This window comes from Chryseobacterium sp. 22458, from assembly GCF_052044975.1.
GTDB lineage: Bacteria > Bacteroidota > Bacteroidia > Flavobacteriales > Weeksellaceae > Chryseobacterium.
In genome coordinates this window covers 499,868-557,538 of sequence record NZ_JBQEOA010000001.1, presented here as the reverse complement: position 1 = coordinate 557,538, position 57,671 = coordinate 499,868, and the positions used below count along the sequence as shown (strand labels likewise).

At 36.6% G+C, this 57,671-nt stretch carries 55 protein-coding genes (2 of these 55 running past the window's edge); 15 read left to right on the top strand and 40 right to left on the bottom strand.

Annotated features, from left to right (window positions below; translation table 11 throughout):
- From ACTJJF_RS02375 to ACTJJF_RS02365, 3 genes are all read right to left on the bottom strand, one after another.
- Nucleotides 1-919, bottom strand: partial view of an aldo/keto reductase gene (locus tag ACTJJF_RS02375; RefSeq protein WP_312300975.1) — the 5' portion only. 83 nt of this gene lie to the left of the window's left edge; only the first 919 of its 1,002 coding nucleotides appear in the window; the start codon lies at nt 917-919; its stop codon lies off the left edge, out of view.
- Between the two features lie 87 nt (nt 920-1,006).
- On the bottom strand, nt 1,007-1,912 hold the full coding sequence (locus tag ACTJJF_RS02370; protein ID WP_440698555.1) for a helix-turn-helix domain-containing protein: 906 nt from the start codon (nt 1,910-1,912) through the stop codon (nt 1,007-1,009).
- 211 nt (nt 1,913-2,123) lie between these two features.
- Nucleotides 2,124-2,573: a hypothetical protein gene (locus ACTJJF_RS02365; RefSeq protein WP_312300980.1), complete on the bottom strand. Its 450-nt coding sequence runs from the start codon at nt 2,571-2,573 to the stop codon at nt 2,124-2,126.
- 509 nt (nt 2,574-3,082) lie between these two features.
- Between ACTJJF_RS02365 and ACTJJF_RS02360 the strand changes: the two genes are divergently transcribed.
- Nucleotides 3,083-3,370: a GNAT family N-acetyltransferase gene (locus ACTJJF_RS02360; RefSeq protein WP_065398332.1), complete on the top strand. Its 288-nt coding sequence runs from the start codon at nt 3,083-3,085 to the stop codon at nt 3,368-3,370.
- Here the strand turns inward: ACTJJF_RS02360 and ACTJJF_RS02355 are convergent, their stop codons facing one another.
- A complete protein-coding gene (locus ACTJJF_RS02355) occupies nt 3,371-4,468 on the bottom strand; it encodes an MBL fold metallo-hydrolase (RefSeq protein WP_440698554.1) in 1,098 nt (365 codons plus the stop codon). It lies immediately after the preceding gene.
- 173 nt (nt 4,469-4,641) lie between these two features.
- Between ACTJJF_RS02355 and ACTJJF_RS02350 the strand changes: the two genes are divergently transcribed.
- Nucleotides 4,642-6,171, top strand: coding sequence for a S41 family peptidase (locus ACTJJF_RS02350; RefSeq protein WP_440698553.1), 1,530 nt, complete (start codon nt 4,642-4,644; stop codon nt 6,169-6,171).
- A gap of 80 nt (nt 6,172-6,251) precedes the next feature.
- Here the strand turns inward: ACTJJF_RS02350 and ACTJJF_RS02345 are convergent, their stop codons facing one another.
- The 5 genes from ACTJJF_RS02345 to ACTJJF_RS02325 form a co-directional block, all read right to left on the bottom strand.
- Nucleotides 6,252-6,842: a hypothetical protein gene (locus ACTJJF_RS02345; protein ID WP_440698552.1), complete on the bottom strand. Its 591-nt coding sequence runs from the start codon at nt 6,840-6,842 to the stop codon at nt 6,252-6,254.
- 4 nt (nt 6,843-6,846) lie between these two features.
- Entirely contained in the window at nt 6,847-7,365 is a 519-nt protein-coding gene (locus tag ACTJJF_RS02340; protein ID WP_440698551.1) for an RNA polymerase sigma factor, read from the bottom strand.
- Nucleotides 7,366-7,767: 402 nt separating this feature from the next.
- On the bottom strand, nt 7,768-8,586 hold the full coding sequence (locus ACTJJF_RS02335; protein ID WP_440698550.1) for a hypothetical protein: 819 nt from the start codon (nt 8,584-8,586) through the stop codon (nt 7,768-7,770).
- A 9-nt stretch (nt 8,587-8,595) separates the two neighbouring features.
- Complete coding sequence (locus ACTJJF_RS02330) at nt 8,596-9,108, bottom strand: RNA polymerase sigma factor (protein ID WP_440698549.1); 513 nt, start codon at nt 9,106-9,108, stop codon at nt 8,596-8,598.
- A 152-nt stretch (nt 9,109-9,260) separates the two neighbouring features.
- Nucleotides 9,261-10,889 carry an NADP-dependent glyceraldehyde-3-phosphate dehydrogenase gene (locus ACTJJF_RS02325; protein ID WP_440698548.1) on the bottom strand — a complete coding sequence of 543 codons (1,629 nt, stop codon included), beginning with the start codon at nt 10,887-10,889 and terminating at the stop codon, nt 9,261-9,263.
- 165 nt (nt 10,890-11,054) lie between these two features.
- Here ACTJJF_RS02325 and tpx point away from each other — a divergent pair, with 165 nt between their 5' ends.
- Entirely contained in the window at nt 11,055-11,627 is a 573-nt protein-coding gene (gene tpx / locus ACTJJF_RS02320; protein ID WP_440698547.1) for a thiol peroxidase, read from the top strand.
- Nucleotides 11,628-11,809: 182 nt separating this feature from the next.
- Here tpx and ACTJJF_RS02315 read toward each other — a convergent pair whose 3' ends face one another.
- Entirely contained in the window at nt 11,810-12,379 is a 570-nt protein-coding gene (locus ACTJJF_RS02315; protein ID WP_440698546.1) for a hypothetical protein, read from the bottom strand.
- A gap of 192 nt (nt 12,380-12,571) precedes the next feature.
- On the opposite strand from ACTJJF_RS02315, the gene ACTJJF_RS02310 reads away from it, so the two are divergent.
- Nucleotides 12,572-12,949, top strand: a complete 378-nt coding sequence (locus tag ACTJJF_RS02310; RefSeq protein ID WP_440698545.1) for a helix-turn-helix domain-containing protein — start codon at nt 12,572-12,574, stop codon at nt 12,947-12,949.
- Nucleotides 12,950-13,116: 167 nt separating this feature from the next.
- Here ACTJJF_RS02310 and ACTJJF_RS02305 read toward each other — a convergent pair whose 3' ends face one another.
- Entirely contained in the window at nt 13,117-13,827 is a 711-nt protein-coding gene (locus tag ACTJJF_RS02305) for a DUF6261 family protein (RefSeq protein ID WP_440698544.1), read from the bottom strand.
- A 330-nt stretch (nt 13,828-14,157) separates the two neighbouring features.
- Between ACTJJF_RS02305 and ACTJJF_RS02300 the strand changes: the two genes are divergently transcribed.
- Nucleotides 14,158-15,654, top strand: coding sequence for a DUF6119 family protein (locus ACTJJF_RS02300; RefSeq protein ID WP_440698543.1), 1,497 nt, complete (start codon nt 14,158-14,160; stop codon nt 15,652-15,654).
- 145 nt (nt 15,655-15,799) lie between these two features.
- Here the strand turns inward: ACTJJF_RS02300 and ACTJJF_RS02295 are convergent, their stop codons facing one another.
- The 7 genes from ACTJJF_RS02295 to ACTJJF_RS02265 form a co-directional block, all read right to left on the bottom strand.
- Nucleotides 15,800-16,582: an MBL fold metallo-hydrolase gene (locus tag ACTJJF_RS02295; protein WP_440698542.1), complete on the bottom strand. Its 783-nt coding sequence runs from the start codon at nt 16,580-16,582 to the stop codon at nt 15,800-15,802.
- A 469-nt stretch (nt 16,583-17,051) separates the two neighbouring features.
- Nucleotides 17,052-17,591, bottom strand: coding sequence for a Crp/Fnr family transcriptional regulator (locus tag ACTJJF_RS02290; RefSeq protein ID WP_430801118.1), 540 nt, complete (start codon nt 17,589-17,591; stop codon nt 17,052-17,054).
- A 15-nt stretch (nt 17,592-17,606) separates the two neighbouring features.
- Nucleotides 17,607-19,592 carry a urocanate hydratase gene (locus ACTJJF_RS02285; RefSeq protein WP_440698541.1) on the bottom strand — a complete coding sequence of 662 codons (1,986 nt, stop codon included), beginning with the start codon at nt 19,590-19,592 and terminating at the stop codon, nt 17,607-17,609.
- Between the two features lie 369 nt (nt 19,593-19,961).
- On the bottom strand, nt 19,962-20,198 hold the full coding sequence (locus tag ACTJJF_RS02280) for a hypothetical protein (RefSeq protein ID WP_440698540.1): 237 nt from the start codon (nt 20,196-20,198) through the stop codon (nt 19,962-19,964).
- Nucleotides 20,199-20,253: 55 nt separating this feature from the next.
- Nucleotides 20,254-21,234, bottom strand: a complete 981-nt coding sequence (locus tag ACTJJF_RS02275) for a 2-hydroxyacid dehydrogenase (protein ID WP_440698539.1) — start codon at nt 21,232-21,234, stop codon at nt 20,254-20,256.
- 74 nt (nt 21,235-21,308) lie between these two features.
- Nucleotides 21,309-21,572, bottom strand: coding sequence for a prevent-host-death protein (locus ACTJJF_RS02270; protein ID WP_440698538.1), 264 nt, complete (start codon nt 21,570-21,572; stop codon nt 21,309-21,311).
- A 305-nt stretch (nt 21,573-21,877) separates the two neighbouring features.
- Nucleotides 21,878-22,528, bottom strand: a complete 651-nt coding sequence (locus tag ACTJJF_RS02265) for a protein-L-isoaspartate(D-aspartate) O-methyltransferase (protein ID WP_440699221.1) — start codon at nt 22,526-22,528, stop codon at nt 21,878-21,880.
- A gap of 327 nt (nt 22,529-22,855) precedes the next feature.
- On the opposite strand from ACTJJF_RS02265, the gene ACTJJF_RS02260 reads away from it, so the two are divergent.
- The 5 genes from ACTJJF_RS02260 to ACTJJF_RS02240 all read left to right on the top strand — a co-directional run bounded on the left by ACTJJF_RS02260 (nt 22,856) and on the right by ACTJJF_RS02240 (nt 27,642).
- Nucleotides 22,856-23,818 carry a Gfo/Idh/MocA family protein gene (locus ACTJJF_RS02260; RefSeq protein WP_440698537.1) on the top strand — a complete coding sequence of 321 codons (963 nt, stop codon included), beginning with the start codon at nt 22,856-22,858 and terminating at the stop codon, nt 23,816-23,818.
- A gap of 340 nt (nt 23,819-24,158) precedes the next feature.
- The gene (locus tag ACTJJF_RS02255) at nt 24,159-25,895 is read left to right on the top strand and encodes a cellulase family glycosylhydrolase (RefSeq protein WP_440698536.1); all 1,737 of its coding nucleotides are present in this window, start codon (nt 24,159-24,161) and stop codon (nt 25,893-25,895) included.
- 143 nt (nt 25,896-26,038) lie between these two features.
- Nucleotides 26,039-26,449, top strand: coding sequence for a hypothetical protein (locus tag ACTJJF_RS02250; protein WP_312301045.1), 411 nt, complete (start codon nt 26,039-26,041; stop codon nt 26,447-26,449).
- Between the two features lie 10 nt (nt 26,450-26,459).
- The gene (locus tag ACTJJF_RS02245) at nt 26,460-27,350 is read left to right on the top strand and encodes a 3-hydroxybutyryl-CoA dehydrogenase (protein ID WP_312301212.1); all 891 of its coding nucleotides are present in this window, start codon (nt 26,460-26,462) and stop codon (nt 27,348-27,350) included.
- A gap of 52 nt (nt 27,351-27,402) precedes the next feature.
- Entirely contained in the window at nt 27,403-27,642 is a 240-nt protein-coding gene (locus ACTJJF_RS02240; protein ID WP_002977986.1) for a hypothetical protein, read from the top strand.
- Between the two features lie 47 nt (nt 27,643-27,689).
- Here ACTJJF_RS02240 and ACTJJF_RS02235 read toward each other — a convergent pair whose 3' ends face one another.
- The 6 genes from ACTJJF_RS02235 to dnaN form a co-directional block, all read right to left on the bottom strand.
- The gene (locus ACTJJF_RS02235) at nt 27,690-28,100 is read right to left on the bottom strand and encodes an META domain-containing protein (protein ID WP_065398352.1); all 411 of its coding nucleotides are present in this window, start codon (nt 28,098-28,100) and stop codon (nt 27,690-27,692) included.
- Between the two features lie 391 nt (nt 28,101-28,491).
- Nucleotides 28,492-30,894 carry a phenylalanine--tRNA ligase subunit beta gene (gene pheT / locus ACTJJF_RS02230; RefSeq protein ID WP_440698535.1) on the bottom strand — a complete coding sequence of 801 codons (2,403 nt, stop codon included), beginning with the start codon at nt 30,892-30,894 and terminating at the stop codon, nt 28,492-28,494.
- Between the two features lie 276 nt (nt 30,895-31,170).
- Nucleotides 31,171-31,788 (bottom strand): DUF417 family protein, encoded by a 618-nt coding sequence (locus ACTJJF_RS02225; RefSeq protein WP_440698534.1) that lies wholly within the window; start codon nt 31,786-31,788, stop codon nt 31,171-31,173.
- A 64-nt stretch (nt 31,789-31,852) separates the two neighbouring features.
- Entirely contained in the window at nt 31,853-32,683 is an 831-nt protein-coding gene (locus tag ACTJJF_RS02220) for a helix-turn-helix domain-containing protein (RefSeq protein ID WP_440698533.1), read from the bottom strand.
- 92 nt (nt 32,684-32,775) lie between these two features.
- Nucleotides 32,776-33,609, bottom strand: a complete 834-nt coding sequence (locus ACTJJF_RS02215) for a M23 family metallopeptidase (RefSeq protein WP_312301058.1) — start codon at nt 33,607-33,609, stop codon at nt 32,776-32,778.
- Nucleotides 33,610-33,671: 62 nt separating this feature from the next.
- Nucleotides 33,672-34,802 carry a DNA polymerase III subunit beta gene (gene dnaN / locus ACTJJF_RS02210; protein WP_065398356.1) on the bottom strand — a complete coding sequence of 377 codons (1,131 nt, stop codon included), beginning with the start codon at nt 34,800-34,802 and terminating at the stop codon, nt 33,672-33,674.
- Nucleotides 34,803-35,057: 255 nt separating this feature from the next.
- Here dnaN and ACTJJF_RS02205 point away from each other — a divergent pair, with 255 nt between their 5' ends.
- On the top strand, nt 35,058-35,417 hold the full coding sequence (locus ACTJJF_RS02205) for a diacylglycerol kinase (protein ID WP_440698532.1): 360 nt from the start codon (nt 35,058-35,060) through the stop codon (nt 35,415-35,417).
- Between the two features lie 106 nt (nt 35,418-35,523).
- Entirely contained in the window at nt 35,524-35,982 is a 459-nt protein-coding gene (locus tag ACTJJF_RS02200) for a lipocalin family protein (protein WP_312301067.1), read from the top strand.
- A 137-nt stretch (nt 35,983-36,119) separates the two neighbouring features.
- On the opposite strand, the gene ACTJJF_RS02195 is transcribed toward ACTJJF_RS02200, so the two are convergent.
- On the bottom strand, nt 36,120-36,578 hold the full coding sequence (locus ACTJJF_RS02195; RefSeq protein WP_440698531.1) for a GyrI-like domain-containing protein: 459 nt from the start codon (nt 36,576-36,578) through the stop codon (nt 36,120-36,122).
- 230 nt (nt 36,579-36,808) lie between these two features.
- Between ACTJJF_RS02195 and ACTJJF_RS02190 the strand changes: the two genes are divergently transcribed.
- Complete coding sequence (locus tag ACTJJF_RS02190) at nt 36,809-37,192, top strand: hypothetical protein (RefSeq protein ID WP_440698530.1); 384 nt, start codon at nt 36,809-36,811, stop codon at nt 37,190-37,192.
- A 2-nt stretch (nt 37,193-37,194) separates the two neighbouring features.
- Entirely contained in the window at nt 37,195-37,728 is a 534-nt protein-coding gene (locus ACTJJF_RS02185; protein ID WP_440698529.1) for a hypothetical protein, read from the top strand.
- A gap of 106 nt (nt 37,729-37,834) precedes the next feature.
- Here the strand turns inward: ACTJJF_RS02185 and ACTJJF_RS02180 are convergent, their stop codons facing one another.
- The 10 genes from ACTJJF_RS02180 to ACTJJF_RS02135 all read right to left on the bottom strand — a co-directional run bounded on the left by ACTJJF_RS02180 (nt 37,835) and on the right by ACTJJF_RS02135 (nt 49,574).
- A complete protein-coding gene (locus tag ACTJJF_RS02180; RefSeq protein ID WP_440698528.1) occupies nt 37,835-38,167 on the bottom strand; it encodes a gamma-glutamylcyclotransferase family protein in 333 nt (110 codons plus the stop codon).
- Nucleotides 38,167-38,796, bottom strand: coding sequence for an SGNH/GDSL hydrolase family protein (locus tag ACTJJF_RS02175; RefSeq protein WP_440698527.1), 630 nt, complete (start codon nt 38,794-38,796; stop codon nt 38,167-38,169). Before ACTJJF_RS02175 ends, ACTJJF_RS02180 begins: the two co-directional genes overlap by 1 nt.
- 423 nt (nt 38,797-39,219) lie before the next feature.
- Complete coding sequence (locus ACTJJF_RS02170) at nt 39,220-39,633, bottom strand: ribonuclease inhibitor (RefSeq protein ID WP_440698526.1); 414 nt, start codon at nt 39,631-39,633, stop codon at nt 39,220-39,222.
- On the bottom strand, nt 39,614-43,309 hold the full coding sequence (locus ACTJJF_RS02165) for a phosphoribosylformylglycinamidine synthase (RefSeq protein ID WP_440698525.1): 3,696 nt from the start codon (nt 43,307-43,309) through the stop codon (nt 39,614-39,616). The genes ACTJJF_RS02170 and ACTJJF_RS02165 overlap by 20 nt, the downstream gene beginning before the upstream one ends.
- Nucleotides 43,310-43,466: 157 nt before the next feature.
- A complete protein-coding gene (locus ACTJJF_RS02160) occupies nt 43,467-44,894 on the bottom strand; it encodes a serine hydrolase (protein WP_440698524.1) in 1,428 nt (475 codons plus the stop codon).
- A 5-nt stretch (nt 44,895-44,899) separates the two neighbouring features.
- The gene (locus tag ACTJJF_RS02155; RefSeq protein ID WP_440698523.1) at nt 44,900-45,886 is read right to left on the bottom strand and encodes a WG repeat-containing protein; all 987 of its coding nucleotides are present in this window, start codon (nt 45,884-45,886) and stop codon (nt 44,900-44,902) included.
- Between the two features lie 46 nt (nt 45,887-45,932).
- Nucleotides 45,933-47,360, bottom strand: coding sequence for an adenylosuccinate lyase (gene purB / locus ACTJJF_RS02150; protein ID WP_440698522.1), 1,428 nt, complete (start codon nt 47,358-47,360; stop codon nt 45,933-45,935).
- A gap of 871 nt (nt 47,361-48,231) precedes the next feature.
- Nucleotides 48,232-48,372 (bottom strand): bacteriocin-like protein, encoded by a 141-nt coding sequence (locus ACTJJF_RS02145; RefSeq protein ID WP_312301093.1) that lies wholly within the window; start codon nt 48,370-48,372, stop codon nt 48,232-48,234.
- Nucleotides 48,373-48,590: 218 nt separating this feature from the next.
- On the bottom strand, nt 48,591-49,001 hold the full coding sequence (locus ACTJJF_RS02140; RefSeq protein WP_312301095.1) for a hypothetical protein: 411 nt from the start codon (nt 48,999-49,001) through the stop codon (nt 48,591-48,593).
- A gap of 183 nt (nt 49,002-49,184) precedes the next feature.
- Complete coding sequence (locus ACTJJF_RS02135; RefSeq protein ID WP_312301098.1) at nt 49,185-49,574, bottom strand: hypothetical protein; 390 nt, start codon at nt 49,572-49,574, stop codon at nt 49,185-49,187.
- Nucleotides 49,575-49,823: 249 nt separating this feature from the next.
- Here ACTJJF_RS02135 and ACTJJF_RS02130 point away from each other — a divergent pair, with 249 nt between their 5' ends.
- Nucleotides 49,824-51,311 carry a T9SS type A sorting domain-containing protein gene (locus ACTJJF_RS02130; RefSeq protein ID WP_440698521.1) on the top strand — a complete coding sequence of 496 codons (1,488 nt, stop codon included), beginning with the start codon at nt 49,824-49,826 and terminating at the stop codon, nt 51,309-51,311.
- Nucleotides 51,312-51,395: 84 nt separating this feature from the next.
- Here the strand turns inward: ACTJJF_RS02130 and bglX are convergent, their stop codons facing one another.
- The 5 genes from bglX to ACTJJF_RS02105 form a co-directional block, all read right to left on the bottom strand.
- The gene (bglX, locus tag ACTJJF_RS02125) at nt 51,396-53,723 is read right to left on the bottom strand and encodes a beta-glucosidase BglX (protein ID WP_440698520.1); all 2,328 of its coding nucleotides are present in this window, start codon (nt 53,721-53,723) and stop codon (nt 51,396-51,398) included.
- A gap of 89 nt (nt 53,724-53,812) precedes the next feature.
- Nucleotides 53,813-54,958 (bottom strand): hypothetical protein, encoded by a 1,146-nt coding sequence (locus ACTJJF_RS02120; RefSeq protein ID WP_440698519.1) that lies wholly within the window; start codon nt 54,956-54,958, stop codon nt 53,813-53,815.
- Nucleotides 54,958-55,665 carry a prolyl oligopeptidase family serine peptidase gene (locus tag ACTJJF_RS02115; RefSeq protein WP_440698518.1) on the bottom strand — a complete coding sequence of 236 codons (708 nt, stop codon included), beginning with the start codon at nt 55,663-55,665 and terminating at the stop codon, nt 54,958-54,960. The genes ACTJJF_RS02120 and ACTJJF_RS02115 overlap by 1 nt, the downstream gene beginning before the upstream one ends.
- 197 nt (nt 55,666-55,862) lie before the next feature.
- The gene (locus ACTJJF_RS02110; RefSeq protein ID WP_440698517.1) at nt 55,863-57,254 is read right to left on the bottom strand and encodes a glucoamylase family protein; all 1,392 of its coding nucleotides are present in this window, start codon (nt 57,252-57,254) and stop codon (nt 55,863-55,865) included.
- Nucleotides 57,255-57,328: 74 nt separating this feature from the next.
- Nucleotides 57,329-57,671, bottom strand: the 3' portion of a protein-coding gene (locus ACTJJF_RS02105; RefSeq protein ID WP_440698516.1) for a RagB/SusD family nutrient uptake outer membrane protein. 1,076 nt of this gene lie beyond the right edge of the window; the window shows 343 of its 1,419 coding nt (coding positions 1,077-1,419); its start codon lies beyond the right edge, outside the window — the gene reads right to left on this strand; its stop codon occupies nt 57,329-57,331.

Here is a 57,671-nt window from a genome sequence, read left to right as displayed (position 1 = left end):
CAAGATCTGATTGGGAAAGTTCAATATTGACTGCCGCAATGTTTTCTTCCAGATATTTGATCCGTTTGGTACCTGGAATAGGGATAATATCATCACCCTGATTCAACACCCAGGCCAACGCAAGCTGAGTACCTTTTACACCTTTTGAAGCGGCAAATTCATTGATTTCATTCGCCAGCTTTGTATTATTTTCAAGGTATTCCTGCTGATAACGGGGTAATGATTTTCTAAAATCATCGTCACCAAGATTCTGTACTTCATTGATATTGGCAAAAAGACCTCTCGCCAACGGTGAATAAGGAACCAGAGAAATCCCCAGCTCCCTGATGGTTGGGAGAATCTCCTTTTCTACATCTTTGGTAAGGATTGAATATTCCGACTGTAAAGCTGTAATGGGATGAATTTCATTGGCTTTTCTGATTGATTCTGCTGAAGCTTCAGATAATCCTATATATTTTACTTTTCCAGCCTTTACAAGTTCTGCCATTGCTCCTACCGTCTCTTCTACAGGCACATTCGGGTCAACTCTGTGTGCGTAATAAAGGTCAATAGTATCTATTTTTAATCTTTGAAGGCTTAAGTCTACAGCCTGTCTGATCCATTCCGGTGAGCCGTCAAAATAAGTTCCGGGAGCACCGCTGTGACTTGCCTTACCGTCTTTAAATCTGAATCCGAATTTGGTAGCAATAAAAATTTTATCCCTGTTCGGAACCAGAACTTTAGAGATCAGCTTTTCGTTTTCCCCATTGGCATACATATCTGCCGTATCCCAGAAGTTGACACCCAGGTCAAGTGCTTTGTGTAACGTATTGATGCTTTCCTGCTCATCTGCCGGGCCGTAAGCAAAGCTCATCCCCATACATCCTAAACCTATGGCAGACAGCTGCTCTCCGGTATTTCCTAATTTTCTAAATTTCATGATGGTATTGATTTTAATTATTTAAGACAAAATTAGAACACCTTCAACTCACCAACGGTATAGAATTCAAACTAAGAATTATAAAATTCAAACAAGGTTTGTCCGGAGCGCATTGGGAGTCTGGCCGGTTTGCTTTTTAAAATAATTGGTAAAATAAGAAGGTTCTTCAAAACCTAATCCATAGGCAATTTCAGCAATATTCCAATCGGTATGCTTCAGTAAGGCATTGGCTTCCTGAATAATTCTTCCCGCAATCTGCTGACTTGTGGTTTTCCCTGTAATTTCCTTTACCGAACGGTTCAGCGAATTGACATGAATGGAAAGACTCTGAGCATAATCATTCGGAGTCTTCAACTTTAAAAATGTATCAGGACTGTCAATAGGAAACTGTCTTTCCAGCAACTCCATAAATAACGAAGCAACTCTTTGTGAGGCATTCTGATAAGGCTCAAAGCTTTCCGCAGGCTGCATCTTCATGGTTTCGTGAATCATCAGATGAAGATAAGCTCTTAGCATATCATATTTATGAATATAATCAGACTGAATCTCAGTCATCATTTTGGTATAAATATCAGAAAGTATTTTCTGCTGATCTTCGTTGACAAAGAAAACCGGAGTCCCCCCGATTTTAAAGAGCGGAGAATCCTGAAGGTTGCCCAAACGGCTTCCATTATGCAGAAACTGTTCTGTAAACAGGCAAAACCAGCCTTTCTGATCCTCATCATCAGCTTCCCATGAGTAAGGAATAATAGGATTGGAAAATACCAGGGCCGGACGGTCTACACAGATCCATTTATCAGCATAGTGAAGCTTTCCTTTTCCTATGATCAGAGAAACTTTATAATAATCTCTCCTGCTGTACGGACTGATCAGGGAACAAGATTCCCGGGAAAACACATTGAAATGTCCCATCCCATGAGCTCCGCTACACTGAAAAGCCAGGTCAGGAGCATTTCTTTCATAAAAACTTTTGACTGATTCGCTTGATTCCATAGATCAAAGTTATAAAATTCAAACAAATAATAGAGAAAATAGTTTAGAGACTGAAGGAAGCTGGAAGAAGGAGGTTGGAAATTTATTAAAGCCGTGTAATTAATATTTGAATATTCGAAAGCCGGTTTGTAGAAAATTTTATGCAAAAAGTGGCCGACACTAATGCCGGCCACTTAAAAAATTGAATATATAATTTGAATAGTTTTAATCTTTAATCGTCATGACCATGGCCATGATGCTTATTCTGCTTTTTATAGTATTTTTCTCTTTCTTTATAATACTTTTCCTGTTGTTTACGGTATTTCTTATAATCATTTTTATTTCTTCCGTATACAATCACCGGATTTTGTCCTCTGTAATATTTCTTTTTAAATACCACATATTTTTCTCTTCCCAGAATTCTTTCCAGCTCTGAATACCGGTCATTTCTCCATCTTCCCGGCTCTACCACATATACCCTGTTCCATGTATCATAATCACGGTACCTGTCATTCAGTGCATAAATCTGGTTAGCCTGAGTTGTAGACAATAAAAGATCAGCAACAACAGTTTGCCAGTTCACATCCGAAATACTCCTTCTGTAATCATTATAATAATCTGACTGGGCATAGCTCATACTGAACGTCCCGATCAATAATGCAGTTAACAATAACTTTTTCATTTCACTCCTCTTTAAATTAAACATGATGGTTTAGTCAATTAAAGTGCCAATTATGAATTAAAAATGCTAAGGTTTGTTAAAAAAGCATAAACAATTGATTATCTGCAGAATAAATTACATAATCGATTGTTTTTAATGGTATCTAAGTTTTAGAAAACCAAAAAGTTACAAAGTCTTTATTTTAAACATTTAAGTGCACTTTGGTAAGCTTAGAATGATACTGGAAAAAAGTACACCCAAGATAAAAATCAAAGATTTTCATACTCGGCTGTATTTATTAAATATAGTTTGGCAGTTGAAGAATATGCGTAATGGCAATAATCGTTTAATGATAAGATCTTTTATCTTTTATCTTTTATCTTTTATCTTTTATCTTTTATCTTTTATCTTTTATAATTATAAATTTCGTTAAGATTCGGGAAAACTGTTATTTCATATTAATTAATTTTGTAATTTTAAAAAGGAGAATGCATTCTCTGTTATGTTTAATCAACCAAATCTGAGTAATTATGGAAAATATAAAGTTTAAAGTAACTCCATATCAGGACGAACTGCAGTTACTTATTGATGGTGAAAAAGCAGGCTATATGTCCATAGAGGTTGACGGAAGACTGTTGATTGTATATTACACCAAACTGAACGAAGAACGTGAAGGGAAAGGATATGCCAAGCTGCTGCTGGACGAACTTGTTCGTTATGCGGAAGAGAAAGATCTGCTTGTAGACCCGGAGTGTGATTTTGTGCGCCAGCAGTTTGAAAATCACCCCAGAAGGTATAAGGATATCTGGCATGCCTGATCAGTCTTCCCACCAAGCGCTAAACTCCTGATCCGTCAGATTCATATCTACCACCTCTCCTATCATTGGAGTAAGGATATCAAGTCCGTTTTCTTTTCCAAAAGCTGTGATCTTTTGTAAAGGTTCATTCCAGGGATGGAGAGCCAGTGCAAATTTTGCGGCATGCACGGGAATAATATGCTTTGCCTGAATATCAGCCGCTGCCTGAATAACATCTTCGGGCATTGCATGAATATACCTCCAGGCATCTCCATACTGTCCGTTTTCAAGAATGGCGTAATCAAAAGGACCATATTGATCACCGATCATTTTAAAATGGGTATCATAACCACTGTCGCCACCCAGAAAAATTTTCCTGGTAGGTGTTATCAGTGCATAGGATGTCCAAAGGGTATCATTCTGCCTGATTCTTCTTCCTGAAAAATGCCTGGCAGGTGTAAAAACGATTTTTATATTATTTTTGAGGTTTATTTCGGCTCCCCATTCTTCCTCAATAAGCTGACCTTCCGTATACCCCCACCTTTCCAGATGCGCTCCTACTCCTAATGGAACAACAGCCATACCTGTTCTGTTTCTGATTGCTTTTACAGTCGGATAATCCAAATGGTCAAAATGGTCATGGGTAATCACAAGATAATCCAGATCCGGAATATCTTCGGGCTTAAAAATATCTGAACCTTTAAATGCTTTATTAAAATATTTAAAAGGAGAACCATATAAACTCAATACCGGATCTATCAGAAATGAAACACCATCAGTCTGAAGGTAATAAGAAGAGTGACCTAACCAGATAAATACATCCTTATTTTTATCGATGCTCCTGAGGTCTGTATGAGCAGAAGGAATTGCTTTGAGAGGCTTCAGTAAAGGATCTTTTTTACCCAAAAAGAAATCGTAGGTTACTTTCGACATCTTATATCCTTCGGCAATAGAAGGAGTGTAACTGATATTCTGAAACTGTTTTTTTCTGTATAATTTTGATTGTCGGATACGCTTCAGTCGTTTCCCCTTAGGCACTGCACCAAATGCTTTCATATTGATGACAATAAAAAAGGTTGCAGTCAAAATAACAACACAGGTAATAATCCAGTAAATCATTTGTAAAAAATAAGCTTCAAAGGTATTGACTTTTGTTTTGAAATGAAAATACGGATAGTTTGGCTACATTTTTTTAACTAAATTTATCATGTTTTTCAGAAAATTTATCATTCATTTAAGTGATGATTAATTTAAAACTTTCTATTTTAGCAGCTTAAAAAACTCAAAGTACATTGAAAAATTATTCGGTAATATTTCTTCTCGCTATGCTTTCGTCATGTGCATCTATAAAAAGACACAACGAACAGCGGGCTTCATGTATTTCTCCGGAGCAGCTTAAAGAGGATGTAGACTATGCCTATTCCAAGCTGAAGCAAATGCACCCTCAATTGTACTGGTACATTCCCAAGCAGGAATTGGAACACAAGTTTGACAGCCTTAAACAAACCCTGAATGAGCCGCTTACCCCTCTCCAGTTTTATTTCAAATTACAGCCGGTAATAGCAGGAATCCGTGAAGGACATCTTTCTTTAAGAATTCCCAGAAAGAAATTTACCAAAAAGGAAATTAAGAAATTTGAACACCAGAAGGGACTTTTCAGCCGTTTTGAATATTATGTAGACGGTGACAGAATGTATATTGTTCAGAACCCTGACTCTATTGAAAATATAAAACCCGGTACTGAAATCTTATCCATCAACCAGGTTCCGATTTCGGATTACATCAAAAAATACCGCAGCCTGATCAGCAGTGATGGCTACAATACTACTTTTCAGCCTTATTTTTTAAAGGATCTTTTTTTTAATTTTTATACTGCAGAAAACGGACTTGCCAGCCAGGTAACGCTTACCACTCTTTATAATGGGGAAAAACATACTTATACTTTAACCCGGGAATCCAAATCAAATACGGATCTTGAAAAAGATAAGGAAATGCAAAAAAGGACTGCCGAAAAGAAACTGAATGACTATGTTGCCGCCAGCAATTCTTACAACCGGAGTTTCAAATTCCTGGATAAAGACAGTACAATAGCTTATATAAAGGTAAAAAGTTTCTCCAGGGAATATTCTGATGAGTTTTATAAGAAGACATTTTCTAAGATCAAAAATGCAGAGTCAAAGTATCTGATTATAGATGTACGGAATAACTACGGTGGTTCCCTGTACGAGATCAATAATCTGTACTCTTACCTCACGGATAAACCATTTACACTGATCAAACCATCTCAGGTCACATCCAGAGATATTCCTTTAAGAACCAATTATTTCAGAAAAAGCGGTCCTTTTGAGTATGCTCTTAAAAGTATTGCCTACCCCAGTTACTTTTTTGCCCAGGCTTTCAGCACTTACAAAAAAGATGGGAAAGTTTTCTACAAAATGAAAGCTGATAAACCGACTAAACCCAGCAAAAATGCTTTTCATGGTAAAGTTTTTGTCCTGATCAACGGCGGCAGCTTTTCTGCATCTTCTATCATTACCGCTAAACTAAAGAATGATAAAAGAGCAACTCTTGTAGGAGAAGAAACCGGAGGGGCAAATGACGGAACGGTAGCCGGATTTTATTCTTATCAGAAGCTTCCCAACTCAGAAATCCGTTTTCCTATCGGATTGCTTCTTGTGCAGCCAAATATTGATTTTTCAGATTCAAAAAAAGGGGTAATCCCTGATATCGTTATACATGAAAGTATGCAGGACATTATTGATAAAAAAGATCCACAGCTGGATTGGATCAGGAATGAGATTTCTAAGGAAAATAAAGAATAAGCAGGTTTATAGAGATGGTAAACAGTTTTACCTAAATTATGGATATAAACTAGTTTCGGCGGGCTTTCAGCCCGCCGAAACTAGTTCTTCAACTCTTCAAGCAGCCTTTCAATATGGTGAATATATCTTCCATAGTAACGGTGGAACCAGAATTTACCGGAAAGATACAACAGGAATAGTCCTCCGATCACTGTACCAATGAGTATAATCGCAATTTTAATTTCACTCAGGGGCTCAGGCCATGGGATAAACTCAAGAACAATCAGGATTTCGCACACCAAAAACGGGGCAAAGCTGATATAATAGGACAGATAATATTGTTTATTAAGATTGAGCTGCATGATCAGGTCTTTCAGCGAATCATAGGTTTTGGGGACAGGATTACTGATCTCATTGTATAGCTTAAAAAACTTATTATAAAAGAAGACGGTAACAATGAGCATGGATGCTATCAAAACCGTAATATACAATTGGAGTTTGAAAGGCCGGCAAACAGAACAGACCATGAAGGCAAAAACAAAGATTCCTATGATCCACCAGAACTCCATGCGCATATTTTTACGTATTTTTTCCAGGGGGAGGTTGATTTTATTTCTTTGCTCTATATTTATTTCCGGAGTTTCTTCCGCAATATCTTCGTTCCAGGTATTTTTCAATTCATCGATATTCATTGGATTACTGATTTAAATGTTGTTTTAATTTATTTTGGCTTAAGATATCTTTTAATTTATTTTTGGCCCGGTTCATTTTTACTCTTGCATTCCCTTCCGAAATCCCCATTTCATCGGCAATCTGTTTTCCGGAAAAATCTTCCAGATAATAGAATATGAACGCTTTATCAATCGGATTAAGCTGATGAATAGCCTGATACATTTCAGTCAGTTTTTCTTCTTTCTGATCATCATAGTCTTCCTGTTCCAACGCATACTTGGAAAAATCTTCATTGGCAATAAAGCTTCTTCTTTTTTCAGATTTAAGGAAGATCAGGGCGGTATTTAAAGCGATTCTGTATAACCAGGTGGAAAACTCACTTTGTCCTCTGAAACCTGGGTAGGCTTTCCAGAGCTGATAGGTAATTTCCTGAAAAAGATCATTACGATCATCTTCTTCAGACATGTACATTTTAGAAATCTTAAAAATGATTCCTTTATGTTTTTCAATCTTACTTATAAACTCTTGTTCTAATGAGGTCATAGCTTGTTACTCTATAGAGTTAGTTTACGTTCAAAAAAAATGTTACAGCCAATTTAAAAAAATAAAAAACCCGACAGAAATACTGCCAGGCTCTCATCGTGTGTTTTTTAGCTTCTACTATTTTTAGGATAGCATTTGTACGAAATAATTTTGTGGATTTTTATTCTTAACAACTGATTGTAATATTACCATAGTACAATCAATCTTCTATTCTAATTTTCGTAGTTAGTAGAAAAAAAGTGAAAATGTTACATTCTTTTTATAAAAAAACCGACAAAAAAAATTTCTGCCGGTATATTTTATATATCATCCGTCTCCGATTGATTTAAAAATGTAAGGGTATAATAGAAAATCTGTCAGTATCATCAGAAAAAGTGCAATACCTGATATTGACAGGACAACTTAGTTCAATCTGTTTAAAGCCCTTTGTAAAGTAATTGCATCAATGAAGTTTAATTTAATCCCGATAATAATGAAGATCAGAAGAATCAGGGTAAGGAAAGCAATGATGAAAAAATACATCAGTACAAACCATAAAACAGTATTCAGGATATTTCCGCTGACACCTAATTTGTTCATAAAAAATTTCTGAGACCGCTCAAACCATGTTATTTTCTTTTTGACGTCAGAATCTGCCGGTTCAATACCGTTAAGCTCATCTACAAGGCGTACCACGTCATCAATGTATCTTCCGTACATATAATAAATCCAATACCTGATCATAAAAAATACTAACCCTACAGTGATCAGAAGACTGATCCCGAAAATAGCAAGATTGTATTCCATATCAAAATGAAAACTGATCTTGATCAAAGATAAAAGAAAGCCTAACGGAATATAGGTAATATAATATGAAATGTAAATTTCTTTCGATATAAGAAGCTGGGTTTTCAGATTAAACAGATCATAGTTCGTATTAATACTGTTCTTCCGGAGTAATTTATAAAGTTTCAGAAATCTTGAATAGAAATACATCATAAAAGCAATTGTCAGAATGGTGACAAACGTAGATATAATTCTGATATTTGAATCGGTAGATGCAAACGGAAAATTGGTTAAAAGCAATGGTAATGTGACAATCATCAGCCAGAATTCAGTTTTCATATTGATTTTCAGCATCTGAAGCGGGGAATGTATTTCACGTTGCTTTTCCAGGGAAATCTCAGGCAGCTCCTGGCCTGTATCTTTATTCCAAAGTTCTTTAAAATTTTCTAGTTCCATTATTGTGTTTTAATTTGTGTTTGCTTTTTGTTGTTTCACAATGATCTCCTTTAGTTTTTCTTTTGCTCTTTTAAGCTTTACCCTTGCATTCACCTCAGTAATTCCTAACTGAACAGCAATTTCTTTCCCGGGAAAGTCTTCCAGAAAGAAAAAAATCAGGGCTTTATCAATGGGGCTCAATTGATGAATTGCGTCAAACATCAGCTTCATGTTTTTATCATCTGTATCATTGTAAGGTTCCTGTGCAGTACTCAATCCGTCAATATCCTGATTCCTGATAAAACTACGTTTTTTTTCGCTTCGCAGAAAGACAATTGCAGTATTGAGTGCAGTACGGTACAACCATGTAGAGAAATCACTTCTCTTTTGAAAATCACCGTATGACTTCCAGGCCTGGTAAATGATCTCCTGATAGAGGTCATTCTGATCATCTTTATTATCCATATACATTTTAGAGATCTTGAAAACAACACCTTTGTGCTTTTCAATTTTCTCTAAAAATTCTTTTTCCAGTGAAGACATGGGGTATACACTAATCCTTTAGTAATATTTACAAAAACATTACCTTATTTATAAAAAGTATCAATCTTAAGGTATAAATTTAATAAATCCCTAAAAAAAAAAGAAGTTTATTAGGGATTTTTATTTTATGTTAAATACACTATGGATGGGTATTAAAAAATATAATCGGTACTTAAAAAGTTGGAATCATGTTCTCTGACGATGGTATTTAATAGTGTTTTGTTGGATTCCGTCAGCTTTGCGGCAACCAAAGACCTGATAGAAAATGAACGGAGCGCATCAAAAACAGAAAGTGTGCCTTCTGCACTGTCTTTGCGGCCGGTGAACGGAAATACATCCGGGCCACGCTGAGCCTGGCAGTTGATATTCACACGGCTTACAAGATTCACAAACGGATCGATCAATCTGGCTACTTCCTCCGGATCTTCACTGAAAATACTCACCTGCATTCCGTGAGATGCATTGACCTGATAGTCTATCGGCTCTTCAATATCTTCAAACGGAACAACAGGAATTACCGGCCCAAACTGTTCCTCATGATACAGTTTCATCTCATTGTTTACCGGATACACTACAGCCGGGAACACAAAAGACTCTTCCGTATACCCTCCGTCTTTATTCAGCACTGCAGCTCCTTTCGCCAGTGCATCTTCAATACATTCTTTTAAATAAGGAGGTTTATTCACTTCCGGAAGTGGAGTTACTTTCACATCTTTTTCCCATGGCAGTCCTCCTTTAAGGGCAGAGACGGCAGCACTCAGCTTTTCTGTAAATTCTAAAGCAATTTCTTTCTGTACAAATATCAGTTTCAAAGCTGTACAACGCTGACCGTTAAAAGAAAGCGATCCCAGAATACATTCACTTACCGCCACATCCAGGTTGGCATTTTTTGTGACAATGGCTGCATTTTTGGCGTCCAGGCTCAGGATTGCCCGTAAGCGGTTTACTTTCGGATGCAGCTTCTTCAATCCATTGGCAACTTTACTGGACCCGATAAAGGCCAGTACATTCACTTTTCCGCTTTCCATGATCGGAGTGATAATTTCCGAACCTTTTCCATACAGCGTATTTACAGTTCCTTTGGGAAAAGCTTCTTTGAAGGCATTCAACAAAGGATAATGTGCCAATACTCCGTGTTTAGGAAGTTTAAACAAAATGGTATTTCCCATGATGAGCGCAGGGATCAGTGTAGTAAAAATCTCATTCAAAGGATAGTTGAATGGCCCCATACTCAGCACCACCCCAAGCGGAGCTCTTCTGATCTGTGCAATGGTACCTTCTGCCTGCTGGAAACGGGAAGATTCTCTGTCCAGATCTTTTAAAGCATCAATAGTCTGGTTGATATAATCTACTGTACGGTCAAATTCTTTTGTAGAATCTGCCAGTGTTTTACCAATTTCCCACATCAGCAGCTTAATGATCAGGTCACGCTCCCGGATCATCAGGTACACAAATTTCTGCATACATTTTATTCTTCCTTCCACAGACATGGTGGGCCATTCTCCCAGACCATTGTCATAAGCTTTCACACATGCTTCCAGAACTTCCATCGCTTCTTCCGGGCCAATATTCGGAATGCTTCCCAATAATTTTCTCTCCAATCCGTTTTGTGCAGGAATGCATACCGGAGAATAGATATTCTGAGTTTCTCCTTTCCATTCTACCAGCTCGCCATTGAGAAGATATACCTTCTGATGGATTTCCGGAACTTTGAACTCTTCAGGAATTTCGTTTTCGCTTTTAAAAATATCATGAAATGATGCTGTATTTTCTGGACTCATAAATTTTTCTTTTTTTAATGTAATAAGGTTCATCAGGATTTGATAATATAAAGGTAGATGTAAAATAGATGGAATGAAACAGCCTGTTAATAGATTTATTCTATTTAAACAAAAATTAACCCCAGCTCCTGAAAAAAGAATAATTTTGTTTAAAAATAAATTTTCATGTTTTCAAAACTAGTTTTCAGTACACTATTATTCTTTTCTGCAATGGCTTTCGCCCAAAATACCAAAGCTCCCAATACGGTTTTGATGCGGGGAGAACCAGTACGTACCTATTCCCATTTACCGGCGCTTAATAAACCGGCTCCTAAATTTACCCTTACAGACGTCAATATGAATGATCAGACCCTGGATTCCTACAAAGGCAGATATGTCATCCTGAATATCTTTCCAAGTGTAGATACGGGCGTCTGTTCAGCCTCAGTGCATCATTTCAATGAAGAAGCGGGCAACCTTCCCAATACGGTAGTACTTTGTATTTCCAAAGATTTACCATTTGCCCAGAAAAGGTTCTGCGGTGCAGAAGGGATCAAAAATGTAGTGATGCTTTCAGATTTCCGGTCTGATTTCGGCTGGAACTATGGGGTGGAAATGATAGATTCATCCATGAAAGGGCTGCTGAGCAGAGCTGTTGTTGTCATAGATCCTTCAGGAAAAATAATCTATGAGGAACAGGTTCCGGATATTTCACAGGAGCCGAACTATGAAGCGGCAATTGCAGCTGTGAAATCATAGGTTTTTGTTTTAAAAAATATTTTAACAGCTCCGGCGATCTTCGATCGCCGAAGCTATTTTATAACAGACTGAAAAATCAGCAAATATCATTTCAAAAAAAATACCTGTAATAGCCATACAATATCAAAACCTGCCGATTGGCAGGTTTTGATTCTAATTCTCAAAGTTTTCTGGTGATGCGGTTATCTTTTCTTTTTGGTTGTCACTATAATCGCTCCGTTTTTACCTGCTTTGCCGTATTGTCGTACTGCATCTTTAGGGGAAAGCGTATTGATTGTTTTTATATCTTCAGATTTTAATGCCTTTAACTTATCTTCTGAAACCCTCTTGCCATTCAACACAACCATAGCTCTTTCTGGCGGTTTTGAAACTGAAGCTCCTATCCTGAATGATTCACTTCTGTAAACGGTTTGATCAACTGCAACTTTACCTGTTATCCTTGGAAGTTCTGTAGTTTTTATCTCCTGTGGTTTAGCTTCCTGTGCATTGACAGTTCCTAAGGCTCCACCGGCAATCAGCAATCCCATTGCCAGCTTGCCTGTAAGTGAAAGGTTCAGATTTCGTCCCAACTGATCTTCCCGGAATCTTCCACATATATTTTGGCCTGAACCCAAGCTATTGATGAGTTCTTCGTCTGAGGAGGCAGTAAAATCGTGGACCGTTTTAGAACATACACTGCAAAATTTTCCTCTTTCATCTTCTGTCATATTTTCCCAGTTCTCATGACAGGGTTTTGGTATTATAATTTTCATAGGATCTCTTTTACTTATAAAGATGCTCCCGGGATGAAAAAGGTTGGAAAGACGTTTGCATCCCCTTGCAATTTCCTATAACTGATAACCAACAACCAATAAAATGTTCCATTTTTTTTATTATTCATATCCCTTTCAAAATTGATTGTTTTTTTTGGGTAATATTTTGCATATTTGTAGAAAATACGGGTCATGCAAAAAGAAAAACTACGCAGCGTAAGAAAAAGAAAAGGCTTCACTCAGCAGCAGGTTGCTGATTTCATTGCTACAGATGTCTCTAACTACAGCAGAAAAGAAAGCGGAGATGTGGCTATAAGAAAAGAAGAATGGGAAAAACTTGCCCATTTCCTGGAAGTTCCTTTAGAGGAAATCTATGAAGAAGAGGAAGCTAAACAGGTTAATCATTTTGAAAATATTACTGCAAGTAGTGGTTTTGGAAATAATATCAATGGTAATCTTTATTGTAATGTTCCCGAATTTCTTCTGGAAAATCAGAGAGACTTTATAGAGCATCTGAAAAAGGAAAACCAAAGGTTGCAGGAAGAAATAAAAACTTTTAAGAAGAGATAAAAAAAACTCAGCAATGTGCTGAGTTTTTTATGTTATGGTTGGAAATCGCAAAGACGCAAGTAATATAAAGAAACACCGCTTAAGGCGCAAAGATTTTATCTCCGATAAAATTGAACACTGGATATTTTTAAAACCTTAGGTCTTTGCGTTTACTAAAAATCAGTAGCTTATTTTTCCGGTGCTGTATCACTCCCCTCTTTTTTCCCTAGCGAAGAGTTTTTTGCGGCCTTCACAAGTTCATTGGTATCGTTATAAAAAAGTTCCCACCCGGATACATCCTTCATGGCCGTAAGCAGATTGAAATAAGATTTCAAATTTTTCTCCAGATCCTTACGGATGGCACTGGCGCTTGTCATCTGCCGAAGATCTGCATTGGCTACTGCCTGGTCTGCAAACAGACTTTCAAAAGTTTCCTGCTTGCCTTTCATTTCTGCAAAGGCATTTTCTAAAGCAAGAAGACTTATCTTCTGTTTATTTTCCGGAGTTTCCAGTTGTTCTATCAGTTTTTTCATTTGAGCAGTCTGGGAAGAATAACTCAGCCTGTCAATGTTTAGTCCAAAACTTTTAAACACCATATACAGCTCTTCTGCAGCTTGATAATTCTTTGCTGTTGATAGTTTTCTGTAGCCGTTCAGGAATGCTTTCAGGTTTCTGTAGGCTATATCCCTTTCCTGATCTGCTGTTGCCACATCTATTCCTTTTCCACTGTAGATCTGTTTGGTATACACTTTATCATATTCTGCATATGAGGCTCCTAAAGCTCCTACAAGAGGATGATTTATGATAACAGGATATTTGCCGGATTGGGCATTGGAAATAATTCTTTGAGCTAAAGTCGCAAGATCTTTAGTACTCAGTTCAGTGAGTGCAATTTTCATTTGTGTGTTTTTATTTTTAATGAATAACAATCAAATATATAAAAAAGTTGTTTAGTTACAAACAAATTTAAAACACCCTTCCCGACTCCTCCAGAGGTTTCCCACAATTTGCAGGTGACTTCCCGAGATCTCGGGAAGTCATAAACATACTTGTTTTTAACAAACCGAGGACTCTGGAGATTTGTTTTGATATTGTTTTAAAGTTTCGGAGAGGTTGGGAAGGTTACAAACGGGGATGCTTTTGAGGTGGCAAGTTTTGAGTTACGGGAAACCGTAATACTATTCAATAAATACTACATATATTTAGAGAATAACTTTTAATTTAAACTAATGCCTAAATTCAACATTTATAAAATCCCTAGAACAAGTAAAGATTCTTTAACTGCAAAATTTGATACTATAGGATTACATTTAATTAATAATACCAACATATCAAATTTTGAATTAGACTTTTTTCTATCAACTAATCCTGACTCAGTAGAAATATGGTGGACAGATTTTTACAGAAGATTCCTTAATAATGTACCGCCTCCAGAAAATCAAATCTATTTTGCTTGTCTATTAATTTATAATCCAACCTCATGTTATGCAATAAGTTTAGGAAAAACGCACTTTTATCTTAAAGAATTCTGTGATTCAGAATTTGGAATAAATTTAGCCGAAAGAATTATAGATATAAATAATTTAAGATTAAAAAATTCTAAATATTATAAATCAAAAAAGAACAAAACTATTACTTCATTTTCAGAAAACACTTCATTAGACTATGATAGTGGAGAATCCTTACATTTTCTAAAAGCAAAAACCATATCACCCGATCTATGGGGTAAAATTGCAAGTTTTGGTCATTCAGTACAATTAAATGTGGATATCCAAATTAATGAATTACCAAGATTAATCCAACAAATTGAAACAAAATTAACAGATGAACCGTTAGCTAACTTTCCAAAAGCAGAATTGATTAAAGAATCACAAGAAATTGAAAGATTAGATTTATTGGTATCGGATGCTATCAATAATTTAGATCCTAATGTTGAAAATGATGAATTTGATTTATCAGGAGTCGATTTTGTTTTTACAGATAATGCAATATTTGTATTTAAGTTAAAAGGTACAAATATTGAAAGTGAAGAATTCCATGAACTATCAATTGAGAATTTAAAATTATTTATAGAAAATAATCACATTGATTTGTATCAAAACATTAATAATATTCAAGTAAAAGTTATTCGTGAAGAAGGTCGAAACTTTTATAAAGCTTTGAAGACAATTTTACAATTTATTACAGATGACCGTGAAACACTAATTGATGGTAAATGGCATAGATTTAATCGATCATATATTAATTTATTAAACGAAAAAGTTAAAAGAATTACTTTAAACCATAATCCAGATTTCGATTATCCAATACTAATAACAGAAACTACATTTAATAATAATAGGGAAAATGATGGGTATATAAACATTCATACTGAAAATGTAACTCTAGCAAGAAGATATAGAGTGGAAAAAATGGATTTATATAAAGAAGGAACACTATATTTTGTAAAAAAGGGAAATCCACAAAAACTAAATTACGTAATTGATCAAGCCTTAAATACTTTAAGATTATTAAAAAATAATGAATTTATAATTGAAGATAATGGAGAAGAAATGGAAGTTAAAAAAATTAACCTATGGTTTCTAATTGAACGAATAAATAACATTGCCGATCTATCTGATTTTAACTCTCTTATTTTTATTATGAAATTAAATGATTTATATAAGGAAGTTTCTGATTCTGGACTTACTCTCGAATGCAATATAAACTATTTAAATCGTGCATAAATTTATGATAAAAATTATTTTCGACCTTTATTCTAAGAAATTTTATAGCATAGGGATTTACCTGATATAAAAAAACAAAAGGCTTTAGTCAAAACTTAATTTTAAATTTCGGCTAAAGCCAATTATATTATCTGCAAAAAACAGGCTAAAGCCCGTTTCTATTGTTGCTAGATTCTATCAGCACCGCTCCATCTTTCAAAACGATATACTCCTGTCCCACTTCTTTCGAAACGTTTTCCAAATCCTGATCATCAAACACCTGCGGAATGTAGCATTTCTCATGCTTAAACAATCCATAATGTATAGGAACCAGTTTTTTTGCATGAAGCAAATGAGCCGCAGCAAAAGCTTCTTTCAGATTGAGGGAAGCCGGAACAGGGCTGTATTCCAGGCCTATGATTTCAAAATTGACGACCACTCCATTCACCGGTAAAAATGCGTAATCAATATTCTCATTTTCTTTTCCCAGCTTCCAGAACTGGTTGTGCCAGATAGTATCTCCGCCATGGAAGATCTTTGTCTCTCCGTCATCCACAATCCAGGAAGACTGTATCTCTCCCACTCCATCCATTGCAAATACAGGCTTGAAGGTGATATTGCTTTCTGTAAAGGTCTCATCCAGATCCAATATGATCATTTCAACATCTCCTATTATTTTCCGTACCACTTTTTCCAACCCGGAATAGACAATCAGTTTACCCTCCTTTTTCAGACACTTTCTGATAACACTTTTATCAAAATGGTCTAAATGCATATGCGTAAACAGAATATAATCTGCCTGCACATGATCTGAAAACAACAATACATCCTCAACAGCATCCCCTAAAACAGGCTTGTAATAAGAAAAATCTTCTACAGCGTCAATTAAGATCGTTTTATTTTGTGAAGTAAACTTAATGCCTGCCCAGTTTAATTTCTGTATTTCCATATTCTTTTTTCAGCAAAGGAAGAAACTTACGAAGGGCCAGTCAATAAACAAAAGTTAATTAATTTAGTTAGGGAGATGAATTTGGAAGTTAATATAGTGTTATAGTTTCAATTGTTATTCTTTGAATTGATGAATAGTGAGTTTTTTTAATGCAAATTAGCCGCAGATTCTGAGCAGGCAAAGATGACGGCAAAGCCGTTGATTAAACTAATGGTAAGAGTACGCTTCATCAAATCGATTGAAAATCGAGTCACACTTTGCTCACTTAAAATAATGCAGGTTTAAAATGGATGCTTTGCGTTTATAAAACCATGCAAAGTTTTTGTTTGTTAAGTGGTAAGTTTACAGGTAACTAATTATTAGATTCTTTATCGAAGTGCTCGCCGTGATTTTGAATTAAATACTTTAAAGATGTTCGCAAAGGCATTTCACTCAGCAAAATAAAATAGTCTTAGCAACTTCCAATTTCTTACAGAATTCTCTTTCTGATTCTGCTTAAGGAGATTGGGGTAATCCCGATATAGGAAGCCAGGTATTTTAATGGGATATTCTGGATATAATGAGGTTTATGCTTTAGAAGATATTCATATAAATCCTGGGGTGTATTTTTCAATAAAAGCATTTCCCTTTTCATGGCCGCATTGAGCTTTCTGCTCAGATAGTAATTCTGTACGAAACGGCAGTGCGGGTTTATAGCAAACAGATTTTTCACCTCATCCAGTGTGATTTCCCATGCCAGGCCTTCATTTATTGATTCATAGATACCTTCAGAGCCTTTACCAACGGTAAAAATATCCCCGGGAAAGTAAAATTCTGCACAGATCTCAGTATCTATGTCTGATGTATTGTGAAGGTAATATTTACGGACAAGCCCATCCTCAAGAAGATAGGCTTTGTGGTCCGGAAATATATTTTTCTTTGGAAATTCAACCTCAACAAACTTCTCCCATACAGGATCATTATCCTCTACGTTCAGATGTGAAAATAGTTTTTTGTTGATCGTTGCCAAAGCTGATTTTATAAATTACAGTAAATTTTCATCTACAAGGTTCGGAAGGGTTACCTTTAAATTAGGCTCTGCTTCCATGGCTCTTTTGATTGCAAAGACAGCACCTTCATTTCTTGCCCAGCTTCTTCTTGAGATTCCGTTGTTCACGTCCCAGAAAAGCATAGACTTCAGTCTTCTGTCAGCATCATCACTTCCGTCCAGCAGCATTCCGAAACCTCCGTTGATCACTTCTCCCCAGCCTACTCCGCCTCCATTGTGGATGGAAACCCAGGTAGCCCCACGGAAGCTGTCACCGATTACATTGTGAATGGCCATATCTGCTGTAAATCTTGACCCGTCATAGATATTGGATGTTTCCCTGTAAGGAGAATCCGTACCCGACACATCATGATGGTCTCTTCCCAATACTACAGGCCCTATTTCTCCGTTCTTGATCGCTTTGTTGAAAGCTTCTGCAATCTTCATTCTTCCTTCTGCATCCGCATAAAGGATTCTCGCCTGTGAACCAACTACAAGTTTATTTTCCTGCGCTCCTTTGATCCACTGAATATTATCTTTCATCTGCTGCTGAATTTCTTCAGGAGAGCTTTTGATCATCTCTTCCAGCACAGCACATGCGATATCATCCGTTTTCTTCAGATCTTCAGGGGTTCCGGCTGTACATACCCAACGGAAAGGCCCAAAGCCATAATCAAAACACATAGGCCCCATAATATCCTGAACATAGCTTGGATATTTGAACTCCCTGCCCAAAGTAGGATTGTCTGCCATTACATCAGCTCCCGCTCTGGAAGCTTCCAGTAAGAAAGCATTCCCATAGTCGAAGAAATAGGTCCCTTTTTCTGTATGCCTGTTGATTGCTGCAGCGTGTCTTCTTAAAGTTTCCTGAACTTTTTCTTTAAATAGCTCAGGATCTTCAGCCATCATTTTATTAGATTCCTCAAAACTCTGGCCTACAGGATAATATCCACCAGCCCAAGGGTTGTGAAGTGAAGTCTGGTCTGAACCTATATCAATTCTCAGGTTTTCCTGATCAAATTTCTCCCAAACATCAACAATATTTCCAAGGTAAGCCAAAGAAACCGTTTCTTTATTTTCCTGTGCTTCCCTTACTCTCTTTACCAGTGCATCAAGGTCTTCATGGATCTCATTCACCCACTTCTGGTCGTGACGGATCTTTGTTATTTTTGGATTTACTTCCGCACATACGGTAACACAACCTGCAATATTTCCTGCTTTTGGCTGGGCACCACTCATCCCTCCTAATCCTGAGGTTACAAAAAGGCCTCCTTTCGGTTCTTTTTTAATCTTCCTGAAGGCATTTAAAGCTGTAATTGTTGTTCCATGAACAATTCCCTGAGGGCCAATATACATATAGCTTCCCGCTGTCATCTGCCCATACTGGGTTACTCCAAGCGCATTGAATTTTTCCCAATCATCCGATTTTGAGTAATTTGGAATCATCATACCGTTGGTTACCACTACTCTCGGAGCATCTTTATGTGAAGGAAACAGCCCCATCGGGTGCCCTGAATACATTACCAGTGTCTGTTCATCACTCATTTCAGACAGATACTTCATCGTCAGGAGATACTGTGCCCAGTTGGAGAATACGGCACCATTTCCACCGTAAGTAATCAATTCATGAGGATGCTGCGCTACTGCATAATCCAGATTATTCTGGATCATCAGCATGATTGCTTTAGCCTGTTCAGATTTTCCCGGATAGTCGGTGATTGGTCTTGCCTTCATTTCATAATCCGGACGGAAACGATACATATAAATTCTTCCGTAGTCTTCCAGTTCCTGCTTAAATTCAGGAATCAGCTCTGCATGAAATTTGGGATCGAAATAACGTAAAGCATTCTTCAATGCCAGTTTTTTTTCTTCTTCTCCTAAAATCTCTTTACGCTTCGGAGCATGGTTGATATTTGTTTCATATGGCTTAGGCTGTGGCAGCTGTTGAGGGATCCCCTGTTGAATTTGTTCCTGAAATGTCATATTGCTATTTAAAGTTCTATGTTTTAAACAATGTTTGAAGTTTTAAAGATATTCAAATTATAAAATCCCTGCAACAAAAAGGAATGAAAGGTGAAAAGCAAAAAAGAAAATAAACGTTGACAATATCAAACCCCGATTGATTGATGTGTATATAAAGAATAACTATCATTAATTTTTAATCCTATATTTGAAAAGACGCACTTTAATTCCCCTCCTCCGGAGGGGAATTTCTCCGTACAAAATAAGTTGTTAAATTCAATAAAAAAAACCTTACTAAAAATCAGTAAGGTTTGTATAGCAAGTATTTAATTGTTTATGTCAGGACATCATCATTTTCTTCTTCGTGATCGTCCTCGTTATCGCTGAGACTCAATAGTTGTTTTCTTCATCTTCCTCCCCTATTTCTTCCATGTCATCATCTTCATCAGCTCCGGGAATATCCAGGCCTTTATCCAGTTTATCCTCATCCAGGTCTTCATCCAGAATAGGGTTTCCGTCTCCGTCTAATGAGATATGCTTTTCTTTTCTAAAAATATCTTCGTTGGGATTATAATCCATCTGCTCCAGTTTTCTGTTCTGTTCATTAATATTGTTTTCCGGTGTCATGACATTTAGATTTTAAAGTTAATATATGAAGAACAAAAATAATTCCAAGATAGCATCAATGACCGGAATAAACTTCAGGATTAGCACAATGTGGCATTTTTTCTCTTTTTGAAAAAGCAATGATATTTCCGGCTGCGAGTCTGGCCATACCGTTTCTTGCTTCCACGGTGGCAGAGCCAATATGAGGCAGAACACATACATTTGAAAGCTCCAGAATCGGATCGTCTGCAGACATAGGTTCGGGATTGGTAACATCAAGACCTGCCCCCCAGATCTGTCCGTCTACCAGTGCATTATAAAGATCTTTCTGCTGATGAAATCCTCCTCTTGCTGTATTGATAAAAATGGCATTGGATTTCATTCTTTTAAATACGGAATCCCTGAATAGCCCTTCCTGTTCAGGGGTAAAGCTGGCATGAACACTCAAGACATCAGAGCGCTCAATTAATTCATCAAAAGAAACATACTTTGCATCCAGCTCTTTTTCTGCCTGTACATTCTGATGGCGGTTATGATAAATGATATCCATACCAAAAGCTTTCTTTGATTTCTCAGCCATTTCATAGCCAATACGTCCTAATCCGAAAATACCCAGCCTCTTACCGTAAAGTTCCTGTCCCAAAGCATGCAAAGGATCAAAAGCTCCCCAATTACCTTCTTTTACTTTCCGGAAATTATAGCTGGCTCTTCTTGCAACGGACTGCATCAACAAAAAAGCTACGTCTGAAGTGGCCCTGCTCAGCACATCGGGGGTATTTCCCACCGGGATTCCTCTTTGAGTTGCTTCCTTAATATCTACATGATCAAAACCTACGGAGTACAAGGCAATGGCTTTAACATTCGGGCAGGCTTTAAAGAAACTGCCGTCATATTTAAATTCAGCTCCAATGCTTAAAATAGTGTCTGTATTTTTACAGTAGTTCAGCCATTCTTCATAGGAAAGGTTCTCGTGTTCAGGCAATATAATCTCTAACCCGGATTCTTTCAGCATGTTTATTCCTGTTTCTGGAATTATTTTATTGATAAAGACTTTCATTATAATGGTATTGTGTTTAAAAATAAATAACCTCACTAACAAAAGTAAGGTTATTGAACTTTAATATTAAAAATTTATTTTTTTTCATCTGAATCATGTTTGTTTTTCTCCCAGGCTTCTGAAGCCATCTCCTGAATTTCATCCCAGACTTCTTTTGCTGATTTCTGTGCATGCGTCATAAATCCATGTTTTGTTGCCTCCTGATTCTTACTTTTCATGTCCTGAATGTAATCTTTCACCTGTTGGGAATAGCTTTCTACACTATAACCCGGATTATTATGCAGGTTCTTCTGAAGATTACTAAAATCGTGTGATGCCTTGAATCTGTTCGTGTCCATAATCATAAGATTTTAAGTGGTTTCTGTTCCTAAAAGAGTCCAATTTTCATTCCGAACCGGGATAAAAATTTATTAAAAAACATTAAAATATGTGAAGGAATGAAGATAAACTAAGCATCTATTGTTTTTAAAAATATCACAGTATTATTTATAAGCCATTGCAAAAACCATTATTAAATAGTAGTAGATACACTATTTGTTAAAAATCATCTGTGCATTACTGGTAACCAACAAAGAAGTGGTGTTTGAGACCAGTTCTCCTACCAATTCCGCAAAATATATTAAAACGGTGATACATAAATTCCCTATTGATTTGTGCTTCCTAACATCGGAACAAATTTATACGCTCCGAATTCTTCTTTTTCAAATTCAGTAGGACCTATTTTGGTGAATCTGTATAAAACCTGCTCATCGGTAGGACCTAACGGAATGACCATGATACCGCCTACTTTTAATTGTTTCAGCAGTTCTGTCGGTAATGTTGAAGCACCACAGGTAACGATAATTTTATCAAAAGGAGCAAAAGTGGGAAGCCCTGCAAAGCCATCCCCAAAACTCTGAAATTTCGGGAACAGATGAAGTTCTCGTAATTTATTTTTTGAGAAATCAAACAGGTCTTTCTGTCTTTCTACGGTGTATACATGTGCTTTCATGACCATTAAAACAGCCGTCTGATAGCCACAGCCTGTTCCGATCTCCAATACTTTTTCACCTGCTTTTACTTTCAGCAATTCTGACTGTTCTGCCACTGTAGACGGATGTGAAATAGTCTGATGGGCCAGAATCGGGAAAGCTCTGTCCTCATACGCAAAGTCTTCAAAAATACTTTCAATGAAAAGATGTCTGGGAACTTCATTCATAGCCGAAAGTACATTTTCATCCGAAATCCCGATCCTGTATCGGAGATACTCAACTAAATTTTTTCTTTTTCCTTTATGTACAAACGAATCACGCATCATTATTTAGATAATAGTTATTAGGGTTACGCTATTGGTTTTACAAAAGTAACGAAACAATCTATACTGATCAACCTAAAGCGAAAAATGAAAGCTTTATCTCATCCATCAGTTCCATTTTATGAATAAAGGCCCGTAAAAACTGCTCACTGAATTATCAGCACATCTTTTTCTGACAAAAAAAGTATAGGTTGTCATTTTACTCAATCCTGAATAAATATGACCCGGGGCAGTTAAAACTCCATTTACAGGCGGGATTCTACAAGTAAAAAGTCATGTGCTTTTATAAATGTACATTCACTATATTTACAAAAATTTAATACAGCTATGTTAAAAGCAGGTTTGGTAGGTGCCGGACACTTGGGAAAAATACACTTAAAACTTCTTAATCAGTCAGATCGGTACGAGTTTGTAGGTTTCCACGATAAAGATGTTGAAAACGGAAAGAAATTAGAAGCCGAATTCGGGTATAAATATTTTGAAAATTTTGATGAATTGCTGGAGCAGATTGATATGCTGGATATTGTTACCCCAACGATTTATCATTACGATTATGCTTTAAAAGCCATTGAAAAAGGCCTTCATTTCTTTATTGAAAAACCGGTAACCCAGACCCTTGAACAGGCGGAAGAAATTCTTCATTTATGCCAGGAAAAAGGAATAAAAGCACAGGTAGGACACGTAGAAAGATATAATCCTGCTTTTATTGCTACTAAGGAATACATCAGCAATCCGATGTTCATTGAAATCCACAGGCTTGCAGAATTCAATCCCCGGGGGACGGATGTTTCTGTAGTACTGGATCTGATGATTCATGATCTTGACATTTTATTAAGTATTGCTAGATCTAAAGTTAAAAACATCCATGCAAGCGGTGTTTGTGTAGTAAGTAAAACTCCGGATATTGCCAATGCAAGGATAGAATTCGAAAACGGATGTGTTGCCAACCTTACCACTTCCAGAATTTCTATGAAGGCAATGAGAAAAAGCAGATTTTTCCAGAAGGATGCTTATATTTCCGTTGATTTCCTTGAGAAAAAAGCAGAAGTGATCAGAATGAAAGACGCTCCTGAAAACCCTACTCCATTTGATATGATCATAGAAAATGCGGAAGGCGAAAAAAATCAGATCCTTTTTGAATATCCGAATATTCAGCCTAACAATGCTATTCTTGACGAATTAAATTCGTTTGCTGATGCCATCACAGGCGATAAAAACGTGGAAGTTTCTCTAGAAGACGGAACTGAAGCGTTAAAAGTGGCTTTAGAAATTATGAAACTGATTAGTTAAAAATACTTTTTTTTAAACATCAATATAATGCTATCTTATAATCAGAATAATGGTTATGAGATAGCATTTTTAATTTTAAATGATAAACATACTCCTTTCTTAAAATCAATGATAAAATAAAAATTTTCATTAATTAATTATTGATTTATTATTAAAAAAAACTTTTCAAAACAAAAAAACGATATATTTGAAAAATAATTCAACAAAGTATTGAAAGATTTTGTTTTACATATACGGATATCTGACAAACCCAATGATATGAATTTTGATTCATTATGGACTGCCATCATCCTATATCATTTCTAATATTTCCCTATTATTTTAAACCATTGAAACCACTATGAAAAGATTTATTGTATTATCCGCATTATTATTGTCTCAATTTGGGACATCACAATTATTAAAGACTTCCGGACAAAAAATTATCAATGATAAAGGTGAAAACATTCAATTGAGAGGCCTAGGTCTTGGCGGCTGGATGCTACAGGAAGGTTATATGCTGAAAACAGCAGATTTTGCAGGCCCACAGTATAAAATCAAGGAGAAAATAGCTGAACTGATCGGTGAAGACGGCATGCGGGAGTTTTACAAAGCCTATCTGAAAAACGGGATCACCAAACAGGATATTGACTTTCTGGCAAGAGCAGGGTTCAACTCGGTCAGGCTTCCCATGCATTATAATCTGTATACGCTTCCTGTAGAAAAAGAAACGGTGAAAGGGAAAGACACCTGGCTGGAAGAAGGTTTTAAAATGACAGATGATTTGCTTCAATGGTGTAAAGACAACAAGATCTATCTGATTCTGGATCTTCATGCGGCTCCGGGCGGACAGGGGAATGATGCCAATATTTCTGATAATGATAAAACCAAGCCGTCACTTTGGGAAAGTGAAGAAAATCAGAGGAAAACAGTTGCGCTTTGGAAAAAACTGGCAGACCGATATAAAAATGAACCGTGGATTGGTGGCTACGATATCATCAATGAACCTAATATCAATTTCACAGGTAAAAACCCCAACGGAACAGACGAAATGTCGAATGCTCCTCTATGGAAATTACAGAAAGACATCACCGCTGCAATCCGGGAAGTTGATCAGAAGCATCTGATCTTTATTGAAGGAAATGGCTGGGGGAATAATTATAACGGCTTACCTCCGATCTGGGACAACAACATGGCGTTCAGCTTTCATAAGTACTGGAACTACAACGATGATGCAACGATACAGTTTGCGCTGGACCTCAGAGAGAAGCATAATATCCCTATCTGGCTAGGAGAAACCGGAGAAAATTCCAATGTGTGGTTTACAGAGCTGATCCGGCTGCTGGACAAACACAATATCGGATATGCTTTCTGGCCCATGAAAAAAATTGACAATATTGCGGGGATTACCAATGTAAAAACGACTTCCGAATACGAAAAACTATTGAATTATTGGAAAAACGGCGGTGAAAAACCTTCAAAAGATTATGCAAGGAAAGCTTTACTACAGATTGCCGACAATTATAAGCTGAACAATACGGAGATTAAAAGAGATGTGATTGACGCCATGTTCAGGCAAGTGACGGATGCTTCTTCAAAACCATTTAAAAACCATCAGGTTCCGGGGAGAATATTTGCGTCGGAATACGATCTGGGAAGAATGGGTTCTGCGTATAAGGATAATGATTTTATCAATCTGTGGGTAAGTGATCCTGCTAAAAGATCAGAATGGAATTCCGGTCAGCAGATGAGAAATGACGGGGTTGATATTTATGTATGCAACGATAAGATCACAAATCAGTATTACGTAGGAAAAACGGAACCCGGAGAATGGATTCAGTATACGATTCATTCCAAAGCGGATAAAAATTATACATTTGACATCAGATACTCAAGTATACAGCCTGCAGCAATAAGACTGGAAGATGCTTCAGGAAAGCTACTCGCCTCCATTCCATTAAAGTCAACGGGGAAAAATGAAAACTGGGCTACTGTTTCTGCTAAAAATATCCAGCTTCGGAAAGGAGAAAACAAGATCAGAATTATTTTTGAAAATGATGGGGTAAATCTGAATTATTTTGAAGTAAAACAGGAATAATTATCCTGAATTGAGGAGGTTTTTCAGAGGTATCAGCCTGAACAGAATATAAGCGTTTATAAATCTTTGAAATTGATTTGGGAAGATTTTAATAAGTAAAATATTAAGCTTAATTTTAGCGCAGAGAATTGAGTCAATCATTTATGAAAAAAGGAATAGCAGCTGTAGCTGTATTATGTTTTACATTTTTCTTTTCACAGAAAAGTCAAAGGTACCTGGAAATCGGTTATACAAGCATATGCTGCGGTCCGCCATCTGAAAAACCCGTTATCAGCTATCTTAAAGAGTTCAGGAGAAAGAACCGGATCAAAAATCTGGAAATTCTTCAGCAAAAAGGATTAGGCAAAGAAGGTGAATTTGCTTTGTATATAGGAACAGATTATCTTTCTTCCAATCAGAGAAACCGCCTTGTACGAGGGCTGATGGCCACTATTTCCAATCAGAATAACAGCAGGACGCAGGACAGCAAGGGAGCAGTCAACTTTGATTCGGCGATGATTGTACATCAGTCTGATCTTATGAATGCAAAAAATTTAACTATCTATAAAAAATAAAAGAAAAATGATCAAAAACATTGTTGTTATCGGAGCGGGAACCATGGGGAACGGTATTGCACATACTTTCGCACAAAGCGGTTTTAAAGTAAATCTTGTAGATGTATCACAGGAAGCTTTAGACAGAGGACTTAAAACCATTACTACCAATCTTGACAGAATCATTGCAAAAGGAAATCTTACTGAAGAGCAGAAAGCTGAAACATTAGGAAATATTACCACTTTTACGGCTCTGAATGATGCCGCAGGATCTGCTGATCTTATTGTAGAAGCTGCTACTGAAAATCTGGATCTTAAATTGAAGATTTTCGGACAGATGGATGAGCTGGCTCCGGCAGGCTGTATCCTGGCTACCAATACCTCTTCTATTTCTATCACGAAAATAGCTGCTGCTACCAAAAGAGCAGATAAAGTAATCGGAATGCACTTTATGAATCCTGTTCCTATCATGAAGCTGGTAGAGATCATCAAAGGATATTCTACTTCTAAGGAGACTTTTGATACGATCTATGAAATGAGCAAAACTTTAGGAAAGGTTCCGGTAGAAGTGAATGATTATCCTGGTTTCGTGGCCAACAGAATTTTAATGCCGATGATCAATGAATCTATCGAAACGCTTTATAACGGTGTTGCCGGTGTGGAAGAAATCGATACGGTAATGAAATTAGGAATGGCTCACCCGATGGGACCACTTCAGCTGGCAGATTTTATCGGTCTTGATGTATGTCTTGCGATTCTGAATGTAATGTATGACGGATTCAAAAACCCTAAATATGCTCCCAACCCATTGCTTGTAAACATGGTGACAGCCGGAAAACTTGGTATAAAATCAGGGGAAGGATTCTATGATTATTCTGAAAGCAAAAAAGCTGAAAAAGTTTCAAAAATGTTTTTGAAGTAATTTTAAAGTCAATAATTTTATTTATCTTTGAGAAAGTTAAAACATTAAAAAAATGAAATTACCAAAGTTTTTATTAGCAGATAATTCGGAATTTCCAGAAGATCTATTTGTAGTTCATACAGAATATCCAAGATTTATCTTAAACGTTGAGGAAGAAGAAGTTGAGTGGTTAGATGATCTTGAAGGTGATGATGAAGAAACTATGGCAGACGAAGCGACTAAAGTAGTAGAAGCAGCGTTCAAATGGTGCGACGAAGAGTTGGCTAAGTACGACGAAGAAGAGGAAGATTAATAACACTCTAAACATAAAAAAGGAACTCAATTGAGTTCCTTTTGTTTTTATTCTGATTTATTGAATTTCAATAATAAAAGATTGTCTTTATACAATTCTAAGGTATTTCCGGAAATCACATATTTATTAGCTTTTCCCATCATATCCATAAAGTTCTGCTCTACCCCGATATTGTTGCACATCATTTTCGTAGAACCCATTTGCCCTGCAGAGAAACCTCCGGTAGAAGGATCAATGGTAGCAGTTCCGAAATAGTTGTTGCAGCCTGCATTCCCGGTGATTTTTTCCCCTTCAATATTTAATGTCGGGATTTTTCCTTTTACATTGTCAGCTAACGTCCATTTTGTATTGACAAGAGCTGGCTGAGCCTTCCCTACTTTAGAGGCAGACGGGCTGCTCATGGTTCCACACGAAGCCAATACTGCTGCTGTACATATACTTAAAAAAAGCTTTTTCATTTTTTTCTTTTTGAATTAACCCAAATTTACGGATTTTATATTATTTAAACGGGATGCCGTAAATTTTATTATTCTTTAACAATTGGTTTTTGAATATTTTTCCTGGCTATTTTTTGGAATAAAAGATACTATTTGTGACCGGAAACCGGAAAACGTAGATGCAAATGAACTCTAATAAGCATCGGATTTAAGGAGCAAGGTTTCATCTCCGATATTCACAGAAAACAATTCAATAGGGAACGGGCTCTAGCCCGTTTATTTAAAAAATCAATATTCAAATGGCTTTAGCCGAAACTTATAAATATGAACACATTTTAAATATTCTATTAAAACAAAAAAACGGACTTAAAAAAGCCCGTTTCTATTATATTGAAATATATGTTTTCAAGTATTACGATCTCAACTCAGCGTTGAATTCTTTCTGGAAAGCTTTGATCAGAGAATCCATTACTTCTGTGATTTCTTTTTCTTCCAATGTTTTCTCTTCATTTAACAGCTCGAAGCTCATTGCATAAGATTTCTTGCCTTCAGGAAGATTTTTACCTTCATACACATCGAATAGATTGATATTCTTAATGAATGGAGATTTATTCTTCTTCGCAGTCTGATAAAGGTCTTCATAGTTTACACTTTTATCAATCAATAAAGCAAGGTCTCTTCTGATCTTGTTGAACTTCGGAATATCCTTAAACTTAAGTTCGTTTTTAGAACGTAATTCCTGGGCATATTCCAACTCGATTTCTGCATAGTAGCAATCCTGATCGATATCAAAATCTTTCAACAAAGCAGGTGCTACTTTTCCGATTCTCACTAAGGTTTTCCCTTCTGCTTCATAAGCTAAGGCATCGGAGAATCTGTCATCAGATAAGGCCACTTCTTTATAGTCTGTAGCAAGTCTTTCCAAAAGAACTTTTACATACGCTTTCAGGTTATAGAAGCTTACCGCAGATTTAGGTTGGAGCCAGTTTTCTGCAACATCTCTTCCCGAAACAATCATAGCCAGCTGTTTTCTTTCTTCGTACTTCTCTTTTTTGTGGTAGATCTTTCCGAATTCAAAGAATTTAATATCCTGATTCTTTCTGTTGATATTGTAAACCGTATTCTGAAGAAGTCCTTCCAGTAAAGACTTTCTCATGAATGCCAAATCACCGCTTAAAGGATTCAATAGTTTTACAGCATCCGTTTCATCTTTTACAGACGTCAGGGAATTATTCATTACTTCATTGAAACCAAGGCTTTGTAAACCTCTTGCCCAGCTGTTTTCCAACTCATCCTGATCGTTTGCGCTCAGCTTAACAGGGGTGAATGAAATTTTCTGCGGAGCATCAATCTTGTTGTATCCGTAGATTCTTAAAATTTCTTCAATAACGTCGATTTCTCTTGTTACATCCGCTCTGTAAGCAGGAACTGAGATTTCAAAACCATTTGGAATTTCATTCAGAACCTGAATTTCCAATGCTTTTAATATTTCTTTTACTTTTTCTCTGTGAATCTTTGTCCCTAAAATCTGCTCAATTTTTGAGAATCTAAGGATCACATAGTTGTCTTCAATTTTCTTAGGATACTCTTCCAATAATTCACCTACCAGTTTCCCTTCTGCAATTTCCTGAATCATTTTGATGGCATGAGTAATCGCTGTTCTCGTCAGGTTCGGGTCTACTCCTCTTTCAAAACGGAAAGAAGCATCCGTATTCAGACTGTGCGCTTTTGCTCCTTTTCTTACAGCAACAGGGTTGAAGTAAGCACTTTCAAGGAATATGGTTTGGGTAGTTTCAGATACTCCTGAATTTTCACCCCCGAAAACTCCGGCAATACACATCGGGTTATCTTTACCATCTTTAATCATGATTTCAGAACCATTCAGTGTTCTTTCCACTCCATCCAGTGTAGTGAATTTAGTTCCCGGTTTTACAACGCCTACTTTCACTTTTTTGTCTGCAATTTTATCTGCATCAAAAGTATGAAGCGGCTGTCCGTAACCGTGAAGAATATAGTTGGTGATATCTACAACATTATTGATCGGGCTTAATCCGATAGCTTTCAGTCTGTCTTTTAACCATGATGGAGATTCTGCCACTTTTACGCCTTCAATCACTGCTCCGATGTATCTTGGGCATAATTCAGCATCTTCAATTTCCAGTTTGAAGTCATGAGAACCCTCATTATTCAAAACTTCAGAAGCTACTTTATTGAACTGGGATTTCAGTTGGTTTGTAGAAAGATAGGCATGCAGATCTCTGGCAACACCATAGTGAGACATTGCGTCTGTTCTGTTGGGTGTAAGTCCTATTTCAAAAACCTCATCATTCGTTAATTCAAAATAGTCTGCAAAGTTCTTTCCTACTTCATATCGGGTTTCATCCAAAACCATAATTCCTCCGTGATCTTCGCTAAGGCCAAGCTCATCTTCTGCACAGATCATCCCCTGAGAAACTTCACCTCTGATTTTGGCTTCTTTAATTTCAAAAAAGTTTCCGGTTTTGTCATAGATTTTAGTTCCGACAACGGCTACAGGCACTGTCTGTCCCGCCTCTACGTTAGGAGCTCCGCAAACAATGTTCAGTACTTTTCCGTTTCCTACGTCTACTGTTGTCTTCTTCAGTTTGTCAGCATTCGGATGTTTTTCGCAGGTTAAAACTTTCCCTACAACAATTCCTTCCAGGCTTCCTCTTACACTTTCAAATTTATCTATCCCTTCAACCTCAAGACCTATATCTGTAAGGAATTCACCGATTCTTTCAGTTTTCGATTCCGTTTTTACAAAGTCCTTCAGCCAGTTGTTTGATATTTTCATTTGCTTATCTATCTACTTGTTTAATTCGGCAAACGAAACGAAAGGTCTCATCTGCCCTATTTTTGAAACTTTTTATTTGAAATTCCACCCAATATATCGGGCGATTTTTCGAGGTACAAATGTCGTGTTTTTTTGAGAAATACAGAAATTTCCGAACGATTTTAAGACAATTAATTTTTATTCATTCATCTTCTTCTCATAGAATAAATCACTCTATTACTGTTCTCAGCTTCAGAAAAAAAATACAATTAACCAAAAGAAGATTTAAGATTAATTTTATACTACAAATGGTTTAATTACCTTTTTTAAGCTATCAGAAAACAGGATCAATCCGCCAGCCATCATGATGATATCTTTCAGTACCAGGCGTCCGGCTCCAGACAAATAAGGGAAGCCATACTGAGGAGAAGGATAATCACCTCCAAGATTGGGAACATATACCTCCGGGGTTGTTATCAGGAATGATAAGGTTACCAGCGACATGAAGAAGGTTAACAGACCACCCACAGCGCCTATCTTAGGAAACCATATTCCCAGTAAAACCATAATACCGATCAATACAATCATTGTTCCCAAACCATATGAAAACGTATACGTTCCGTTTTCTCTCTGCCAATCTATATTTTTCTTTACCACTTTTCCTTCCGGATTTTTATAAAGAGTATATTCCGAAACGAGTTTTTGATCTTCATTCAATACTTTATTTCCTGCATTTTTATAAAAAAAACTCATTAGAGGGCTGTTGGCTACGAAGGGAACAATTCCGTCTGCTTCATATTGGTAGGCTTTTAATCCGCCAATCCAGACCATCACAATAAAAACTGAAATTCTAAGGAAGTTAAAAAAATACGTATCCAGCCTTAATAACCGATTGTATAATCCATTGTTTTGCATATGTTTACTTTTTTTAACAAAGGTATCCATAGGCAGAATGTTTTAACATAGATATTTGAGGACATTACATGGACATTTTCGCCACCACGGAGATTCCGACCTTCTCCCTGTAATTCCGGGGCGAACAACCTACTGCTTTTTTGAAATACCTGCTGAAATAAAACTCATCAGAAAATCCCAGCTCAGAAGCAATTTCTTTGACGGAACGATACGTAAGGTGCAGAAGTTTTTTAGCCTCAAGGATAATTCTTTCATTGATCAGCTGGGTGGGCGTTTTAGAAAATTCTTTCTTAACAGCTTTACTTAGGGTGTTATTCGTGATATTCAGTTTATCACTGTAAAATGCAAGTTCTTTTTCGTTTTTAAAATGATTTTCCAGTAATTTCTGAAATTCAGCTGCATTTTTATTAGGTAGTGTATCCTGAGGTACCCTATGATTTTCAGAACTGCTTTTCTGTTTACTTCCAATAGCAAGGATCAGCTGTATATAGGTCTTGATAATGGATTCAGAAAACTGGTGCTTTTCTGATTTTTCTTTTTTGATATGGTAAAAAAGCTCCAGAATATATTCATAATTCTCTTCTGTAAGTACTACTCCCGGATTTAAATAGATATTATTGAAAAGCAAACCGTTACAGGCTACTTCTTCTTTATGGTATTCTATACAGTAAAAATCACCATGAAAGAACAATACATTGACATTTTCTTCATTTTCCGAAATCAGTTTCAGCTTCTGACAAGGAGAAAGAAACAAAATGGTACATCCATTGTAAGTATAATTGATATCATCCACACAAAAAACACCGGAACCTTTCCATAAAACAACACTATAGTTTTCAGTAACAAATTCTGAAGAAAAATATGAAATGGAATATGTCTCTACTGTTATTTCCATGATTTACAAAAGTATTTCTTAAAGATTGTAACAAAAATCGGAAAATATAATGGATAAAATCAGAGTTAACTGTTTTTCTTAAAGCCGCATTTTTAATATCCTTTTGAATACGTTTTTTTCTCAACCAAAAATTCAGCTTTGGTTCCATTGCCTGTTCTGAAAAGGGTTTTTACCGTTTCTCTATATTTATTTTCTTCTACTCTGGGAAGATAGCATACAAAATGTAAGTGTGGCCCTTTGCTCCAGCCTGTATTTCCACTCAGCCCAATTACATCTCCTTTTTTTACCTGATCTCCTTTATTGACTTTAATTCCGTTTTGCTTTAAATGATAATATTGGGCAAAAGTTCCATCAGGATGTAAAATAGTAATATAATTTGCCTGATCAATGCAGTTTCTTGTAGGGCAGCCTTTATTATTATGGCTTACAAAGTCTACCACTACTCCTTCTCTGGCAGCAGCTATTTCAGTTCCCTCCGGCATGGAAAAATCTATAGAGTTTTCATTTTGATGGGAAAAGTTACCATTATAGCCCTGATAAACATTGAAAGATTGTCCTTTCCTGAAAGGCAGATCATATTGATAATCCTTATTATAGTTTTTCAGTGTGACATCCCCAATGTACATCACATAACCCGGAACCTTTTTCACTTTCCATCCTTTTGTTTTATCATCAACAATAAAATAAGTTATTTTGTTCTTTCTGGATTGAGCAGAAAGTACCTGTATTTTTTTTAAAGGTACTGGGATCTTCATATTCTCAACTTCCGGAGAACCGGAGAATACAAATGACATCGGATAGATCTCCTGATTATCGGCATAAAGAGTTAAGGTATCCCCTTTTTTTTCGTGATATATTTTGATATTTTTCTGGGAATACAGAGTAATACACTGTAATAATGAACAGGCTATAAGTATTTGTTTCATAATTTAAACATAAAAAAGAGGTCTTGAAATTCAAAACCTCTCTATATGATATTTTTTTTGTATTACAACCCGATTACCGGCATTGACAACATTAAGATATTTTCATTTTCTTCAAGACCGTCAAGAGGCTCAATGATACCTGGTCTGTTTGGCTGAGACATTTTCATTGTAATATCATCAGAACCCAGGATGGTCAGCATTTCCGTTAAGAATTTTGAACTGAACCCGATATTGATATCTTCTCCGTTGTAGTCACAAGGAATCTGCATGTCTGCTTTGTTTGCATATTCAGTATCTTCTGCATGAAGGTGAAGAATATTTCCCGAAAGCTTAAATCTCACCTGATTGGTAGATTTATTAGACATAATAGATGCTCTTTTGATTGCTCCTAACAGAAGATTTCTGTTGATGGTCAATACATTTGGATTTTCTTTAGGAATTACCGCAGTATAATTAGGATATTTTCCATCAATTAATCTACAGATCCAGATATGTTTGCCAAAAGTAAATTTAGCCATATTCTCATTGAAGTCGATTTTCACGTCTTCATTAGAGCTTGCCAGGATATTTTTGAAAATATTCAATGGTTTTTTTGGCATGATAAACTCCATTGGCTCAGCATTCATCAGATCTGCTCTTTTGTATACCACCAGTCTGTGGGAGTCTGTAGAAACGAAATTGGTTTCATTTTCTCCAAACTGGAACAAAACGCCTGTCATCACCGGGCGAAGAGAGTCGTTACTTGTTGCAAAAAGAGTGTTTGTAAGTGCTTCTGACAATACTCCTGCCGGCATGGTCACGCTTTGTGAAGCATCGAACTCAGGCAGTTCCGGATAGTCGTCTGCATTATCTAATGCTACTGCGAAATTGTCTTTTTCATCTAAAATCTCAAGCTGGCTTCCGGTTCCTTCTGCATTGTCTTTTACAACAAATGTCAGAGGCTGTTCACCATAGGTCTTGATAAAATCCTGAAAAATTTTAGCAGGAACCGCAAATTTACCTGAGTCATCAGACTTCACTTCCAAAGAAGTAACAAGAGTCGTCTCACCGTCAGATGCTGTAATGGTAACATTATTTCCGTCTAGTTCAAAAAGATAGTTTTCTAAAATAGGTCTCGATTGAGAGCTTGATATTACGCCACTTACAGTTTGCAAAGCCTTCTGCAGTTCACCACTTGAAATAATAAATTTCATAGATTTATAAAATAAGTTTCTACAAATATAATAAATACATACAATAAAGAAAAGAATAATCCGGAGGAGTTTTTAACAAACATCATCAACCCGTTTTCAGAGTGGAAGTTATGTTCAGTTTTCCAAGCCTTTTATTTTGTTTCAAAAAATGGCTGTAAATTGCCCTCTCCTTCTTTTTAATCTTATATTTCAAATATAGCAGATAAAAAATTATAATCAAAATACAAAACCTATCTTTGTGATAAAAGTTTAACAATGATGCCAAAACCTCCGCTCCATAAAAGTTTTCTGAATGCATTCCGGGGAGTTTTTGGCATGATAAAAACGGAAAGGAATTTTCAGATTGAAGTGGCAGCCTTCTTTGTCAACCTGCTTCTTATTTTTTATTTTAACCTTTCCGGAGCTGATGCGGCGCTTATTATTCTGGTTTCATCAGCCGTTTTAAGTGCTGAAATTTTCAATACAGCCATTGAAAAAATCTGTGACATCATTCAGCCTGATTTTGATCCGAAAATAGGCTTCATTAAAGATATTTCCGCCGGAGCGGTTATTCTGCTGGCAATAGCTGCCGTTATTATTGGAGTTATCATTTACCCAAAGTATATTTTCAGCTGATTATGACTGTGATACGAAGTCTTATTTTTTCTTAATTTTTTATAAAACTTAACAAATAAACCGGATAATTTGATAATTTTCATTAAGTTCGCCAAAAATTAATTTTATGAAAAAGTTTTTAGTAGGAATTTTAGCGGCAGGAGCTCTTTCATCATGCAGTACGGGTGATGATTCGTTGCCTAATTATGATAATCCGGACTATAGTAACTCTATTATAGTAGGAACATGGAAAATACAAACTCAGTATCAGATTTCCGGGAAAGACAAAACAACTGTGATTGCTGAAACTCTTCCGGATGACTGTAAGAAAAAAAGCACTTATGAATTCAAGAACGATGGTAAGTATGCAATGATCGACTATAATACGGTGAATTCTAATTGTGAGAAGACAGAAATGACTTCAGCTTATCAATATGACCCGGTGACGATGAAACTTACGATCAACAATATTGAAAATTCAGTATTAGAGCTTTCTTCCAGTAAACTTACTTATTTAGCTCCTACCACTCAGGATTTCAATGCTGATGGAGTGAATGACTATATTAAGTATGTTTATTATAAGTAAATTTAACTTTATTAAAAATAGACAAAGCCTGCTTATCATTTTCTGACAGCAGGCTTTTTTATTTAAGAACCTAAGAAGACAAAGCCGAAAAGCAATTCATTGCAGATCTGACTTTATTTTTAAAATTCAGTGACCGGTTATTTTACTGCAATTAAAATATCCACTTCCGCATCTGACGGATTCTGAGCTTTCTCTCCGTATATTTCAAAATCAGCTGTAAATGCCCGCCCAAGATCCATGGTCCAGATCTTATTCCATTCATTGATGACCAAACCTTCAGCAAGATTTCCTTTTGGAGTAAACCTGATATAATTTCCTCCTTCAAAAGATTTCCCCACCATTCCCTCAGGAATATGATCAAGATTTTCCACTTTACATCCGAGTATCGTAGTATAGGGCTTTGTATGATCTTTTTCATAATCTGTATAAATGGAATAGACAGCGGTATCCACCTTATTGGGAATGGCCGTCAGAATCTCTTCCCTGATAAATTTCTCCCATAATAACGGGATATCTTTTGCTGCCTGATTATTTTCATTGGTTGTCCTTACTGCAATACCGATGACCTTAAAAGGTTCCACTTTCATGTTATTCATTGTCTGATCTTTTATTGTCCGGCAAATATAGGTTCCTGTTGTGACAAGTGTATGTCAGGAGGTGCTTTTTAATTCTGCTCAATGTCAATATTATTTTTTTTCATTGTAAAATTAAAAATTAATAATATTTTACAATAATATATAAATTTTTTAGAATTTTTTATTTATCACAATAAAATGATATATAAAAAATCAATATATTTGCTGAAATCCAATAATAATTTATATATATGAAAAGCAAACTATTGTATGCGCTCATGCTGGCCCTGTTCATTTCATGCAATACTGAAGGTACGGCGCTCAATATGAGTGAACAAAAAAAGAGTGAAGAGGTTTTGAATTTTGAAAAATCAATAAAAAGTCTTTCGCTTCCCGAAAACCGTGCAACTCCTGAGGAGATCAGAAATCAGAAGTCTCTTGAGCTCAGTGACCGCCGTAAGGATATTCTTATACCTTCCGCTTTGGAACTGATCAAATCTACAGGAGTTTCGAATAAAGAAATTACCAAAAATACACAGGGAGACCGGGACAAGATCCTTACATGGGCTGTAAAGATCTACAATGAAAAGATCAACAAAATCAATCAAGTCAACCACGTCATTCAAAACAATTAATCATGAAAAAGATATTTACCGCTATTTTTGGTTTATGCATCGCCACTGTTTCTTTTGCTCAAAATAATTATGGAAACATGCATGTATTCAATGATGACACTTACCACAAACTGGACCTGGAATTTACAGTTTTCACAGAAAATCCTTCCGCATGCACCAATGGAATGCAGGCGATGAATGTGGTAAAACTTCCGCCGGGAGCCAAAACGACGTATACCACGTTTGCTGCCAGTATGTCTACAGCCAATCCGCCACATCCTTTTCCTATTGATATGTGGTCCGCAGGCCCTGGTGATCAGATTCCGCCGGCTATTTCCAATACCCATGGATGGGGTTATATTAAGTTTCAGCTTAAAGAAGCTCCGTATGTACCGGGAACAATGGTTCCGACATTGGGAGGCTCAGTGGGATTTTATCCTAGTTGCAGCGGTGTACCCTCCAGTATAAATGGTACCGCCACACAGAATGGGATTGGTTATGCTTTTAAGGCTGAAGCTTTTACTGTAGGAGGTGATCTGTGGGTTCACGTCTGGTAATATTGAAATTAACTTTGTCATATAGATCATAGATTTTTAAAAAGCCTGTCAGTTCAAGATCTGACAGGCTTTATTTTTGAAGAGGAATTACATGCAGGAAAAGCAATCATTTCCCTACATAAATAAATCCTGTTTTTCCTGATTTAAAAGTTGTTTCTATTCTTTTATAATCGTCTACTTCATATTCATCTGCCTGGAGGATTTCAGCATCAGTCACTTCAAAAAGTATCCCTTCTATCTGATCTTCTACATTTCCGGAGAATTTCAGGACCGGATGGAACTTCTGTCCGCTTTTACGAAGTACTTCGGGATCTGTAATTTCAAGCATAGTGAGCCGGTATCCGGACAGGGTATCTTTTTCACCCTGCAAGATCCTTCCGAAGGTTTCAAGCTGTACCTGCTCTTTCTGCAGGGTTCCGTAAGAGAATAACAGTGCCATTACAGGTATTTTTCAATGATTGGGATTGCAGTTTCAGCCATTATTCCATATCCTTTCTCATTGGGATGAACGCCGTCTGAAGAAAGCAGAACTTCTTTATCTTCCAACAATGCCGCATGAAAATCAATATAGCCCAGAGAATAATCTGCCGCAATACTCTTAAGAATATTGTTATAAGCAATCACTTCCCCATTGGTTCTCAGTTTCCCTGAACCTATCTCTACTCCATCAATATTCTTAGAAATGGGAAGGATACTTACCAGATAAATATCTTTGGAAAACCTTTGGGCGTGCTGAACGGCCGTGATGATATTATTCTTAAATTTTTCAGGCGACACAAGCTGTACTCCTTCTTTTTTGGCAAGATCATTGGCACCATAGCTAATAAAAATCAAATTTCCATCAGCTGAATTTCTTGCTTCCAGCTCAACAGGCATTCGCTTTAATAAACCTTCCGTTGTTTCGCCTCCAATTCCCAAATTGAATAAGATAAGTTCATCACCATTGCCTTCATGGAATTTTTGCAGGGCATATCTCTTTAAAATATCTACCCAACCGCCAAAAACGCCGTCATATTCTCCATATGTTATACTGTCTCCAAAGAACAGTCCATACACTATTTTCTTCATTCAATTAATTCTTTTGTTTATTGATTTCTGCTCCTTATTTAAAGCTTTTCAAATATTCTTCAAAGTAAGATAAAATCTGCTGAATCCGGCTAATCTGCGAGAGATTTTAAAATAAAATTATATTGAAAATATTATTTTGAACCATTAAGATCATTTAAGTAGTTAAGAAAAGTTAAGGGAATAGCTGAAGCTATTTATTAAGTGGTTTCCTAAATTCATCTTTGATGAGGCTTAATGTATCTTAAAGTCTTCACTTTTCTTAATGGTTGAAAGATATTTTTTTGACGCAAAGTTTTATTATACAGACCGGATATTTTTAGGAGGCAAAGAAGGAATCAACAAGTTGATTGGATGAAGCTGGCTGGAAAGCTTTGAAAACAAATAAGTATTACTATTGTAAACTTCCTACTCATTACTCATTGCTTATTTCAAGGTTAGTGTAATATTGGCATGTGATTCTATAATTTCCACCAGAATTTCAAACAGCGTCTGTCCTTTTCCTTCCATTAAATCATCCAGTTTCGTTTGTATCAGCTTTATGTTGAAAGGTTTACCCTGTCTGATCTTATTTTCATAAAATTCCCGGGTAGCTTTTAATCCTAAATCTTCCTTTGATTTTTGTGATTCTTTCCAAACGATCTCAATTTGCTCATTGTTTTCAAAGACTCCAAAACCTCCGTAAAGGATATCATCAAAGCCGTCTAAGGTTCCTATCTTCCAATCGGAATCTTTCATCAAAGCATTGGAAGCTTCTTCATAGAAACCGTCTAAAGACGAAAAATGACCGCCATGAATGACGATCATTTTTCTTGTATTGTTATTTGAAGTATTCAACACCGTTTTTGAATATGTTGTGATAATTCGCAGTGGGTATATTTTTCATAAGACCATCCGTAAATCTTTCCGGGTGTCCCATTCTTCCGTAGATCTTTCCACATGGGCTGGTAACACCTTCAATTCCGAATAATGAGTTGTTCGGGTTGAACGGCATTCCGTGAGCTATATTTCCATCGAAATCGATGTATTGGGTTGCGATCTGCCCGTTTTCATATAGTTTTTTGATTTCTTCTTCTGAAGCCATGAAACGGCCTTCACCGTGAGAAATCGGAATGGTGAAAGTCTGATCTTTCATTCCTTTTAACCAAGGGCTTTCATCATTCACTACTTTTACAGTCACCATTTGAGAAATATGTCTTCTGATAGCGTTGTGAGCCAATGTAGGAGAGTTTTCATCCAGATCCTTGATTCTTCCGTAAGGCAACAGTCCGGATTTAACCAAAGCCTGGAACCCATTACAGATCCCGATGATCATACCATCTCTGTCTAATAATTCGTGAACTGCATTTTTCATCTTTTCGTTCTTTAAAACATTGACAATGAATTTTGCAGAACCATCCGGCTCGTCTCCTGCTGAGAAACCTCCTGAGAATGCTAAGATCTGAGAGGTTCTTATCTCTTCTACCCAGGCATCAATACTTTCATCCAGTAGCTGGTGATTGATATTGATTAAAGGCAGGCTACTTACTACAGCTCCTTCTTTCTGGAAGGCATTCAGGGTATCATATTCACAGTTTGTTCCCGGGAATACCGGTGCAAATACTTTAGGCTGTGCAATGCCGTGTTTTTTGATGATGATATTTCTAGGGTTGATTGAGTTTGATTTTTCATCAATTTCAACCGTAATCTTTTCTTTTTCTGCTGTTGGGAAAAGGTTTTCGAAAGTACCGGTATAAGCAGACACAAGGTTCAAGATGTCAGACTCAAGATTATTAATCTTTAAAATACCTGAATCTTTCACTTCTCCGATTAACTGAAGAGATGTATTGCTTAATTCTTCTTTAGCCTCAATGATTAAACTACCGATATTTTTAGCTAATAAAGTGTTTTCATCCGCATTGATTTCAGCTCCCAATCTGTTTCCGAAACTCATTTTTGCCAAGGCTACTGCCACACCACCGTCTTTCACGGTTTTCACAGAAACGATTTTTCCTGATTTGATGTTTTCAAAGATGAATTCGTACACATTTTTCAAAGCATCATAGTTCGGAAGGCCGCTTTCCTGAGCAATGTGGTTGAAGAAATATACTTTATTTCCTGCTGCTTTAAATTCCGGAGAAATGATATTTTGTTTGTCTCCGTTGGCACATGCAAAAGAAATCAATGTTGGTGGTACATTCAGATCCTGATAGGTTCCACTCATAGAATCTTTCCCTCCGATAGCCGCTAAACCAAGATTGATCTGTGCATCATAAGCTCCTAGAAGGGAAGCTAAAGGTTTACCCCATTTTTCCGGAGCCTGACCAAGCTTTTCGAAATATTCCTGGAAGCTCAATCTGATATTTTTATAGTCACCTCCCATGGCAACAATCTTCGCAACACTTTCCACTACTGCGTAAGATGCTCCCAATAATGAGTTTTGCTTTGAGATTTCAGCATCGAATCCCCAGCTCGCTAAGGATACCGTTTTGATATCTTTTGCTCCCAAGATCGGCAATGTCTGCACACTTCCTTCCATTAAGGTTTGTTGGTATTTTCCACCTAAAGGCATTGCTACCGTTGTTCCACCTACGGAAGAATCGAACATTTCCAATAATCCTTTTTGGGAAGCTACGTTTTTATCTTTCAGGATATTCAGGAAGTTTTCTTCGTTGAATGCCTTAGTTTCTGTTTTTACTTCTTCCAGGTGGTTGATTTTTACCTCCTGAGATTTTGAACATCCATTCGTATCAAGGAATGCTCTTGAAAGGTCAACAATTTTGTCTCCTTTCCAGAACATCTGCATTCTTCCTGAATCTGTTACTTTTGCTACTTCTACCGCAACAATGTTTTCAGCTTCACAGAATTTGATGAATTTTTCTTTGTCTTTCGGATCTACTACAACCGCCATTCTTTCTTGAGATTCGGAAATTGCTAATTCTGTCCCGTTCAATCCTTCGTATTTTAATGGCAATACATCAAGATTTACTTCTAAAGAGTCTGCAATTTCACCAATTGCTACAGAAACACCTCCTGCTCCAAAATCGTTTGACTTTTTAATTAATCTCGTCAGCTCAAGGTTTCTGAATAACCTCTGGATCTTACGTTCTTCTACGGCATTACCTTTCTGAACTTCGGAACTCATGGTATGGATAGAAGTTTCGTCCTGTTCTTTTGAACTTCCGCTTGCTCCTCCTACTCCGTCACGGCCTGTTGCTCCTCCTAGAATAATGATAGAATCTCCGTTTGCAGGTTTTTCTCGTCTTACCCAGTCTACAGGAACAGCTCCGGTAACGAAACCTACTTCCATTCTCTTGGCTTTGTACCCTTCGTCATAGATTTCGGAAACCATTGTAGTAGCAAGACCGATCTGGTTACCATAAGATGAATATCCGTTGGCAGCTTGTTTTGTAATGGTTTTCTGAGGTAATTTTCCTGGTAGTGTTTTGTCTACGGATTCTAAAACGTCTGCTGCCCCTGTTAACCTCATCGCCTGGAATACAAAAGATCTTCCTGATAAAGGGTCTCTGATGGCTCCTCCCAAACAAGTGGATGCTCCTCCGAAAGGTTCAATTTCTGTTGGGTGGTTGTGTGTTTCGTTTTTGAATAATAAATACCACGGTTCTTTTTTACCATCGTATTCTGCTTCAATCTGGATGGTACATGCGTTGATCTCATCAGAAATCACAAGATTGTCCAGATTTCCGGTTTTATGGAAATACTTCCCGCAAACTGTTGCTAAATCCATCAGGGAGATAGGTTTCAGCTCACGGCCTAAGAATTTTCTTTTTTCGATATAATCATTGAAAATGGTTTCCAATGTATGTTTGAATTTTCCTTCAAACTGAATGTCTGACAATTCTGTTTCGAAAGTGGTGTGACGACAGTGGTCACTCCAGTAGGTGTCTAATACTTTCAGTTCGGTTTCTGTAGGGTTTCTTTCTTCAGTTTTAAAGTATTCCTGAATAAACTTCAGGTCATCTAATCCTAAAGCAAAACCGTGATTGTTATAGAAATTTTCAAGTTCAGCATCATTGAAGTTGATGAAGTTTTCATGAATCAAAACTTTGGACGGTGTTTCATCCGCAGGAATATCCAGTATAGACAGGTCTTTTTCCTGAGATTCTACTTTATTGATCAAAAGATCTTTGATTTTCAACAAATCAGCTTCTGAAACGCCTTCAAATTCGATGAGTTTTCCACTTCTTACTTTTGATTTTTCATTTTCTGTCAATAAGGCAATACATTGTTGTGCAGAGTCTGCTCTCTGATCATACTGACCAGGCAGGAACTCCATTGCGAAATGAATGTTTTTTGCAGGGTTTTCTGTATGTAAAATATCAGTCACAGGGTCTACAAAAGTGTTATTTACTACTTTTTCGAATTCCCCGTCATTCAAATTGAAGATATCATACACATTGTAGACTTTCACACTTTGAATTGCCGGAACAACTGCTTTTACTTCATCAAAAATTTTTGGACTTTCAACATCGAAAATTCCTCTTTTTTCTACGAAAATTCTTTTGTTATTAGACATTAGATGTCAGATTTTATTTAATATTAGATTTATTTTTCTTTTACTTTTCTGAGTTCAGAGAACCTTTGTCTGATGAGCACTTACTATTCCATCTACATTGGCCTCATTCCGGAATACAAATTTACTCTTTTTACTTTCTTTAACCTCATTCTTTTTCTTATAATGCGAACGTCAGATTAATATCTTTGGTCCCCTCACTATTGGACGCATTTTTAGGAGCTTCCATCCATGCCTCTTTATTCAGTACAAATCTAAAAGGATAGGTTTTTCCTTTTTGAAATCCGGACACTGGAAGCTGTAATTCGTAATGGTTTTTATCTTTTTTCACCATCTGATACTCTTTTTTCCCGGCATCCCAATTATTAAAATCTCCTACCAATGAGACCGTATGAAGAAGCTCTGGATTTAAATTGGCAGGATGTGTGTAAGAAAAAACGATCTTGTCTCCTTTTATCGTATATCCATATACCTCCTTTTTATCTGAGGTTGCAATAAGATCACCTACCAAACGCATGGTACCATTATAAATTGAGGAAAATGTTTCGGGTCCATTGATATTGACAATCATACAAACACCTATATTCAGCTCAGGATATACGATAAACAAGGTATTTATTCCATAAGATCCTCCGTGTTTAAACCCTGTTTTACCGTATTCGGTAATAAAATATTTATCCCAAAAATATCCGTACCAGTCTTCTTTACTATTGTCAATATTTCTTTGGGACTCCTGAACTATCTTATCTTGCGGATTCAGCTCTTCTTTTAAAAACTTCATCATATCTCCCATTGTAGATTGGGTTTTCGAACCGCCTGCTCCCCATAAAAGGCTTTGCGAAACGGGCATCAGACGATAATTTTCATGATATCCGTTAGCCTGAACTTCATTTGTATCAAGTTCCAGTTTGGTATGGTTCATTCCAGCTTTTGAAAATATATTTTCTTTCAAAAGGGTTTCATAGCTTTTTCCGTAAATATTTTCCAGCATGAGACCAGCCAACTCAAGGCTTAAATTGCTGTATTGATATTCTTTACCTGGTTCCATCTTTAATGTAACCGCAGCAAGATCTTTTTTAAAGTCTTCTTTTGTATATCCTTTATTGAGCTTCTCATAAAGAAAAGGAGTCTCATCCGTCATATTTTTCCTTAATTCATCATCATTAGGAAGGTTTCTTGGAAGTGCGGTTTCGTAAGAGATTAAGTTTCTTATTTTTATAGGGACACCATTATATTCTAAGTTAGGGTAAGATCCATTAAGGTATTTACGTACGTCATCATCAAGATTTACTTTCCCTTCCAGAACTGCCTGGGCCAGCAACTGACCTGTAAAAAGCTTGGTAACGGAAGCGATGGCGAAATAAGTATTATCATTGGCCTTATTCCCTTTTCCTTTGTCTATTTCACCATAGTGTCCGGTATAAACTTTTCCGTCTTTGAGTATTCCGACAGAAACAGAATATGCTTTAGATTCTTTGGCTACTTTCTGAGCAGCTGCATCTATGATTGAGTATACTTTTTTCTCACTTTGTGCATAGTTCTTTACAAAAGCTAAAGCTAAGATAAATACAAGTATATTTTTTCTCATTAAGTTTAATTTGGAGTGTTTTTGAATTTATTCGGGTTATTAGAATGTTTTTTCTGGTACTCTTCTGCTTGTCTGATTTCCTCTTTGAGCCATTTTTCAAAAGGAATCATTTTATCTTCATAATTTATAGTAAAAACTTTTTTTCCGTCTTCTGACACAAAAAACTTCAGGTCATCAAATGCTGCTAAGTTTCTTTTGCCGTTATCATAAGTATTGATCTGATAATACGGAAAATTTTCCTGTGGTCTTTCTACAATTTCAAAAAGCAGTTTTTTTTCCTCTTCGGACATTTCATTATAGACATTCACATAATGAACTGCTGAAATGATCTTATTGTATTTTTCAAAGAATTGAAGAATATTTTTTTCTTTTCCACTGTATTGAAATGAATATGGGTAATATTTCCCATCAATGTCAATATCTTTCCCGGAATGCTTTGAAAGCGGCTGAACAGTTTCACCTTTGATATTCATCACTCCCCATATTCCGCCTACTATTGCAGGATGTTCATCATCTGTTTTTTCCCAGTCACAGTCATCACAGAACACGGAATATCCGTAATTAAAAGAGGCAGCAAAGTCATGATTGGGCTGAATGATCGTTTTTCCATTACGGTCTGCAAATCCTATTTTTCCATTTTTCACAAATCTTCTCAGTCCTTCTGAAAAATAATCTGCACCGTTATCAAATAAATAGGGCCTGTATAAAAAATTACCTTTTCTGTCATAAACATATCCAAAGGTATTTTTTTCATATTTGTCATTTCTTTTCCCACCAGCAAAGAGAATAGTTTCATTTCCGATTCCTTCCGGTACTGATTCTCCGTCTTTGATTCCTGTATAATCTTTAAATTCTGCCGGAATGATGATTTTTCCAGCCTGGTTTTTAACCCCTACCAAACTGTCTTTGGAAATAAAATATCTCAAATCTTCTTGCTTCTGAGAGAAAGCCAGCACGGGAATCATTGCAATCAATAAAAGGACTTTGTTCATGGCAGGTTAAAAATAAAATATGCAGCCCAAAAGGCTGCATACTGTTTTATACTTTAAGATCAGCTTCTAATCCTATCAAATCTTTATTCTGGTCTATAATCGGCTGCACTTCATTCTTGACAAACTCTTCTGTCTGAATCGGTGCAAACCCGATAAAGTTCTTCGGATCTAAGACTTCTTTTAACTTTGATTTATCCAGTTTTAAAGAGTCATCGTTTAAGATTCTTTCGATCAGGTCATTTTCTTTTCCTTCTTCTTTTACTTTCTTGGAAGCTTCCATAGAATGTACTCTGATCACTTCGTGAATTTCCTGACGGTCACCACCGGCTTTCACTTCTTCCATGATAATATATTCTGTAGCCATGAAAGGAAGTTCTTCTTCAATATGTTTGTTGATTCTGTTCGGATATACTACAATTCCGTTCATAATGTTGTTCCAGATCAGTAAGATGGCATCAACAGCAAGGAACGCCTGAGGAATTGTTAATCTTTTGTTCGCAGAGTCGTCCAATGTTCTTTCGAACCACTGTGTAGAAGCTACCATTGCAGAACTTGTTGTGAGAGACATCACATATTTTGCCAATGCCCCGATTCTTTCGCTTCTCATTGGATTACGCTTGTAGGCCATTGCTGATGAACCGATCTGGTTTTTCTCGAATGGCTCTTCAATTTCCTTAAGGTTCTGAAGTAAACGTAAATCGTTGGTAAATTTATGGGCAGATTGAACGATATTTCCTAATAAAGCCACAACTTTAGCATCAATCTTTCTATCGTAAGTCTGTCCGGAAACTCCGAAGACTTTTTCAAAACCGAATCTTTTGGAAAGTTCTTTATCTAAGTGTTTAACTTTTGAATAATCCCCGTTGAATAATTCAAGGAAACTTGCAGCAGTTCCTGTAGTTCCTTTTACTCCTCTGAAGCGAAGGGTTTCAAGGAAGAAGTCTAATTCTTCAATATCAAGAACCAAACTCTGCAGCCAAAGTGTTGCTCTTTTTCCTACGGTTGTCAACTGAGCCGGCTGGAAGTGCGTAAATCCTAATGTTGGAAGGTCTTTGTACTGAATGGCAAAGTCTGCCAAATTTTTCATTACATTCACCAACTTTTTCTTCAGGATTAAAAGTCCGTCACGGATCTGAATTAAATCTGTATTATCTCCTACAAAAGCTGAAGTAGCCCCCAAGTGAATAATTCCTTTTGCAGAAGGCGCTACATCACCATAGGTGTGAACGTGAGCCATTACATCATGACGGAATTTCTTTTCGTATTCTGCTGCTTTATCGAAATCGATATTCTCAGCATTGGCTTTTAATTCAGCGATCTGCTCGTCTGTAATCTCAAGACCTAAATCTTTTTCGATCTCAGCTAAAGCGATCCAAAGCTTTCTCCAGGTACGGAATTTGTTATTGTGTGAGAAATTAAACAACATTTCTTCACTGGAATAGCGCTCTTCCAATGGATTTTTGTAGGAATTCATTCGTTCTTTTACTTTTTAGATGTACAAAAATACGGTTTTTCAGTGAGAGATAAAAATACTGTTTTTATGATTTTTAATCTTTATGATGTATTGCTGCTGCCTTTGATTATATTATATTATTGAAGTTGTTACAGATAATATAGAATGCATGAAATAATGAAAAATCTGTGTAATCAGCTTAATCTGCGAGCAGATTATGTTGCCAATGATGGACGAATATTGTTGGAAAAACGCTAAGGCCCTATTGTTTACTTTATTCTGCTTTTAAGGCACTAAGATTTTATCTCCGATAAAATTGAATACTGTTTATTTTATAAGTATTGTTTTTCAGTTCCCAACATTACACAAAGAATGAATATCTGCGTAATCAGCTTAATCTGCGAGCGGATTATGTTGCCAATGATGGACGAATATTGTTGGAAAAACGCTAAGGCCCTATTGTTTACTTTATTGTGTTTTTAAGGTGCTATGATTTTATCTCAGATAAAATTCAATGCTGTTTATTTTATAAGTATTGTTTTTCAGTTCCCAACATTACACAAAGATTGAAAATCTGCGTAATCAGCTTAATCTGCGAGCGGATTATGTTGCCAATGATAGACGAATATTGTTGGAAAAACGCTAAGGCCCTATTGTTTAATTTATTGTGTTTTTAAGGCGCTAAGATTTTATCTCCGATAAAATTGAATGCTATTTATTTTATAAGTATTGTTTTTCAGTTCCCAACATTACACAAAGAATGAAAATCTGCGTAATCTGTCTGATCTGCGAGCGGATTCTGTGGCTATGGATATACAATGCTTTATATATTAATAAAAACAGGCTATCTTTTCTTTGAGATAGCCTGTTCTTCATTATTATTCCGGAAGATTTAATCAATAAGTCCGCAAGGTGATCCTACAGGAATACATTTTTTTACAAATGAACACCAGAAATATCCTGGCAGACACATCGGGATCCCTCCCTGAACTGTTTTCAATTCTTTTTTTGAAAGTTTTCTTAAGTTTTTCATGATAACATTTTTTGATTTTTTCCTACTCTATATGCTTTTCGGATTCTGCTTTAATTTGGTATTACCAATATACATATTTTTCTAATAAATAAAATATAATTAACTCATTTTATACAACTTGCATTTAAAATATTTTTCTACAGGAATATTCTACTCACGAAGTTCATTCACGAAAAAAACCACCCTTCCGGGTGGCTCTTATTTTCTGATATTTGATTTTATTGATAGATGACTACATCATCTTTCTTAATCCGGTAGCTTTTCTTATAAGGTATTAAAACATAGGTTTCTTTAATATAGCTTCCGCTTTTCCATATTTTAGCTTTTCCTTCTCTTTCAAGAATAATGCTTTTTGCCATTCCTTCCGGGATAAAGACTTCAGCCCGTTTCATATCTTTACTGAAAATAACAGCCGTCATTGTAGCAGAGCTTTTATCTGAGGTCACTTCCTTTAATTTGATTTTCTGTTCGAAAACCCTTACACAGTTGTTTCTGATCTGAGAATAGGTATAACCTGCAGAGTTGATACATCCATGAACATCCCTGTCCCCACCCAAAACCGGAGTTTTTTGTTGAGCAAAAGCTAAAGAGGCAAGGAACATCGTAGTAAATAAAATTGGTTTTTTCATATTTAAATTATTAATGTTTTCAATTGGTAAAAGTATTTCACAAAATAAAGATATTAATTTCATTTTTAGCTGCAAAAATCATTATTTCTAATCGCATATTTTTTATTTTGTTCAGATGAACCTTATTGGTATCACAAAAAAAATCACCCTTCCGGGTGACTTAAATCTTTTTACATTCTGGGTTTACTGATAGATAACAACATTGTCCTTTTTAAGCTGATATCCGCTTTTTTTGAAAGGAACCAGTACATATCCGTCTTTTTTCCATGCTTTCGCTTTTCCTGCTCTGGTAAGAACAATGCTTCCTCCTTCTGCGTCTTTAACAAAAACCTCAGCTTTCTTCATGTCTTTACTGAAAATAACGGCTGCAATGTAATCACCTTTTGAAGCAACCTCTTTTAATTTGATCTTCTGTTCAAAAGTACGTACACAATCTTTCTTAACTTGTGAATAGGTATATCCTGCTGAACCAATACACCCGTGTGCATCTTTATCGCCACCTAAAACCGGTGTTGTCTGTGCGAAAGCTAAGGAACCAAGGAACATTGCGCTGAATACAATCGTTTTTTTCATGTTGTTTGTCTATTATGATAATTGCGAGTGGTATTAATAAAAACCATGCCAAAGGATTGAAAAAAAAGTCTTTTCGAGTAACTTCTATTTATAGCGATTCCACAAGTTGTTATTATAATACTAAATATTTATAAAAATTAGGAATATTTTTCTCAAAAAGAAATAAATATGATAAAAATAAAACTATTATTTGCCATTTGAAACAATATTTCTACATTTAGAGAAAAAATAACCACAAAACTAATATTCATGAAATTAAAAATCTACTCTGCAATTTTTCTATTGACATCTGCCTTATTTTTTTCACAAAATGTGAGTTTCACGGACATCAATTTTAAAAATGCTTTACTGCCCTACCACGATGCCAACGTTGATGGAGAAATTTCTAATTCGGAGGCTCAGAATGCTACGCTCATCATGATTGATACTAATTATGGCATCACCAATCTTGACGGAATAGAGGCATTTACCAATCTGGAGACTTTTGTTATAAGAAAGAATCCTGTTTCTTCCCCTGTCAATTTCAGCCAAAGTATACACTTAGCCACTATCATGATCGATGGTGCCGCCATACCATCGATCAACCTTACAGGCTTAACGCAATTGAAAAAGCTTACTGTAACGTTATCGCATGGCGCTGCAATAGATCTGACCAATAAGCCTCTGCTCGAAGAACTTTTTATAGCCGGTGAATATGGCATTGGAGGGGTTAGCACTTTAGATGTGACGCAAAATCCTGTTTTAAAAACATTATGGCTTAATCACAGCAGTCCCAATACACTTAATGTGTCCCAGAATCCTTTATTGGAAACCCTGGTCATCCAACAAAATCCCAATTCACCCACGAGCCTGACTTCTTTGAATGTTACTCAAAATCCAATGCTTAAAATATTAACTTTAGGCGGAAACAGCAATCTCCCATCCATAGATGTAAGCATGAATCCGGTTTTAAGTATGCTGAATATCGGGGCAACGGCAATAACTTCCCTGAATCTCAGCAACAATCCTTTATTAAAATATCTGGCAATAGATCACTGTGATTTTTCAGGGGGTATAGATTTGTCTAATCTCACTCTTTTGAAAGAGCTTAATGCCAACAATTCTTCATTAACGCATTTAGATTTTACGAATAATGCCAATTTACATACTTTAAGTTTCAGCAATAACTATATCACCAGTTTAAATCTTGCTCCTTTGGTGAAACTGAAAAATTTTCACAGTGCCAATAATCTCTTTACCGCTATAGACCTAAGCAATAATCATAATCTTACCTATGCGGACTTTATGTCTAATCAGCAGGTGCAGTACATTAACATGAAAAATGGCAATAATCATAATATGACATGGCTTACGAACATGGACTATCAGTTTATGCCACAGCTAAGAGGTTTCTGCGTAGATGATGTGAATTCACCTTATGGCATCAAGGTAAAACAGACGCTTAATAATACAGTATTGGTTACTTCTGACTGTTCCCTGCTTTCGACCCGTGAAAATCCATTGCAGAGCAACCGTTTTACATTATTCCCCAACCCGGCAGATGATAAAGTATTTATAGAGAGCCCGGAAGATCTGCTGGAGTATTCTGTTTTTTCAGTTTCGGGCCAGAAGATACAATCAGGGGTTTTCAGAAAAGGAGAAAACTCTATAGACCTAAAGAATATGATTAAAGGCACCTACGTTATTCAGATCAAAACAGACCGTCAGACGTTTACCGATAAGATCATTAAGAGATAAAATGCATTTCCAAATAACAAAGCCTTGTCATGATCATCTGACAAGGCTTTTGTTTATAAATATATTAAAAAGTTTATCCCTGAGTTATTTTGTCCAGTTGACTTTTGAATGTTTTACTTCCTCAGAGTTTGTACCGATCATGATATCAAATTCTCCCGCTTCCCAATCATACTTCAGATCTCCGTTATAGAATTTCAGATTTTCAGGGGTAATATCAAAGGTTACTTTTCTTGACTCTCCTTTTTTCAAAAATACTTTCTGGAAACCTTTCAGTTCTTTTACCGGTCTTGTAATGCTTCCCACCATATCTCTGATGTACAGCTGAACTACCTCAGCTCCGTCATAGTTTCCGCTGTTGGTTACGGTAACAGATGCCTGAACAGTCTGATTTCCTTTCGGATTGGCATTGGAAACCGTGATATCAGAATAATTAAATTTCGTATAGCTTAATCCGTACCCGAAAGAATATAATGGTGTATTGCATTCATCCATATAATTGGAACGGAATCTTTCGTACGTACATTTATCTACTTTATCCTGGCTCAGCGGACGGCCTGTATTTTTAGCATTATAATAGATAGGAACCTGCCCCAGGCTTCTTGGGAAGGTCATCGGCAGTTTTCCTGACGGGTTTACTTTCCCGAACAGGACATCAGCAATCGCATTTCCTGCTTCAGATCCTGCAAACCAGGCATTCAGAATAGCATCAGGAGTATCTTTTACATTGGTAAGAGCCAATGGACGACCCGTGAAAAGCACCATCGCAATAGGTTTTCCGGTTTTCTTCAGCTCATTTAATAGGTCTACCTGAGACTGAGGAATTGTAATTTCTGTTCTGGAAGAAGATTCTCCGCTCATTTCTGCAGATTCGCCGATAGCCAGAACGATCACATCTGCTTTATTGGCTACGTCAACCGCTTCTTTTAATAATTCTTCTTTTGAACGGTTATCACGGTCTGTTTTCTTTCCGTGAGCGGCATAGATATCTTCCAGCTTGGCATCATAATCAATGTTCGCTCCTTTAGCAGAAAGGAATTTCACCTCTTTACCATAGTTTGCCTGTAATCCCTGCATTAAATTAACAGAGATCGCATGTTTGGTAGCAACACTCCAGGTTCCGGCCATATTCAGAGAATTGTTGACCAATGGGCCTATTACCGCTACTGTTCCTGCTTTTTTCAAAGGGAGTACCTGGTTTTCATTTTTCAGTAAAACCATAGACTGGGCTGCAACATTTCTCGCAATGTTACGGTTTTCCATGTTGTAAACTTCTTTTGCAGCCAGTTTTGCATCTCCATGTTTGTAAGGATTGTCGAATAATCCCAGATCATATTTTGCTTCAAGAATTCTTTTCGCTGCAGCATCAATTTCAGCCTGGGTCACCTTACCTTCAGAAAGAGATTTTTTAAGGGTTGTTAAAAAACCTTCTCCTACCATATCCATATCCACTCCGGCTTTCAATGCCAAAGCAGAAACCTGCTGCAAATCTCCCATTCCATGTTCTACCATCTCGTTGATCCCGGTATAATCAGTCACTACAAAACCTTTGAATTTCCATTGGTTCCTCAATACTTCGGTCTGCAGCCATCTGCTACCTGTTGCCGGAACGCCATCCACTTCATTGAAAGAAGCCATTACAGAGGCTACCCCTGCATCTACAGCGGCTTTATAGGGTGGAAAATATTCGTTGAACATTCTTACATGGCTCATATCCACTGTATTATAATCACGACCTGCTTCACCGGCTCCATACAGTGCAAAGTGTTTTACACAAGCGAGTATATTGGTTCCGTTTGCCAGATCTTTGCCCTGGTATCCGTATACCATGTTCTTAGAAATTTCGCTTCCCAGGTACGGATCTTCTCCGGAACCTTCGGAAACTCTTCCCCATCTCGGTTCACGGGAAATATCCACCATTGGCGAAAATGTCCAGTTGATCCCGTCAGATGCGGCTTCTTTAGCTGCTACCCTTGCAGACTGCTGTACAAGGTTCATATCCCATGACGCAGCAAGTCCTAGAGGTATTGGGAAGGTAGTTTCGTAGCCATGAATTACATCCATACCAAAGATCAAAGGGATTTTAAGACGGCTTTTTTCAATAGCTACTTTCTGAACGGCCTTTATTTTATCTGCTCCTTTTATATTGAACAGCCCTCCTACCAGCCCCTGTTCCACTTTCTTTCCGATATCGGAACTCTGGGCCTGGCCTGTTGTAAAGTCTCCTGAAGTTGGCAGGTTCAGCTGACCAATCTTCTCATCCAAAGTCATTTTAGATAAAAGATTGTCTACAAAGGCTTTCTTTTTAGCCTGATACTGAGCGGTCTGATAGGCCTGAACCGGTTTATCCACCATTTCCTGAGCGGAAAACACGGGTGAAAGTGCTAAGGTTGCAAGTACAATTAACTTTTTCATAAATCGATCTTCTTATTATTATTGTTTTGTATTTTATTGCTTAATTACAAGTTAGTTTCTTCAATTTCATTGTGACCGGTAAGCAGCTTTCACTGATAAATGATTTCCTGCTTGATGGTTTCAGTAGTATTCGTGATTTTATTCTCCGTATACCATTCTATAGTATTTCCGTATTCATCATATTTTTCGGTGGAAAAATTGGTGGGTGAGAAAAATTCTGCATGGGTTTTCTTTTCATTTTCGATATAGTGTATGGCAATAAGCTCATCTTTTTTATTATATTCGTTCACTCTTCCTTCAAGGTATTCCAATCTGTTTTCTCCCCCCGAGTAATCATCATAATCGTCTTTTGTTTTGCAGTACACACTTCCGTAATGAATATTGTATTGGTCAAAATATTCAATTTCTTCAAGGTGAGGGGTAAGGCGATCTTTAGAAAAATCCGGACGGTAAGATGATGTCTCATGTAATGTAAGGTTGTCAAATTCATCATAATTGAAAATTTCAAGATGAATATGTTTCATTATTTTACTGAATGTGTCTTGATCTTCGGTTTGCATATAGTGTTTAAACAAATGCAGTTTTTCTTCATTATATAGAAAATCACCAATTCTTATCACCCGATCTGTTTCATCAGAGACGATATATTTAATCCGGTCACCTTCTCTTTCCATAACCATATTATCCGTAAATTCATAAGTTTTCATGACTGTAGGATACTCAGCATTGATATATTTTTTCCAGACGTGACATGTTTTTTGATCTTCACTGTAAACCGTAGTGATATGATAAGAGTCTTCATATCCTTTGATATCAAAAATCACTTCTGTAAGCCTTTCTCCCCTGAATGTATAACTGATTTCGTCGTTATCTGCTTTCAAAATGATAAACTTTGTCAGGCCGTTTTCTTCTTCGATATTCTTTTCCAGCCATTCTTTAGACATCAAAGCATAAGTTTCAAATTGATCCGGTCCTTTAAATGGATTTTTAATGGAAATGCTACATCCTGTAATATTTTTGGAACGATCATAAACCTGTTGCAAATAATAATGTTCATGATGCTCATATATTGTTTCAAATCTTTCAGGATCTTTAAAGTTCAGATCTCTGATTTTTTTTAAGTTTTCAAAAAAGGCAGAAGCTACCAGGTCTCCATTCTGAAAACGATGAACCTCACGGATATTCTTTTTATTTCCGCTAAAGCTTTCTATAAATATCTCGTCAAGGTCAATCATTATTTATTTTTTTCTTTCTTTTTAGACAGCATCCATTCATACAGCTGAGGATTTGAATAAGTGGAATCCCATGAGTTATGATTATCATTCGGGAATATGACCAGTTCTGCAGTTGAGTTTACCGGATGAAGTTTCTGGTAAAATTTGAAAGCATTTTCCGGCAGTACAATATCATCCATCCCTCCATGGAATATTTTCATATTCAAATCTTTAAATTTATTAATATTAGCCATCATTACCTGATCCGTAGGAGCGCAGACTGAAACTACTGCTGCAAACATTTCAGGGTGCTCCATCGCCAGCTTCAAAGTACCCCATCCTCCCATAGAAAGTCCTGTAAGGTAGATTCTTGAAGGGTCTATCTTATATTTTTTCTGAATTTCTTTTATTAAATTATGCACTGTAACGGTATCCCACCAGCTATCTGCAGGGCATTGGGGTGCGAGAATAGCTACAGGTTCCTTGATCAGATTCTTATAAGTAAACGGGCTATGCGCTTTTACCAGTTCAAGGTTATTTCCTCTTTCTCCGGAACCGTGAAGAAAGACAATCAATGGAACGTTGCCTTTGGTATTCTGGGGATAATCCAGAATATAAGAGATTTTTTCCGTTCTTTTAATTTCTTTGTTAAGCTCTCCTTTTATTTCCTGGGCATTCAACTGCAATGAAAACGGCAATAATAAAAGGGGAATATGTTTTAATTTCATAATGCTATAGGTTTTGGCTAAAGCCCTGGATTTGGTTTTATTTATTTTAAACGGGCTAAAGCCCGTTTCTATTGAATGTATATAGCTGCTGCATATTGTTTTTTCTCGCAGATCTTTCAGATTGAGCAGATTATTGTATTTAAATGATCGGCTAAACTTTTTATTAATATCTGAAATTCAAAGAGGCTTATTTAAAATTATTTTATTCCATATTTTGAGGACTGGAAACTCAGTTTTTTTAATCCCTGCTGAATTTCCGGGGCATTCATAAACAGTTTCCACAGGAATCCTGTTCTGTAGTTTTCAATCATTGGAGCTATTGTTCCCTGATCAATGGCCAGATATCTTGGTGTAAACCAATTGCTGTAATGAATGGATGTTGCATCATAAGGTCCGGCAGATCCTATGAATTCAGGTTTTTGGGTATAGATAAACCTCAGGAAATTCATGGATTCTTTTGGTGTGTATGGAAAACTGCTCAATGCTGCTGTGGGTGTTATTACTCCATTGTCATTACTTGGCATATGGGCTGTATATCCTGTGCTTCCATTTTCATTTCTTGTATAGCCGGCTGTTAATCCCCAATAGTCTGGTCCATAACCTTTCCACTGCTTCGGATTTTTTACACAGTATTGATAATCGATAAGTGTCTGGTTTTTATTAATATCAAAATAATTTTTTACCAGCTTATCGGATAATCCTGTCGGGTCAAGTCCGATATAAGAGTATTGTGCCCAGAACAATGGACCGCCATATTCTTCGGCATAGTTATGCTTTACATACAGAGGCAATCCGTATTTTGTTTTGTCTGTAAGGTAGGTTCCGTTTCTGGTCCATCCTTTATAATAGGTTTCAGCATCAATGGAATAAGTAGGTGAAGAAGCTGCTAAAATATAAGTGATCAGACATTCATTATAGCCTTCGAGAGGAAAGTTCATTTCCCACTGATATTCCGGTGACCAGTGCCAGTAAAGGACTTTTTCACCTCCTTTTGTATACCAGTTCCACTGAATTCCTTTCCAGAGCTCATCACATTTTGCAGCCAATGCTTTTTCTTCTGTATTTCCGTTTTTAAAATATTCACGGACCATGAGTATTCCTGAAGTAAGGAATGCGGTTTCCACGAGATCTCCTCCATTATCTTTTTTGCCAAAAGGAACGGTCTTACCTGTCTCTCCATTGATCCAATGGGACCATGCTCCTTTATGACGGTCGGCTTTTGCAAGGAAGTCCATCATATGGGAAAGTCTTTTTACAGCTTCCTTCCTTGGGACAAATCCTCTTTCCACACCAACCAGAATTGTTGCGAGTCCAAATCCTGAACCGCCGGTAGTGATCACGTGTTTATCTTTATCAGGATAAATATTATCTTCATGATACCGCTCTCTTCCCAGCATTGACTTCGGTTCTGCATAGTCCCAGAAATACTTGAGGGCATCTTTCTGCACTCTGTCCATGAGCTGCTCGTCTGTAATATCAGAATTTACCATTTTACCCGTCTGGGTTTCCTGATTCTGAATATTGGCATTTTTGCATGAATATGCAAAAAACAGAGAGGTAACAGCAATTGACAATACGATCCTTTTCATGATTTCTTTTTTTTACGTGATTCTACTAAAAGAAGAGGAGAACTTTCATTCTCCTCTAAAGTTTATGTTATATTTTAATAGCCTGGGTTTTGTGTAAACAATCCTAAACTTGCATTCATTGCATCTAATGGAATCGGGAATAATTCATTCTTCCCAGCTTTGAAACCATAAGAGGCAAGAACTGTTGCGGCCTGCCCTGTTCTTACCAGGTCTACGAAACGGTCACCTTCCATAGCAAGTTCTACTCTACGCTCATGCCAGATTGCTGTTCTCAATGCTCCTTGTGTTGCAGCTGTAGTTCCTGCCAATTGAGCTCTTGTTCTCACTCTGTTAAGATTAGTAATTGCTGTAGCAGTATTACCCAATTCGTTAGCTGCTTCTGCATTGATTAAAAGAATTTCTGCAAATCTTAAAATT

Coding starts and splice junctions, on each gene's coding strand:
- bglX (WP_440698520.1), bottom strand. CDS start 53,723: ATGAAAAAGTTAATTGTACTTGCAACCTTAGCACTTTCACCCGTGTTT.
- ACTJJF_RS02235 (WP_065398352.1), bottom strand. CDS start 28,100: ATGAAAAAGCTTTTTTTAAGTATATGTACAGCAGCAGTATTGGCTTCG.
- ACTJJF_RS02175 (WP_440698527.1), bottom strand. CDS start 38,796: ATGAAGAAAATAGTGTATGGACTGTTCTTTGGAGACAGTATAACATAT.
- ACTJJF_RS02200 (WP_312301067.1), top strand. CDS start 35,524: ATGAAAAAGTTTTTAGTAGGAATTTTAGCGGCAGGAGCTCTTTCATCA.
- pheT (WP_440698535.1), bottom strand. CDS start 30,894: ATGAAAATATCAAACAACTGGCTGAAGGACTTTGTAAAAACGGAATCG.
- ACTJJF_RS02195 (WP_440698531.1), bottom strand. CDS start 36,578: ATGAATAACATGAAAGTGGAACCTTTTAAGGTCATCGGTATTGCAGTA.
- ACTJJF_RS02340 (WP_440698551.1), bottom strand. CDS start 7,365: ATGACCTCATTAGAACAAGAGTTTATAAGTAAGATTGAAAAACATAAA.
- ACTJJF_RS02355 (WP_440698554.1), bottom strand. CDS start 4,468: ATGATTTACTGGATTATTACCTGTGTTGTTATTTTGACTGCAACCTTT.
- ACTJJF_RS02215 (WP_312301058.1), bottom strand. CDS start 33,609: ATGAAACAAATACTTATAGCCTGTTCATTATTACAGTGTATTACTCTG.
- ACTJJF_RS02220 (WP_440698533.1), bottom strand. CDS start 32,683: ATGGAAATAACAGTAGAGACATATTCCATTTCATATTTTTCTTCAGAA.
- ACTJJF_RS02140 (WP_312301095.1), bottom strand. CDS start 49,001: ATGAAAAAACCAATTTTATTTACTACGATGTTCCTTGCCTCTTTAGCT.
- dnaN (WP_065398356.1), bottom strand. CDS start 34,802: ATGAAATTTATTATTTCAAGTGGTGAACTGCAGAAGGCTTTGCAAACT.
- ACTJJF_RS02180 (WP_440698528.1), bottom strand. CDS start 38,167: ATGGCACTGTTATTCTCTTACGGAACCCTGCAGAAAGAGCAGGTACAG.
- ACTJJF_RS02145 (WP_312301093.1), bottom strand. CDS start 48,372: ATGAAAAACTTAAGAAAACTTTCAAAAAAAGAATTGAAAACAGTTCAG.
- ACTJJF_RS02370 (WP_440698555.1), bottom strand. CDS start 1,912: ATGGAATCAAGCGAATCAGTCAAAAGTTTTTATGAAAGAAATGCTCCT.
- ACTJJF_RS02205 (WP_440698532.1), top strand. CDS start 35,058: ATGATGCCAAAACCTCCGCTCCATAAAAGTTTTCTGAATGCATTCCGG.
- ACTJJF_RS02120 (WP_440698519.1), bottom strand. CDS start 54,958: ATGATTGACCTTGACGAGATATTTATAGAAAGCTTTAGCGGAAATAAA.
- ACTJJF_RS02330 (WP_440698549.1), bottom strand. CDS start 9,108: ATGTCTTCACTGGAAAAAGAATTTTTAGAGAAAATTGAAAAGCACAAA.
- ACTJJF_RS02275 (WP_440698539.1), bottom strand. CDS start 21,234: ATGAAAGTCTTTATCAATAAAATAATTCCAGAAACAGGAATAAACATG.
- ACTJJF_RS02345 (WP_440698552.1), bottom strand. CDS start 6,842: ATGAATATCGATGAATTGAAAAATACCTGGAACGAAGATATTGCGGAA.
- ACTJJF_RS02365 (WP_312300980.1), bottom strand. CDS start 2,573: ATGAAAAAGTTATTGTTAACTGCATTATTGATCGGGACGTTCAGTATG.
- purB (WP_440698522.1), bottom strand. CDS start 47,360: ATGAATTCCTACAAAAATCCATTGGAAGAGCGCTATTCCAGTGAAGAA.
- ACTJJF_RS02360 (WP_065398332.1), top strand. CDS start 3,083: ATGGAAAATATAAAGTTTAAAGTAACTCCATATCAGGACGAACTGCAG.
- ACTJJF_RS02280 (WP_440698540.1), bottom strand. CDS start 20,198: ATGACACCGGAAAACAATATTAATGAACAGAACAGAAAACTGGAGCAG.
- ACTJJF_RS02270 (WP_440698538.1), bottom strand. CDS start 21,572: ATGGACACGAACAGATTCAAGGCATCACACGATTTTAGTAATCTTCAG.
- ACTJJF_RS02315 (WP_440698546.1), bottom strand. CDS start 12,379: ATGAAAATTATAATACCAAAACCCTGTCATGAGAACTGGGAAAATATG.
- ACTJJF_RS02160 (WP_440698524.1), bottom strand. CDS start 44,894: ATGAGAAAAAATATACTTGTATTTATCTTAGCTTTAGCTTTTGTAAAG.
- ACTJJF_RS02305 (WP_440698544.1), bottom strand. CDS start 13,827: ATGAAAATTGCACTCACTGAACTGAGTACTAAAGATCTTGCGACTTTA.
- ACTJJF_RS02260 (WP_440698537.1), top strand. CDS start 22,856: ATGTTAAAAGCAGGTTTGGTAGGTGCCGGACACTTGGGAAAAATACAC.
- ACTJJF_RS02335 (WP_440698550.1), bottom strand. CDS start 8,586: ATGGAACTAGAAAATTTTAAAGAACTTTGGAATAAAGATACAGGCCAG.
- ACTJJF_RS02250 (WP_312301045.1), top strand. CDS start 26,039: ATGAAAAAAGGAATAGCAGCTGTAGCTGTATTATGTTTTACATTTTTC.
- ACTJJF_RS02240 (WP_002977986.1), top strand. CDS start 27,403: ATGAAATTACCAAAGTTTTTATTAGCAGATAATTCGGAATTTCCAGAA.
- ACTJJF_RS02225 (WP_440698534.1), bottom strand. CDS start 31,788: ATGCAAAACAATGGATTATACAATCGGTTATTAAGGCTGGATACGTAT.
- ACTJJF_RS02255 (WP_440698536.1), top strand. CDS start 24,159: ATGAAAAGATTTATTGTATTATCCGCATTATTATTGTCTCAATTTGGG.
- ACTJJF_RS02285 (WP_440698541.1), bottom strand. CDS start 19,592: ATGACATTTCAGGAACAAATTCAACAGGGGATCCCTCAACAGCTGCCA.
- ACTJJF_RS02185 (WP_440698529.1), top strand. CDS start 37,195: ATGAAAAAGATATTTACCGCTATTTTTGGTTTATGCATCGCCACTGTT.
- ACTJJF_RS02300 (WP_440698543.1), top strand. CDS start 14,158: ATGCCTAAATTCAACATTTATAAAATCCCTAGAACAAGTAAAGATTCT.
- ACTJJF_RS02155 (WP_440698523.1), bottom strand. CDS start 45,886: ATGAACAAAGTCCTTTTATTGATTGCAATGATTCCCGTGCTGGCTTTC.
- ACTJJF_RS02190 (WP_440698530.1), top strand. CDS start 36,809: ATGAAAAGCAAACTATTGTATGCGCTCATGCTGGCCCTGTTCATTTCA.
- ACTJJF_RS02115 (WP_440698518.1), bottom strand. CDS start 55,665: ATGAAATTAAAACATATTCCCCTTTTATTATTGCCGTTTTCATTGCAG.
- ACTJJF_RS02295 (WP_440698542.1), bottom strand. CDS start 16,582: ATGGAAATACAGAAATTAAACTGGGCAGGCATTAAGTTTACTTCACAA.
- tpx (WP_440698547.1), top strand. CDS start 11,055: ATGTTTTCAAAACTAGTTTTCAGTACACTATTATTCTTTTCTGCAATG.
- ACTJJF_RS02265 (WP_440699221.1), bottom strand. CDS start 22,528: ATGCGTGATTCGTTTGTACATAAAGGAAAAAGAAAAAATTTAGTTGAG.
- ACTJJF_RS02310 (WP_440698545.1), top strand. CDS start 12,572: ATGCAAAAAGAAAAACTACGCAGCGTAAGAAAAAGAAAAGGCTTCACT.
- ACTJJF_RS02130 (WP_440698521.1), top strand. CDS start 49,824: ATGAAATTAAAAATCTACTCTGCAATTTTTCTATTGACATCTGCCTTA.
- ACTJJF_RS02165 (WP_440698525.1), bottom strand. CDS start 43,309: ATGTCTAATAACAAAAGAATTTTCGTAGAAAAAAGAGGAATTTTCGAT.
- ACTJJF_RS02110 (WP_440698517.1), bottom strand. CDS start 57,254: ATGAAAAGGATCGTATTGTCAATTGCTGTTACCTCTCTGTTTTTTGCA.
- ACTJJF_RS02135 (WP_312301098.1), bottom strand. CDS start 49,574: ATGAAAAAAACGATTGTATTCAGCGCAATGTTCCTTGGTTCCTTAGCT.
- ACTJJF_RS02325 (WP_440698548.1), bottom strand. CDS start 10,889: ATGAGTCCAGAAAATACAGCATCATTTCATGATATTTTTAAAAGCGAA.